Annotated in this window: 47 protein-coding genes (1 of these 47 running past the window's edge); 27 read left to right on the top strand and 20 right to left on the bottom strand. The window is 63.1% G+C overall.

Annotated features, from left to right (window positions below; genetic code table 11):
* The 3 genes in view from ACMV18_RS12305 to ACMV18_RS12295 are tightly spaced (at most 38 nt apart) and all read right to left on the bottom strand, a layout consistent with a single transcriptional unit that may run on beyond the window.
* Positions 1-1,338: the 5' portion of a 3-hydroxyacyl-CoA dehydrogenase NAD-binding domain-containing protein gene (locus ACMV18_RS12305; protein WP_420818085.1), read on the bottom strand. Its footprint begins 822 nt before the window's first position; only the first 1,338 of its 2,160 coding nucleotides appear in the window; it begins with the start codon at positions 1,336-1,338; its stop codon lies beyond the left edge, outside the window.
* A 17-nt stretch (positions 1,339-1,355) separates the two neighbouring features.
* Positions 1,356-2,561 carry an acetyl-CoA C-acetyltransferase gene (locus tag ACMV18_RS12300; protein WP_374255662.1) on the bottom strand — a complete coding sequence of 402 codons (1,206 nt, stop codon included), beginning with the start codon at positions 2,559-2,561 and terminating at the stop codon, positions 1,356-1,358.
* Positions 2,562-2,599: 38 nt separating this feature from the next.
* The gene (locus ACMV18_RS12295) at positions 2,600-3,754 is read right to left on the bottom strand and encodes an acyl-CoA dehydrogenase family protein (RefSeq protein ID WP_420818084.1); all 1,155 of its coding nucleotides are present in this window, start codon (positions 3,752-3,754) and stop codon (positions 2,600-2,602) included.
* Between the two features lie 306 nt (positions 3,755-4,060).
* On the opposite strand from ACMV18_RS12295, the gene ACMV18_RS12290 reads away from it, so the two are divergent.
* Complete coding sequence (locus ACMV18_RS12290; protein WP_374255659.1) at positions 4,061-4,699, top strand: TetR/AcrR family transcriptional regulator; 639 nt, start codon at positions 4,061-4,063, stop codon at positions 4,697-4,699.
* A gap of 30 nt (positions 4,700-4,729) precedes the next feature.
* On the opposite strand, the gene ACMV18_RS12285 is transcribed toward ACMV18_RS12290, so the two are convergent.
* Positions 4,730-6,004 carry a DEAD/DEAH box helicase gene (locus tag ACMV18_RS12285; protein ID WP_420818083.1) on the bottom strand — a complete coding sequence of 425 codons (1,275 nt, stop codon included), beginning with the start codon at positions 6,002-6,004 and terminating at the stop codon, positions 4,730-4,732.
* Positions 6,005-6,078: 74 nt separating this feature from the next.
* Here ACMV18_RS12285 and ACMV18_RS12280 point away from each other — a divergent pair, with 74 nt between their 5' ends.
* A complete protein-coding gene (locus tag ACMV18_RS12280; protein ID WP_420818082.1) occupies positions 6,079-6,420 on the top strand; it encodes a zinc ribbon domain-containing protein YjdM in 342 nt (113 codons plus the stop codon).
* 107 nt (positions 6,421-6,527) lie between these two features.
* Entirely contained in the window at positions 6,528-7,559 is a 1,032-nt protein-coding gene (locus ACMV18_RS12275) for a diguanylate cyclase domain-containing protein (RefSeq protein ID WP_420818081.1), read from the top strand.
* An 18-nt stretch (positions 7,560-7,577) separates the two neighbouring features.
* Here the strand turns inward: ACMV18_RS12275 and ACMV18_RS12270 are convergent, their stop codons facing one another.
* Positions 7,578-8,099, bottom strand: coding sequence for a MerR family transcriptional regulator (locus ACMV18_RS12270; protein ID WP_374255652.1), 522 nt, complete (start codon positions 8,097-8,099; stop codon positions 7,578-7,580).
* A 152-nt stretch (positions 8,100-8,251) separates the two neighbouring features.
* Between ACMV18_RS12270 and ACMV18_RS12265 the strand changes: the two genes are divergently transcribed.
* The 5 genes from ACMV18_RS12265 to ACMV18_RS12245 are packed head-to-tail and all read left to right on the top strand — an operon-like array spanning position 8,252 to position 14,827.
* Positions 8,252-9,865: an acyl-CoA carboxylase subunit beta gene (locus ACMV18_RS12265; protein ID WP_420818080.1), complete on the top strand. Its 1,614-nt coding sequence runs from the start codon at positions 8,252-8,254 to the stop codon at positions 9,863-9,865.
* Positions 9,866-9,900: 35 nt separating this feature from the next.
* The gene (locus tag ACMV18_RS12260; RefSeq protein WP_420818079.1) at positions 9,901-11,055 is read left to right on the top strand and encodes an acyl-CoA dehydrogenase family protein; all 1,155 of its coding nucleotides are present in this window, start codon (positions 9,901-9,903) and stop codon (positions 11,053-11,055) included.
* Positions 11,056-11,092: 37 nt separating this feature from the next.
* Positions 11,093-11,932 (top strand): enoyl-CoA hydratase/isomerase family protein, encoded by an 840-nt coding sequence (locus tag ACMV18_RS12255; protein WP_420818078.1) that lies wholly within the window; start codon positions 11,093-11,095, stop codon positions 11,930-11,932.
* Between the two features lie 13 nt (positions 11,933-11,945).
* Entirely contained in the window at positions 11,946-13,922 is a 1,977-nt protein-coding gene (locus ACMV18_RS12250; protein WP_420818077.1) for an acetyl/propionyl/methylcrotonyl-CoA carboxylase subunit alpha, read from the top strand.
* The gene (locus ACMV18_RS12245) at positions 13,922-14,827 is read left to right on the top strand and encodes a 3-keto-5-aminohexanoate cleavage protein (RefSeq protein ID WP_374255645.1); all 906 of its coding nucleotides are present in this window, start codon (positions 13,922-13,924) and stop codon (positions 14,825-14,827) included. Before ACMV18_RS12250 ends, ACMV18_RS12245 begins: the two co-directional genes overlap by 1 nt.
* Positions 14,828-14,833: 6 nt before the next feature.
* Here the strand turns inward: ACMV18_RS12245 and ACMV18_RS12240 are convergent, their stop codons facing one another.
* Positions 14,834-17,197 carry a CHASE domain-containing protein gene (locus ACMV18_RS12240; RefSeq protein WP_420818076.1) on the bottom strand — a complete coding sequence of 788 codons (2,364 nt, stop codon included), beginning with the start codon at positions 17,195-17,197 and terminating at the stop codon, positions 14,834-14,836.
* A 298-nt stretch (positions 17,198-17,495) separates the two neighbouring features.
* Here ACMV18_RS12240 and ACMV18_RS12235 point away from each other — a divergent pair, with 298 nt between their 5' ends.
* On the top strand, positions 17,496-18,641 hold the full coding sequence (locus ACMV18_RS12235; RefSeq protein ID WP_374255642.1) for a GGDEF domain-containing protein: 1,146 nt from the start codon (positions 17,496-17,498) through the stop codon (positions 18,639-18,641).
* Entirely contained in the window at positions 18,638-19,771 is a 1,134-nt protein-coding gene (locus tag ACMV18_RS12230; RefSeq protein WP_420818075.1) for a GGDEF domain-containing protein, read from the top strand. Before ACMV18_RS12235 ends, ACMV18_RS12230 begins: the two co-directional genes overlap by 4 nt.
* A 60-nt stretch (positions 19,772-19,831) precedes the next feature.
* Here ACMV18_RS12230 and ACMV18_RS12225 read toward each other — a convergent pair whose 3' ends face one another.
* From ACMV18_RS12225 to ACMV18_RS12210, 4 genes are read right to left on the bottom strand one after another with little or no spacing between them, the layout of a single operon-like run.
* Positions 19,832-21,286 carry an NAD(P)(+) transhydrogenase (Re/Si-specific) subunit beta gene (locus tag ACMV18_RS12225; protein WP_374255640.1) on the bottom strand — a complete coding sequence of 485 codons (1,455 nt, stop codon included), beginning with the start codon at positions 21,284-21,286 and terminating at the stop codon, positions 19,832-19,834.
* Complete coding sequence (locus tag ACMV18_RS12220) at positions 21,287-21,595, bottom strand: NAD(P) transhydrogenase subunit alpha (protein WP_374255638.1); 309 nt, start codon at positions 21,593-21,595, stop codon at positions 21,287-21,289.
* Between the two features lie 28 nt (positions 21,596-21,623).
* The gene (gene panD / locus ACMV18_RS12215) at positions 21,624-21,989 is read right to left on the bottom strand and encodes an aspartate 1-decarboxylase (protein ID WP_374255636.1); all 366 of its coding nucleotides are present in this window, start codon (positions 21,987-21,989) and stop codon (positions 21,624-21,626) included.
* 41 nt (positions 21,990-22,030) lie between these two features.
* Positions 22,031-23,146, bottom strand: coding sequence for a Re/Si-specific NAD(P)(+) transhydrogenase subunit alpha (locus ACMV18_RS12210; protein ID WP_374255634.1), 1,116 nt, complete (start codon positions 23,144-23,146; stop codon positions 22,031-22,033).
* A gap of 247 nt (positions 23,147-23,393) precedes the next feature.
* Here ACMV18_RS12210 and ACMV18_RS12205 point away from each other — a divergent pair, with 247 nt between their 5' ends.
* The 5 genes from ACMV18_RS12205 (at position 23,394) to ACMV18_RS12185 (ending at position 27,288) form a co-directional block, all read left to right on the top strand.
* Positions 23,394-23,948, top strand: coding sequence for an NUDIX hydrolase (locus ACMV18_RS12205; protein ID WP_374255633.1), 555 nt, complete (start codon positions 23,394-23,396; stop codon positions 23,946-23,948).
* Between the two features lie 19 nt (positions 23,949-23,967).
* A complete protein-coding gene (gene mnmA, locus ACMV18_RS12200) occupies positions 23,968-25,101 on the top strand; it encodes a tRNA 2-thiouridine(34) synthase MnmA (RefSeq protein WP_420818074.1) in 1,134 nt (377 codons plus the stop codon).
* Positions 25,098-25,631, top strand: a complete 534-nt coding sequence (locus ACMV18_RS12195) for a PIN domain-containing protein (RefSeq protein WP_420818073.1) — start codon at positions 25,098-25,100, stop codon at positions 25,629-25,631. Before mnmA ends, ACMV18_RS12195 begins: the two co-directional genes overlap by 4 nt.
* Positions 25,624-26,187, top strand: coding sequence for a hypothetical protein (locus tag ACMV18_RS12190; protein ID WP_420818072.1), 564 nt, complete (start codon positions 25,624-25,626; stop codon positions 26,185-26,187). The genes ACMV18_RS12195 and ACMV18_RS12190 overlap by 8 nt, the downstream gene beginning before the upstream one ends.
* Positions 26,188-26,328: 141 nt before the next feature.
* The gene (locus ACMV18_RS12185) at positions 26,329-27,288 is read left to right on the top strand and encodes a PaaI family thioesterase (RefSeq protein ID WP_420818071.1); all 960 of its coding nucleotides are present in this window, start codon (positions 26,329-26,331) and stop codon (positions 27,286-27,288) included.
* A 6-nt stretch (positions 27,289-27,294) separates the two neighbouring features.
* On the opposite strand, the gene glpD is transcribed toward ACMV18_RS12185, so the two are convergent.
* From glpD to ACMV18_RS12170, 3 genes are read right to left on the bottom strand one after another with little or no spacing between them, the layout of a single operon-like run.
* Positions 27,295-28,854 (bottom strand): glycerol-3-phosphate dehydrogenase, encoded by a 1,560-nt coding sequence (gene glpD / locus ACMV18_RS12180; protein WP_420818070.1) that lies wholly within the window; start codon positions 28,852-28,854, stop codon positions 27,295-27,297.
* Between the two features lie 11 nt (positions 28,855-28,865).
* On the bottom strand, positions 28,866-33,578 hold the full coding sequence (locus tag ACMV18_RS12175) for a PAS domain S-box protein (protein WP_420818069.1): 4,713 nt from the start codon (positions 33,576-33,578) through the stop codon (positions 28,866-28,868).
* Positions 33,575-34,714, bottom strand: a complete 1,140-nt coding sequence (locus tag ACMV18_RS12170; RefSeq protein WP_420818068.1) for an HD-GYP domain-containing protein — start codon at positions 34,712-34,714, stop codon at positions 33,575-33,577. Before ACMV18_RS12170 ends, ACMV18_RS12175 begins: the two co-directional genes overlap by 4 nt.
* Positions 34,715-34,954: 240 nt before the next feature.
* Between ACMV18_RS12170 and ACMV18_RS12165 the strand changes: the two genes are divergently transcribed.
* The 8 genes from ACMV18_RS12165 (at position 34,955) to ACMV18_RS12130 (ending at position 45,617) form a co-directional block, all read left to right on the top strand.
* Entirely contained in the window at positions 34,955-35,734 is a 780-nt protein-coding gene (locus tag ACMV18_RS12165; RefSeq protein ID WP_374255619.1) for a DeoR/GlpR family DNA-binding transcription regulator, read from the top strand.
* Positions 35,735-35,738: 4 nt separating this feature from the next.
* On the top strand, positions 35,739-37,265 hold the full coding sequence (gene glpK / locus ACMV18_RS12160) for a glycerol kinase GlpK (protein WP_420818067.1): 1,527 nt from the start codon (positions 35,739-35,741) through the stop codon (positions 37,263-37,265).
* 1 nt (position 37,266) lies between these two features.
* Positions 37,267-37,719: a PACE efflux transporter gene (locus ACMV18_RS12155; RefSeq protein ID WP_420818066.1), complete on the top strand. Its 453-nt coding sequence runs from the start codon at positions 37,267-37,269 to the stop codon at positions 37,717-37,719.
* Between the two features lie 203 nt (positions 37,720-37,922).
* Positions 37,923-40,661: a hypothetical protein gene (locus ACMV18_RS12150; protein WP_420818065.1), complete on the top strand. Its 2,739-nt coding sequence runs from the start codon at positions 37,923-37,925 to the stop codon at positions 40,659-40,661.
* Positions 40,662-40,777: 116 nt separating this feature from the next.
* Positions 40,778-43,552: a leucine--tRNA ligase gene (gene leuS / locus ACMV18_RS12145; protein ID WP_420818064.1), complete on the top strand. Its 2,775-nt coding sequence runs from the start codon at positions 40,778-40,780 to the stop codon at positions 43,550-43,552.
* Between the two features lie 2 nt (positions 43,553-43,554).
* Positions 43,555-44,178: an LPS assembly lipoprotein LptE gene (lptE, locus tag ACMV18_RS12140; protein WP_420818062.1), complete on the top strand. Its 624-nt coding sequence runs from the start codon at positions 43,555-43,557 to the stop codon at positions 44,176-44,178.
* 24 nt (positions 44,179-44,202) lie between these two features.
* Positions 44,203-45,276: a DNA polymerase III subunit delta gene (holA, locus tag ACMV18_RS12135; RefSeq protein ID WP_420818061.1), complete on the top strand. Its 1,074-nt coding sequence runs from the start codon at positions 44,203-44,205 to the stop codon at positions 45,274-45,276.
* Positions 45,277-45,422: 146 nt separating this feature from the next.
* A complete protein-coding gene (locus tag ACMV18_RS12130; RefSeq protein WP_420818060.1) occupies positions 45,423-45,617 on the top strand; it encodes a hypothetical protein in 195 nt (64 codons plus the stop codon).
* On the opposite strand, the gene ACMV18_RS12125 is transcribed toward ACMV18_RS12130, so the two are convergent.
* Together ACMV18_RS12125 and ACMV18_RS12120 are read right to left on the bottom strand one after the other, a co-directional pair.
* On the bottom strand, positions 45,563-45,958 hold the full coding sequence (locus ACMV18_RS12125; protein ID WP_420818059.1) for a thioredoxin family protein: 396 nt from the start codon (positions 45,956-45,958) through the stop codon (positions 45,563-45,565). The two genes, ACMV18_RS12130 and ACMV18_RS12125, sit on opposite strands and share 55 nt — an antisense overlap.
* Positions 45,959-45,978: 20 nt before the next feature.
* Entirely contained in the window at positions 45,979-47,508 is a 1,530-nt protein-coding gene (locus ACMV18_RS12120; RefSeq protein WP_420818057.1) for an aldehyde dehydrogenase, read from the bottom strand.
* Positions 47,509-47,654: 146 nt separating this feature from the next.
* On the opposite strand from ACMV18_RS12120, the gene ACMV18_RS12115 reads away from it, so the two are divergent.
* The 4 genes from ACMV18_RS12115 (at position 47,655) to ACMV18_RS12100 (ending at position 51,957) form a co-directional block, all read left to right on the top strand.
* Complete coding sequence (locus ACMV18_RS12115) at positions 47,655-48,272, top strand: ParA family protein (protein WP_420818056.1); 618 nt, start codon at positions 47,655-47,657, stop codon at positions 48,270-48,272.
* Positions 48,273-48,364: 92 nt separating this feature from the next.
* Positions 48,365-49,189, top strand: a complete 825-nt coding sequence (locus tag ACMV18_RS12110; protein ID WP_420818055.1) for a gamma-glutamyl-gamma-aminobutyrate hydrolase family protein — start codon at positions 48,365-48,367, stop codon at positions 49,187-49,189.
* A 69-nt stretch (positions 49,190-49,258) separates the two neighbouring features.
* Entirely contained in the window at positions 49,259-50,632 is a 1,374-nt protein-coding gene (locus ACMV18_RS12105; protein WP_420818054.1) for a glutamine synthetase family protein, read from the top strand.
* Positions 50,633-50,646: 14 nt separating this feature from the next.
* Positions 50,647-51,957, top strand: coding sequence for an NAD(P)/FAD-dependent oxidoreductase (locus ACMV18_RS12100; RefSeq protein ID WP_420818053.1), 1,311 nt, complete (start codon positions 50,647-50,649; stop codon positions 51,955-51,957).
* 63 nt (positions 51,958-52,020) lie between these two features.
* On the opposite strand, the gene ACMV18_RS12095 is transcribed toward ACMV18_RS12100, so the two are convergent.
* The 5 genes from ACMV18_RS12095 to ACMV18_RS12075 are packed head-to-tail and all read right to left on the bottom strand — an operon-like array spanning position 52,021 to position 57,528.
* The gene (locus ACMV18_RS12095; protein ID WP_420818052.1) at positions 52,021-53,436 is read right to left on the bottom strand and encodes a DUF3138 family protein; all 1,416 of its coding nucleotides are present in this window, start codon (positions 53,434-53,436) and stop codon (positions 52,021-52,023) included.
* 35 nt (positions 53,437-53,471) lie between these two features.
* Positions 53,472-54,329: an ABC transporter permease gene (locus tag ACMV18_RS12090; RefSeq protein WP_420818051.1), complete on the bottom strand. Its 858-nt coding sequence runs from the start codon at positions 54,327-54,329 to the stop codon at positions 53,472-53,474.
* Positions 54,326-55,249: an ABC transporter permease gene (locus ACMV18_RS12085; RefSeq protein WP_420818050.1), complete on the bottom strand. Its 924-nt coding sequence runs from the start codon at positions 55,247-55,249 to the stop codon at positions 54,326-54,328. The genes ACMV18_RS12090 and ACMV18_RS12085 overlap by 4 nt, the downstream gene beginning before the upstream one ends.
* Before the next feature lie 9 nt (positions 55,250-55,258).
* Positions 55,259-56,395 carry an ABC transporter ATP-binding protein gene (locus tag ACMV18_RS12080; RefSeq protein ID WP_420818049.1) on the bottom strand — a complete coding sequence of 379 codons (1,137 nt, stop codon included), beginning with the start codon at positions 56,393-56,395 and terminating at the stop codon, positions 55,259-55,261.
* A 2-nt stretch (positions 56,396-56,397) separates the two neighbouring features.
* Entirely contained in the window at positions 56,398-57,528 is a 1,131-nt protein-coding gene (locus ACMV18_RS12075) for a polyamine ABC transporter substrate-binding protein (protein ID WP_420818048.1), read from the bottom strand.
* Between the last annotated feature and the right edge of the window lie 143 nt (positions 57,529-57,671).

Here is a 57,671-nt window from a genome sequence, read left to right as displayed (position 1 = left end):
CACACTGGCTTTGGCCAGGCCCGTGATCGGCAAGGTGGAGGTGTTGGAGGCGAATACCGCGTCAGCCGCGATCACCGCTTCGGTCTTTTGCGTGCAAGCAGCCTTGATGTCGCGGTCTTCGAACACCGCTTCGATCACCAGGTCACAACCGGCCAGGTCGTCATACGACGTGGTCGTGTGGATGCGCGCCAGCAGGGCATCCCGCTTATCGGGCGTGCTCTTGCCACGGCTAATGGCCTTGTCCAGCAAGCCTTGTGAGTAGGCTTTGCCTTTTTGCGCATTCTCGAGGCTGGTATCCAACAGCACCACGTCCATGCCGACCTTGGCCGACACGTAGGCAATGCCCGCACCCATCATGCCGGCCCCCAGGATGCCGACCTTCTTGACCTGAGACGGTGGCAGCCCCTTGGGACGAGATTGCCCCTTCTTGATGGCATTGAGTTGGTGCCACAGGGTGCCAATCATGTTCTTGGAGACTTGCGACACCACACAGGCGGCAAAGTAGCGCGACTCGACTTGCGAGCCTGCATCGAAGTCCAGCAAACAGCCTTCGAACAAGCAGCTCATGATGTGCGTGAGCGCAGGATAGTTGCCATGCGCTTTGGCGTTGGCCATGGAGGGCGCAATCGCCAGCATTTGCACAACCGATGGGCTCTTGCTGTCGCCGCCTGGAATGCGGAAGCCCTTGGTATCCCAGGGGGCCGCCGCCTTGGGGTTGGCCAGGCACCATGCCTTGGACTTGGCAACCAGCTCATCCAGCGAGCCAGCCAGATCGGTCACAAGGCCCAGTTCTTTGGCCTTGGCAGGGGTCAGCTCCTTGCCTTGCGTGATGAGCTCGAAGCTCTTCTGGATGCCGATGAGGCGTGGCACACGTTGGGTGCCGCCGCCGCCCGGCAGCAAGCCGAGCTTGACTTCTGGCAAGCCGAGCTTGGTCTTGGGACTGTCGAGCACGATGCGCGCGTGGCAGGCGAGCGCCAACTCCAGGCCCCCGCCCAAAGCCGTGCCGTTGATGGCCGCCACCACCGGCTTGCCGCACTTTTCCATGCGGCGCAGCATGGCCTTGAGGCTCTCGCACAGTTCGTACGCCTCGTCAGCACGGGTGATCTGCGTGAGCTGATCGATGTCCGCGCCCACGATGAACGTGGACTTGGCCGAGGTGATCACCAGCCCCTTGAGGGCCGCATCGGTTTCCAGACGTGTGACCAGCTCGGCAAACGGCGCGGTCAAGCTGGGGTTGAGGACATTCATGGCCCGATCGGGCATGTCGATGGTGACCAGGCCGATGCCATCGGCGTCGATGTCCAGTGTGAAAGCCTGGGTGGCGACAGATGCTGTCATGAGGTCTTCCTCCCGAATCAGACGCGTTCGATGATGGTGGCGATGCCCATGCCGGCACCAATGCACAGCGAGGCCATGGCCGTGGACTTGCCGCTGCGCTCGAGTTCATCCAGGGCCGTGCCCAGGATGATGGCGCCGGTAGCCCCCAGGGGGTGGCCCATGGCGATGGCCCCGCCGTTGACGTTGACGCGGTCCAAAGACACACCCAGATCACGGGCCGTCTTCATCGGCACCGTGGCAAAGGCTTCGTTGATTTCCCACAGGTCAATGTCGCTGGCCTGCATGCGGGCCTTGTTCAAGGCTTTCTGGCAGGCTGGCGTCGGGCCGGTCAGCATGATGGTGGGCTCAGAGCCGATCACCGAGCACATGCGCACCTTGGCGCGCGGCTTCAGGCCCGCCTTGATGCCCGCTTCTTTGCTGCCCAGCAGCACCAGCGCGGCCCCGTCTACGATGCCGGACGAGTTGCCTGCGTGATGGACGTGCTGGATCTTTTCGATGGTGGTGTACTTGTCCAGCGCGGTGGCATCAAAGCCCATGGTGCCCATCATTTCGAACGAAGGCATCAGTTTGGCCAGCGATGCCACCGAGGTACCGGGCCGAATGGTTTCGTCCTTGGCCAGCATCGTCAGGCCATTGAGATCCTGCACCGCCACCACGGAGCGGTCAAAGCGCCCATCCGCCTGCGCAGCGGCCGCACGACGGTGAGACTCGGCCGCGTACGCATCCAGATCGGCACGGCTGAAGCCTTCGAGCGTGGCGATGAGGTCGGCGCTCACCCCTTGCGGAATGAAGTTCAGAGCGGTGTTGACACGTGGGTCCATGGCCCACGCACCGCCGTCGCTGCCCATGGGCCAACGGCTCATGGACTCGACGCCGCCCGCCACCACCATGTCTTCCATGCCCGACATGATCTTGGCTGCGGCCAGGTTCACAGCCTCCAGGCCCGACGCACAAAAGCGCGACAAGGTCACCCCGGCCACCGATTCGGCCCAGCCGGCATCCAGCACCGCGGTGCGGGCAATGTCCGCGCCCTGCTCGCCCACAGGCGTGACGCAGCCCAGGACCAGGTCATCCACCAGCGACGTGTCCAGTTGACTGCGTTGCTGCAAGGCCTGCAGCAGGGTTCGCAACAGCCACACGGGCGTGGCCTGGTGCAGGCTGCCGTCTTTCTTGCCTTTGCCACGCGGCGTGCGCACAGCGTCGTAAATGTAGGCTTCGATCATGAACGTTCCTTCCGGAAGAGGATCTCAGGGATGAGGGATCACAGGAACCGCGAAGCGAGTTCTTTCATGATCTCGTTCGTACCGCCGTAGATGCGCTGCACGCGCGCATCGGCATACAGGCGGGCGATCACGTATTCCTTCATGTAGCCATAGCCGCCGAAGAGCTGCAGGCATTCGTCAATCAGCTTGCATTGCTGATCGGTGATCCAGTACTTGAGCAGCGCTGCGCGCTCCACGCCCAACTCGCCCTTGAGGTGCGCCACCATCGCGGCATCGACCATGGCACGCGACGCCATCAGCAGCGCCTGGCACTCGGCCAGCTTGAAGCGGGTGTTCTGGAACTGGAAAATGGGTTTGCCAAAGGCCTGACGCTCTTTCGTGTAGGCCAGTGTTTCCTGCATGGCCAACTCCATGGCTGCCACGCCACCCACGGCCACGATCAGGCGCTCTTGGGGCAGTTCTTGCATCAACTGGAAGAAGCCCATGCCCTCTTGCAGGCCCAGCAGGTTTTCAGCGGGCACCACCACATCGTCAAAGAACAACTCGGACGTGTCCTGGGCATCCATACCGATCTTGTCGAGGTTGCGCCCGCGACGGAAGCCGGTGACCGCGTCGGTTTCGACCATCAGCAGCGAGATGCCCTGCGCGCCCTTGCTCTTGTCGGTCTTGCAGACCACCACGATGAGGTTGGCCAGCTGACCATTGGTGATGAAGGTCTTGCTGCCGTTGATCTTGTAGGTGTCGCCATCGCGGACAGCGGTGGTGCGCACGCCTTGCAGGTCAGAGCCCGTACCCGGTTCGGTCATGGCGATGGCGCCAATGAGTTCACCCGTGGCCAGCTTGGGCAACCAGCGCTGCTTTTGTTCCTCCGTGCCGTAATGCAGGATGTAGGGCGCCACGATGCCCGAATGCAGCGAACCACCAAAACCGGACTGGCCTGCCGCCCCTTGGGCCAGGATCAGCGCGGCCTCGTGCCCGAAGTCACCACCCGCGCCACCGTATTCCTCGGGCATGGATGCGCACAGGAAGCCATTGGCACCGGCTTCCAGCCAGGCTTCGCGATCCATCATGCCTTGCGCGCGCCAGGCCTCGTCCTTGGGGCCCCACTGTTCTTTGAAGAAGCGGGTCGCCGACTCCAGCAGCATCTTGTGCTCGTCGGTCATCCAGGTGGATGCAAAGTTGTGGATGGGCATGGACGGTCTCCTCGGTATGGGCGATGTGAGCTGTTGTGTTCAATGCACCGCCAGTGAGCGCGACATCGACCATGCAGACACACAAATCGGTAATTCAAATTACCGTTAGTAGAAACCCGTACAGAAGACATCCGGCACGACAAAACTTTTGACTTTGTCGCGCGCAATGCCATTAGGCATCGCGACATTGGCGTTTTGAACATCTTGAACAAGCGCAGCCAAACCGGCAAGAGGTGTGCCCCGATTTTTGCGAACGATCGTTCATTTGGTAATATGAATTACCAACCTGGAAAGCCTCGTTTCCCCATGACCGCATCAGCCCCTCAGGATCACCCCGCCAGCCATGAAGCGCGCCGCGCCGTGCTGGCCACCATGCGCCCCGACACCCTTCACCGGATTGAGCAGGCGGTGCTGAAGCTGTTTTCGCAAAAGGACTTTCACGAGGTCAGCCTGATCGATGTGGCCCGCACCGCGCATGTGTCTTTGCAGACGATTTACAAGTACTTCGGCAGCAAGGAGGTGCTGGTCTACGCCATGCTGGACGTGATGCTGGGCCGCCTGGCCGAGCGCATGCTCGATCACCTGCAAGGCATTGACGATGTGCGTGAGCGACTGCGCAAGACCTGTTGGGTGACGGTGGACTACATGGACAAGCACCCCGCCGTGATCCAGTTGTTTTTCACGGCGGTGCCGGTGTCACGCCACAACCAGATCGGGATATATGAGAGCCCCGAGCTGATGGGCGCCTTCCGGGGTGTGTTGAAAGACGGTCAAGCCCGCGGCGTGCTCAACAACAAGGTGTCATCCAAAGTGCTGCTGGATGTGTTCATGGGCATCATTGGACGCGTCATCCTGATGCACATCGTACGAGGCGAAAAGCGCCCCCTGATCGAACAGTTCGACGACTTTTTCGACATCGTGTGGCGCGCGATGTCGAATGCGTGAGCGCGCCGTGCGCTGATGACAGGCCCAGGGTCAGGACTTGACCGTCTTGGCCGCCGCTGCGCGGAGCTTGTCTTTCTTGCTGGGACGACGGCCCTTGATGCCGCCATGGGGATCCAGCCCTCGGGAGCCAGCGGGCGCAACGTCGATCACCGGCGCCTCGGTGGGCTCGAAGCCATCCAGGCGCTCACGGGGCACGCGCAGACCCTGCCGCTTCTCGATCAGGCGGAAATGTGCCTCGGCATCCGGGGTGATGAAGCTGATGGCCAGTCCACTGGCGCCCGCACGCCCGGTGCGGCCGATGCGGTGGATGTAGTCGTCCGGCGAGCGTGGCAAATCGTAGTTGACCACCACTGGCAACTGGGCGATGTCGATGCCGCGCGCGGCCACGTCGGTGGCCACGACCACCTGCAGTTCGCTGGCTTTGAAGGCGTCCAGCACCTGGCGACGCGCCCCCTGGCTGAGATCGCCATGAAACGCAGCAGCGTGGATGCCGGCCCGGTGCAACTTGTGGGCCACAAGCTCCGTGGCGTATTTGGTGGCGGCAAACACCAGAACGCGTGAGGTGCTGCCCCAGTCGCTGGATTGAATCAGGTGGCGCAGCAGTTGCGCTCGACGCGGCGCATCGACCTCGATGGCGCGTTGCGTGATGTCCGGACGGTGCTCGGGCGCCTGCTCGATTTCGATGCGCAACGGGTTGTGCAGCAGGGCCTGTGCCAGTTCTTGCACCTCCGGCGCGAAAGTGGCCGAGAAGAACAGGCTCTGCCGGCGCGCCGGCAACAACGCCAGGATGCGCGCCAACTCATCCGCAAAGCCCAGTGCCAGCAAGCGATCGGCTTCGTCCAGCACCAGGGCCGCCACCGACCCCAGAGACAGCGCGTTGTGATCCACCAGGTCCAACAAGCGCCCCGGCGTGGCCACCACCACATCGGCACCACCACGCAGGGCCATCATCTGCGGATTGATGGACACGCCGCCAAAAGCGGTCACCACCTTCAGGGCTGGCGTCAAGGCTTGGGTCAGTTCGCGCGCAATGTCGCCCACCTGCACCGCCAGCTCACGTGTGGGCACCAGGATCAGCGTTTGCAGACGGCGGGGCGTGCTGCGGGGACGCTGCAGCATCTGCTGCAAGAGTGGCAACAGAAACGCTGCCGTCTTGCCGGACCCGGTTTGCGCCAGACCCAAAACGTCCTGCCCCGCCAGAATGGCCGGAATCGCTTCGTGCTGGATGGGCGTGGGATGAACAAAGCCCTGATCGGCTGCGACGCGAGCCAGGGAGGAGGAGAGACCAAGGGCAACAAAAGGCATGCCCGCAGTGTACGTGCCTCCACCCACATTCCCCCTGCGACAATACGGGTTTTGGTCTGAAGAAAGTGCCCGCGATGTCCACGATTCCCGCCTGCCCCGTCTGCGCCATGGAGAACACCTACCAGGATGGCGACAACTACGTGTGCCCGGACTGCGCGCACGAGTGGCCGGTGGCCGCTCAGGCCGAAGAAGCTGACGCAGAAATGGTGATCAAGGATGCCCATGGCACCCCGCTGGCCGACGGCGATGCCGTGATCCTGATCAAGGACCTGAAGGTCAAGGGCTCGTCCCTGGTGCTGAAGAAAGGCACCAAGGTCAAGAGCATCCGCCTGGTCGGCGGCGACCACGACATCGACTGCAAGATCGACGGCGTGGGCAACATGTCACTGAAGTCCGAATTCCTGAAGAAGGCTTGATGCGCGCAGGCCCCTTTGAACAAGGGGTTCACCGGGGCTTTGGTTTTGGTGAGGGCTGCCGATAACCCTTCACCGAACCGATTCAGTTTTCCTCACCGGGTCATGCCATGGCGGATCAAGAGCTCTCCCACCCTGTTCCTCACAACGAAGTGCAGCGTCTGCAGGCGGTGCACAGGCTCGGCTTGATGGACAGCCCGCCGGATGCGGATCTGGACGCCTTGTGCCGTGTGGCTGCACACACTTTTGGTGTGCCGGCAGCCGTCATCTCGTTGATCGACGTGGATCGCCAGTGCTACTTGGCCCGTGTGGGCGTGGACGTGGCGGAGTTGACGCGAGAAGAATCACCTTGCGCCCACGCCATCATGTCGCCCGATCAGATTCTGGTCGTGCCCGACACCACCCAGGACCCGGTGTTTGCCAAACACCCGCTGGTGGTCGACGAGCCACATCTGCGCTTTTACGCAGGCGCCCCCCTGGTGGATGCCGAAGGGCTGGCGGTGGGCACATTGGCCTTGCTGGACACCACACCCCATACGGGCTTGAGCGAAGGTCAGGCGGAGGCGCTGCATTCCCTGGCCCAAGTGGCGTCCAACTTGTTGCAAAGCCGTCGGGAGCACCGCGAACTGCAACATCTGGCGTCCACCGATCATTTGACCGGCTTGGCCAATCGCGCCCAGTTCAACCGCGCGCTGGAAGTGGAATTGGCCCATGCCATGCGAACCGGCGAGCCGTTCACCGTGGTCTACATGGACCTGGACGGCTTCAAGGACATCAGCGACGGCTTTGGCCATGGCGCGGGCGACGAGGTGCTGCGCGAAGTGGCCAACCGCCTGAGTCAGCAGGTACGCCTGGGCGACGTGCTGGCCCGCTTTGGCGGCGACGAATTCGGTGTGGTGATGCGCCACGGCGGCGAAGAATCGGCCGAGATTCTGGCTCGCCGCATCGTCAAGTCGGTGTCCACCCCCATCACGCTGAGCAGCGGTGACACCGTGGGTGTGGGCATCTCGGTGGGCATGGCGGCTTACAACGACGCCACCGAATCGGTGAAGGCGCTGCAAGAACAGGCCGAGCAAGCGCTGTATGAGGCCAAACGCCTCAATGAGCAGCGCTGGAAGATGTTCGTCAGCGGCGTGCGCTGACGTGCTCACAGCCACGCATCACGCGTGGCTTTTTTTCTTGTCGTTCAGCGTCTGGCGGCAACGTGCATTGATGGCCCGCAGTTCTGCCAGCGACGCGTCGATCTGTGCACGCTTGGCTTCCAGTTCCGCAATCGAGGCATCGGTCTTGTCGATGACGAACTGCAACTGCTGGATGCGACCTTCCCCGTGCTGACCGTACATGTCGAGGTAGTGCTTGATCTCGGCCAGCGGCGTGCCCAGTGACTTGGCACGCAGGATGCGCGTCAGGCGCGCACGATCCACTTTGTTGTACACCCGCGTCCCGTTGATGCGGCGTGGTGCCAGCAGCCCCTTGGTCTCGTAAAAACGCAGGGCGCGCGGCGACACCTTGTAGAGCTCGCACACCTCGGCGATGCCCATCAGTGCATCCACCTCGTGATCGTCGGCCTCGTCAAAAGCCCAGGACGGCGGAGACCCCAGTTGCACTTCGTCATCCACCATTGGCTTGTTTTCGGTATTCGCTTTCACTTGGGCCACCCAGGCAGGAGTTGGAACAGTCATGACGCATGCCGCTTGACGCACTTCATGAACACGGAAGCAGCGTAACGACCCGGCCAGTTGACCGGCATAGGTAGTTTACCTGATAAGCATCCGGTTGACGTTAACGTCAACCAAATCTACATTGGGCAGGACTCATCAAGATTGGTTTCAAGATGCCTGCCCTGCGATCTGCACTCAACACCAAATCGGACGCCTACCGCACGAACGTCGCGCGGATGACCGAGCGCCTGGACCAGGTTCGCAACCTGGAAACCCAGGTGCGTGACGGTTCGGCCGACAAGCGCGACAAGTTTGAAAAGCGCGGGCAGTTGCTGCCTCGTGAACGCGTGGCCCGCTTGCTGGATCGTGGCACGCCCTTCTTGGAGTTGTCGACGCTGGCAGGTCTGGGCATGCACGACGACGACGGCAAGAAGAGCATCCTGGGGGGCGGGACGATCATCGGGATTGGCATCGTGGCCGGCAAGCGCTGTCTGGTCACGGCCAGCGATTCGGCCCTCAAGGGCGGCACGGTGTCGCCCATGGGCCTGAAAAAGGGCCTGCGCGCCCAGGAGATCGCCCGAGACAACAAGCTGCCCGTCATCACCTTGGTCGAGAGCGGCGGCGCCAACCTGATGTACCAGAGCGAAATTTTTGTGGACGGCGGGCGCAGCTTTGCCAACCAGGCACGCCTGTCGGCCATGGGCATCCCGCAAATCGCTGTGGTGCATGGCTCGTCCACTGCGGGCGGCGCCTACCTGCCTGGTCTGTCGGACTATGTGGTGCTGGTGAAGGGTCGCTCGAGCATCTACCTGGCCGGCCCTCCGCTGGTGAAGGCCGCCATTGGCGAAGATGCTACCGACGAAGATCTGGGCGGGGCCGAGATGCACGCCAGTGTGACCGGCCTGGGTGAATACCTGACCGACAACGACGCCCACGCGATCGCCCTGACCCGCGACCTCGTCGATAAGCTGAAGTGGGATGCCGCGACCTCGCCCCGCCCGGATGTGGTCGCCCCCCTGTACGACGAACAGGAGTTGCTGGGCTGCATCCCGGCCGACGACCGCGAACCCTTCGACACCCGCGAGATCATCGCCCGCATCGTCGATGGCTCCGACTTCCTGGAGTTCAAGAGCGAATACGGCAGCGAGACCCTGTGCGGTCACGCCCGCATCAACGGTCATCTGGTGGGCATTCTGGGCAACAACGGCCCGATTCAACCCACGGGCTCGACCAAGGCAGCCCAGTTCATTCAGCTGTGCGACCAGTCGGGCACGCCGCTGATCTTTTTGCAGAACACCACCGGCTACATGGTGGGCTCGGCCGCCGAGCACGGGGGGGCCATCAAGCACGGCTCCAAGATGATTCAGGCCGTCGCCAATGCCCGCGTGCCCAAGTTCACCGTGACCCTGAACGGTTCGTTTGGCGCGGGCAACTACGGCATGTGCGGCCGAGGCTTTGACCCACGGTTCATTTTCAGCTGGCCCTCGGCCCGCACGGCCGTGATGGGCGGCGCGCAGGCGGCCAAAGTGATGGAGATCGTCACGCGCGGCAAGATGGAGCGGGCCGGCATGCCCGTGAACGACGCCATGCTGGAAGGCATGTCGGCCGAGATCCGCAAGCGTCTGGATGCCGAATCGAACGTGCTGTTTGGCACTGCCCGCCTGTGGGACGACGGCGTGATCGACCCCCGCGACACCCGCCGCGTCCTGGCCATGTGCCTGGACATGGCCGCCGAGGCCGAGCAACGCCCCCTGCGCCCCAACACCTTTGGCATCGCGCGCCTGTAAGCGAGCCATTTCCCACAAGAACCGAGGAGACCACCATGCTGTTCACTGCCGAGCACCGCGCCATTGGCGACACCGTCAAGCGCTTTGTCGAAAACGAAATCAACCCCTTCTGCGACGAGTGGGAAAAGGCTGGCTTCTTCCCGGCCCACGAACTCTTCAAGAAAGCAGGCGACCTGGGCCTGCTGGGCATCAAGTACGACACCGCCTACGGTGGCATGGGACTGGACTTCTCGTATGCCGCCGTCGCCTCGGAAGCCTTTGGGGTGGCGAATTGCGGCGGGGTACCCCTGGCAATTGGTGTGCAAACCGACATGTGCACCCCTGCCTTGCACCGTTTCGGCTCGGAAGCCTTGAAGAAGGAATACCTGGCTCCGGCGATCGCCGGGGACATGGTGGGCTGCATTGGCGTGAGCGAAGTGGGTGGCGGCTCGGATGTGGCCGCCCTGAAAACCACAGCCAAGTCCGATGGCGACGACTACGTCATCAACGGTTCGAAGATGTGGATCACCAACGGCATGCAGGCCGACTGGTGCTGCCTGCTGGCCAACACCTCCGAAGGCAAGGAGCACGAGAACAAGTCGCTCATCATCGTGCCGATGGATGCCAAGGGCATCGAGCGCCAGAAGATCGACAAGCTCGGCATGCGAGCCTCGGACACCGCGCAGCTGTTCTTCGACAACGTGCGAGTGCCCAAGCGCAACCTGATTGGTGTCGAAGGCACGGGCTTCATGATGCAGATGCTGCAGTTCCAGGAAGAGCGTCTGTATGGCGCCGCCAATTCGCTGCTGATGATGGACCGCCTGATCGACCAGACCATCGACTACTGCAAAGAGCGCCACACCTTCGGCACACCGCTGATCAACAACCAGGTGATCCATTTCCGTCTGGCGGAGCTGCGCACCGAAGTCGAGTTGCTGCGCTCGCTGACCTACCGTGCGGTCGAGGAATACGTGGCCGGCAAGGATGTGACCCGACTGGCCTCCATGGCCAAGCTCAAGTGCGGTCGCCTGGTTCGCGAGGTGGCCGACAGCTGCCTGCAGTACTGGGGCGGCATGGGCTTCACCTGGGACAACCCGCTGGCCCGCGCCTACCGAGACGGCCGCCTGGTCTCCATTGGGGGCGGCGCCGACGAAATCATGCTCGGCATCATCGCCAAGCTGGAGGGCACCTTGCCCAAGAAGGCTCGCTGAGTCGCGCCGATTCATTGCTCCCACGCAAGGTCCACCCATGAGCCACGCCACCATTCAGGTCCAGACCACCCAAGGTGTCTGCACCATTGCCCTGAACCGGCCAGAAGTTCGCAATGCCATGTCACTCGCCATGGTGCATGAACTGCTGGCCGCCTTGAAAGCAGCCGAAGCGGACCCCGATACCCGTGTGGTGGTGTTGCGCGGCCAGGGTGGCCATTTCTGTGCCGGTGGCGACATTGGCGACATGGCCCAGGCCCGCATGAAGCTGGCCGCGCAACAAGCGCAAGTCGATGCCGGGCAGGCCGTCACTGCACGCAACCCGATCGAGGAAGTGAATGCCGCGTTTGGCCAGTTGTGCCTGGCGTATGCCCGCTCCGGCCTGCCCATCGTGACCGTGCTGGAAGGCACCGTGATGGGCGGCGGCTTTGGGCTGGCCTGCGTGTCCGACGTCAGCCTGGCGCGAGACAACGTGAGCTTTCGCTTGCCAGAAACCTCGCTGGGCATCATCCCCGCCCAGATCGCCCCCTTCCTCGTGGAACGACTGGGCTACGCCGAGGCCAAGCGCCTGTCGGTCACAGGTGCACGCGTGGATGCACGAGAAGCCTTGACCATCCGACTGGTGCATGAAGTGCATGCCGATGAGGCCGCCCTTGAGGACGCCTTGCAGCAAACCCTGGCGCGCATCCTGGCTTGCGGCCCTCAGGCCATTGCCACCACCAAACGCTTGCTGGAGCGTGCCCGCCAGTCACCCGCTGAAAGCCTGATCGATGACGCCGCTGCTTTGTTTGCCCAAGCCGTGCTGAGTGAAGAAGGCCAGGAAGGCACCCAGGCCTTCATGCAAAAGCGCAAGCCCCGCTGGGTTCCCCCATCCGCTTGAGGATGCAAGTCATATGCTGAAAAAGATCCTGATCGCCAACCGCGGGGAAATTGCCTGCCGCGTCATCCGCACCGCCCGCAAGCTGGGGTACCGCACGGTCGCGGTCTACAGCGATGCCGATGCCCAGGCGCCGCACGTGAGTCTGGCTGACGAAGCCGTCTGCATTGGTCCGGCACCGGCGGCCGAGTCCTACCTGAAGGGCGACGTGCTGCTGGACGCCTGCCGTCGCACCGGTGCCAACGCCATCCACCCCGGCTACGGCTTCCTGTCCGAGAACGCGGCCTTTGCCGAAGCCTGCCGCGACGCCGGTGTGATCTTCATCGGCCCTTCGCCGGAAGCCATTCGCGTCATGGGCGACAAGGCCGGGGCAAAGGCCGAGATGATCAAGGCCGGCGTCCCCACCGCACCCGGCTATCTGGGCGCCAACCAGGATGATGAACACCTGATTGGCGAAGCCGAGCGGCTGGGCTTTCCTTTGCTGGTCAAGGCCGTCAGTGGTGGCGGTGGCCGCGGCATGCGCCTGGTGCATCACAAAGAAGAGCTGCCCCAAGCCATCACCAGTGCACGCCGTGAAGCCCAGAGCGCTTTTGGCGACGGCACGCTCATGCTGGAGCGGCTGATCCTCAACGGTCGCCACATCGAGATCCAGGTGTTTGCCGATGGCCACGGCAATGCGGTGTACATCGGCGAGCGTGACTGCACAGCCCAACGCCGCCGTCAGAAGGTGATCGAAGAATCGCCCTCCCCTGGGGTGAGCGCCGAGATGCGTGCCGCCATGGGACGCGATGCCGTGCTCGCCGCGCAGGCCATCCACTACTGCGGCGCCGGGACCATCGAGTACATCGTGGACCAGGATTTGAACTACTACTTCCTGGAGATGAACACCCGCCTGCAGGTGGAGCACCCGGTGACCGAAATGATCTCGGGCCTCGATCTGGTCGAGTGGCAACTGCGTGTCGCCGCCGGTCAGCCTTTGCCACGGACGCAGGACCAGATCACGCTGAGCGGCCACGCCATCGAAGCCCGCCTGTACACCGAAGACCCCTATGCCAACTTTGCGCCCCAGACCGGACGCATCGCCTGGTGGCGTCCGGAGCAGGCCTTGTACGACGGCGTGCGCATCGACGCCGGCATCCGGGAAGGCGGCGAGGTCACACCGCATTACGACCCCATGGTGGCCAAGCTCATCGTGCATGGCCGTGATCGTGACGACGCCATTCGCCGCCTGATCGCCACGCTCGACGATGCCCCCCTGCTGGGCTTGCAGCACAACGCCCGCTTCTTGCGGGACCTGGTGGATCACCCACGCTTCCGCGAAGGCAGCATGACCACCACGCTGATTGACCAGTGGCAAGTCGACGGGGAGCCCCTGCTGCAACGCCCGGTGGCCAGCGACACCTGCTGGCTCATTGCCGCAGCCTTGCACGCGGTGCATCACGAAGGGCACGCCACCGGCCTGCGCGCTGCCAGCGTCGCTGGCTACGACCTGCCCCTGCAGTGTGCCGACACCCGACGCACCCTGCGGGTTCAACACGGCAGTGGTGACATTTATCTGGTTCACCCCACACCCACGGCCCCGGCGACCTCGCTGCGCCTGATCTCGCATGATGCGACGACCGGCTGGCTGCGCTATGAACTGGATGGCATCCAGCGTCGGCTCCGTGCCGTGTGGGTCGCCGACACCCTGCACCTGGTACAGGACGCCGCGGTCTTCACCTTCACCGAAGTGTCGGCCTGGCCCGATCAGGGGGCAGGACAAGATCCGAGCCGAGGACTCGCCCCCGTCGCCGGCACGGTGGCGCAGGTGCTGGTGAAGGCTGGCGACAAGGTCACAGAAGGTCAGGCGCTGCTCAGCATCGAGGCCATGAAGATGGAAATGTGGCTGTCCGCGCAGGCTCCGGGCGTGGTCAAGGCAGTCTATGCCACCCCGGGCGAACAGGTGCAGGCCAAGACCCTGCTGATCGACATCGAACTCACCAAGGAAGACTGATGGACAAGGCAATTCTGACCTGCGCGCTCACCGGCGTGCTGACCGATCCGACCCAGCACCCTGTGCCCGTGACCGCCAAGGAAATGGCCGCCGCTGCTCGCGAGGCCTACGATGCCGGCGCCGCCATCATGCACGTGCACCTGCGCCGGCAGGAACCCGGCATGGGTCGCTTCCCGAGCTGGGACCCCGCCGTGGCATCCGAGATTGACACCGCCATCCGCGAGGCCTGCCCCGGCGTCATCATCAACCTGACCACCGGCGTGGTGGGCGCCGACATCTCCGGTCCGGCCGCCTGCATTCGCGCCGTGCGCCCTGAAATTGCCGCCTGCAACGCGGGCAGCCTCAACTACCTCAAGATCAAAGAAAACGGCCAATGGGCCTGGCCCCCCATGCTGTTCGACAACACGGTCGACAAGGTCAAGGCCATGATCGACGTCATGCACGAGACCGGCACCCGCCCCGAATTCGAATGCTTTGACGTGGGCATCGTGCGCTCCGTGGGCATGTACAAAAAGGCCGGCATGACCGATCACCTGGAGTACAACTTCGTGATGGGCGTGGCCTCGGGCATGCCAGTGGATGCGGACTTGCTCAAGCTGTTGGTCAAGTACCGTGAACCCGGCACCTTCTGGCAAACCACACTCATTGGCCGTGAAGAAATCTGGCCGGTGCACCAAGCCACGGCAGACCTGGGCGGCATGCTGCGCACCGGCGTGGAAGACACCTTCTACCTGCCCGGCGGTGAACGCACCACCGGCAACGGTCCGCTGATCGAAGCCTTGGCGGCCTGTGCACGCCGGGCTGGCCGTGAAGTGGCCTCCCCCGCCGAGGCGCGCCAGATTCTGGGCCTCAACCCCGCGTCGGCCCATGGCGTGTTGAGCAGCACACAGGCGCAAGCCGCCTGACCGCGTTCAGCGGGCAGGCTCGCCGCGGTACAGACACCAAGTACCGCGGCCAGCCTGTTTGGCCTTGTACATCGCAATGTCCGCCTGCCGGATCAACGCATCGACATCATCGCCATCATTGGGATAGATGCTGATCCCCACGCTGCAACCGATGTTGGCGTCATGGCCACATGACAGCCGGAAGGGCTTGTTCAAGCGATCGATGATGGCGCGCGCCACCAGGATGGCACCTTCCGCACTGGTGAGATCCTCCAGCACCACCACAAACTCATCCCCGCCCAGGCGTGCCACGGTGTCGTTCTCGCGCAAGTGCAGGCGCAAACTGCGAGCCACCTCCTTGAGCAATTCATCCCCCGCCTCGTGTCCATATTGATCGTTGACCGCCTTGAAACGGTCCAGATCCAGGAACATGACGGCGCAGGTGTGCTGCGTCCGGTGCATGCGCTCCAAGGTGTGACCCAGACGTGACTGCAACAGCATCCGATTGGGCAAGCCTGTCAGCGGGTCGTGGTGAGCCAGGCGCTCCATCTGGGTCTCGGCGTGCGGAATGCGTGTCATGTCGGCATACACGCCCACAAAGTTGGACAGTTCACCCCGTTCATTGCGCACCGCACTGATGGCCAGCCAACTGGGGTAAATCTCCCCACCCTTGCGGCGATTCCAGATCTCGCCTTGCCAGCCTCCGTCGTCCAGAATGTCTCGCCACATCTTCTGGAAAAACTCGCGTTGATGACGTCCGGACGCCAGCAGGCTCAAGCGCTGTCCCATGACCTCGGACTCGGCGTATTCGGTGATGCGCTCGAACGCTGGGTTGACCGCCACCACGCAGCCGCTGACGTCGGTGATGACGACCCCCTCCTGCGTCGACCGGAACACGGTGGCGGCCAGACGCAAGCCCTCTTCCTGCTTGTAACGCTCACTGACGTCCCGGGTGACTTTGGCAAACCCCGTGATCTGCCCGGCCGCATCACGCATCGCGGTGATCAGCACACTGGCGCGAAACAGCGATCCATCCTTGCGGATGCGCCAGCCTTCTTCACTGTAGCGCCCCGTGATCAGGGCTGTGGCCAGCGCCTTCTCGGCGGCACCTGCCGCGCGGTCTTCCTCCGTGAAGAAACAGCTGAAGTGACGCCCCACCACCTCGGCAGCCGACCAGCCTTTGATCCGCTCGGCCCCGGAATTCCACGTCATGATGGTGCCGCGATCGTCCAGCATCACGATGGCGTAATCCTTCAGCCCTTCGACCAGCAGCTTGAAGCGCTCCTCGCCATCGGAGATGACACGGGTCATGCCCGCCGCCAGTGCCTCGGCGCGCAATCGGGTGTTCAGCCACACCCACGTCAGCACGCACAACAGCAACCCCGTGACCCCCACACCCAGCATGGCCAGCCACCGATAGCGGGTCTGATCGGCCTGCTGGTAGCCTGAAGCCGGCTCGTAGCGTACCGACCAGACTCGCCCATTGATCTCCATGGGCAAGGTCACGGCCAAGTCGCGCAGCAGCAGGTCATCTTTGCTGGTCATGCCGGCGCGGCTGTCAAACAGCAGGGACTCGATGGCGCGACCATCGTGGCCACGATCACTCAAGCGGATGGACACCGCTTGCCGGTCGCCCTGCAACACGGCATCAATCAGGTCCTTGAGTCGAAAGGGCGCGTACACCCAACCCTGCAACACGGCGCGACGCTGCTCCACCGTGGGCGGACGCACGCCGCCCCGGTAAACCGGCAGATAGGCCAGAAATCCCGCCTGGACATCGACATCGGTTTCCTGCTTCAGGGTCACACGTCCGCTGTAAACGATGTCCGAACTGTCCCGCGCACGCAGCATGGCCTCGCGACGCACCGATTCCGACAGCATGTCAAACCCGAACGCACGGATATTGCGTCCGTAAAACGGCTCCAGGTAGGTGATCACGCCATAGGTGTCGCGCGCGCCAGAGGGGCTGATCGCAAACTCCGGAAAGCCCTCCGCCCGGACACCGTTCACATAGTCCGGCGCCGTGGCAGCCGTCAGATGCTTGGCATAGCCCAGTCCCTGAATGCCCACATAGCCCTCGTCCAAGGCCAGGCTGGCCACATACGCGTGCCACTCAGCGCGGCTGACATCACTGGAGGCACTGAACAGACCCGCTGCACCGCGCAGGATTTCGTCATAGGTCCGAACGCGCTCTCGGAGCCGCTCATGCAGGCGGGTGGCATAGGACGTGAACTCGGATTGCCGACTCAGCTCTTCTTGACGGCGCAGTGTGAAATCGGTGAACGCCAACGCCAACAAGCTGAAGACGAACGGTATCAGCACCGGAAAGAACCGGTACCGGTCACCCTCGGTCGGCACATCGGCTGGCTGGCTGGCGGCAAGCTGGTTCATGGGTCTACGGTCTCGATCTGGAACAAGATCTTGCGGACGACTACGACCCTCGGGGCGCCCGCAAGTGCAACCCCGAACTCATTGTGAATGCTTTGTCGAGGCAAAGCAGTGAAAAATCACCCTAATCCACCACCTAAATGGCGTGGATTGCGCTGCCGGCCTCGTCGAATCCCCTCAGGACTTTCCCTGAAACCCCGTTTACATCTGTGCACGAATTGACGGGAGCGTCAAGGCGGCGCCGCTCGCGCAAACCTTCGGTGGCATGATGAATTCCCTGCACTGATGAGTCGACTTGTCCATGGCGAATGCGTCCACCGCGACCCCCCATCTGGGCGAGACGACGTCTCGCCTGTTGGCGCTGGACAGCTCGGCCCAGTTGGCGCGCAACAAAGGGCTGAGACGGCTGCGTCTGACCGTCTTGCCCTATGCGATCGGGCTGAGTGCGGCCTACGTCGGTCTCGCGCTGGGTGCCGTCAAGCCCTGGGCGGCTTATCTGCTGAGCGCTTGGTGCTCACTGAGCCTGCTGACGATTTACGTCTTGCTGAAAAGCCACTCGACCTTGCGGTCGCCCGATCCCTCCCTGACCTTCCCCCAAGTTCTCTGCGGCTGTGTGGCCGTGGTCATTTCCTATACCGCCATCGATGTGGCTCGCGGGCTGGCCTTGCTGTGGCTGTGCCTGCTCATGCTCTTCGACATCAACCGGCTGTCGGTGCGGCAATTGCTGATGGCCTCCTTCGGGTCCTTGAGCCTGATGGCGCTCGCCACGGCCCTCCATGACCACTTGCATGAAGGCCGCATTGACGCTGTCTCCGAGTGGGTCAGCCTGGGCATGGGGGCAGTCATCATGCCGGTGATGCGCCTGGTCTCGCTGAAGAGTTACCACTGGCGCAGCCAGATGCTCGCCCAGCGGACCCAGTTGGCCGAAACCGTGACGCAGCTGGCCGAGGCGTCGGTCCGAGACGCCCTGACCGGCCTGATCAACCGCCGCCACATGCAGAATTTGCTGGAGAGCGAATGGCGACGTCTGCGGCGAACCGGTCAACCGTTTTGCTTCGCCATTCTGGATCTGGATCACTTCAAGCACATCAATGACGCGCACGGCCATGCCGTCGGTGACGCGGTGCTGCGCACGTTCGGACACCTCAGCACGACACAACTGCCCGCCACCGATCTGCTGGCACGCTGGGGTGGCGAAGAGTTCCTGTTGCTGATGCCCGAAACGCCACTGGACGTGGCCCGCAAGCGCCTGGATTTGCTGCAAGACAGCTTGCGCTTGCACAATTGGTCGGCGCTGGCCAACGACCTCTCGGTCAGCTTCTCGGCCGGACTGTGCCAGCCCCAGGGCGATGGGCCCTTGCACCGTCAACTGGAACGCGCAGATCGCGCACTGTATCGGGCCAAGGCGGAAGGACGTGGCAGAACCGTGGAGGCCGAGTCCGCATGAGCCACACCTCCTCTCGGTTATCTGACTGGCTGCTGGGCACCGACCCACGCATGCGAGACCGAACCTTTCTGTGCCTGCTGGCTGCACTGGTGTACTTGTGCTGGGCCGTGCTCATGCTCACGTTCACCATCCCCAAGGGACGCGTGAGTGCCGAACTGGGCTCGGTTTTTCTGACCCTGATGTTCCCCGCCATCTTTGTCACCTACCCACTGGTTCGCATGGGGGCCACACGCCACCTCAAGGACCCGGGCCTGGTGGCCCCCCAGATCCTGTGGGGCGGCATGATCGCCTCACTGGGCTACGCCACCGTGCCCACGGCCCGCGCGCCGCTGCTGCTGTCGCTGGGGCTGATCCTGGTCTTTGGCTTCATCAACCTGAGCTCGCGGGTCGTGGTCTTCATCGGCGCGGCCCTTATCGGCATGCTGATGTGCGTGCTGCTGGTCGGCACGTTCACACCTCTGCCGCAGTTCAACCCGGCCTCTCAGTTGGTGAAGCTGTTGACGGCAGCCTTCATCCTGGGCTTGATCACCGTTCAATCGCGCAAGTTTGCCAAGCTGCGGGAGCGCGTGGCGATCGAGCGGCGTCAATTGGCCGCAGCCCAGCGTGAACTGGAGCACGTCACGCACCACGATGGTTTGACCGGCTTGTTCAGCCGCCCCTATTTGCACAGCCTGCTGGAGCAGGAACACCGCCGCGCCCTGCTCAGTGGTCGCTCTTTTGGCGTGATCCTCATCGATCTGGACCATTTCAAGGCCATCAATGACCAGCATGGTCATCAGGTCGGTGATGCCGTGTTGATGGCCTTTGGTCGCGTGGCACGCGAGGCCCTGCGCGAAACCGACTGGATCGGGCGCTGGGGGGGCGAAGAGTTTCTGGTGCTGCTACCAGACGCGGACGCCAAAACCCAGGCACAACAGATCATCGAGCGCCTGCGCCTGGCACTCACGCAGACCACTGCGGTCGAGACCCTGCCCGACCTGCACATCACCTTCTCGGCAGGCTACGCCTTCTGGCAAAGCCAGGAACGCATCGAGCACCTGCTGGAGCGCGCGGACCGGGCCCTGTATGCCGCCAAGCGTGCGGGACGCAACTGCGCGGTGGCCGCCCAAACCGAGCTGGACCCTGCCTGAGTCAAACGCCCATGAAAAAACCGGGCACAGGGCCCGGTTTTGTCGGTTTGGCAAAGCGCCTTATTCGACGGCCTTGACCATGTCTTCGACCACCTTCTTGGCATCGCCGAAGACCATCATGGTCTTGTCCATGTAGAACAACTCGTTGTCCAGACCCGCATAGCCGGAGGCCATCGAACGCTTGTTCACGATCACGGTCTTGGCCTTGTAGGCTTCCAGAATCGGCATGCCGTAGATCGGGCTGCCCTTCACGTGCGCAGCAGGGTTCACCACGTCGTTGGCGCCCAGGATGATGGCCACATCGGCCTGACCAAACTCGGCGTTGATGTCTTCCATCTCGAACACCTGGTCGTACGGCACTTCTGCCTCGGCCAGCAACACGTTCATGTGACCGGGCATGCGACCGGCCACAGGGTGAATCGCGTACTTCACGCTCACGCCCTTTTCGGTCAGCTTGGCGGCCAGTTCCTTCACGGCGTGCTGCGCACGGGCCACGGCCAAGCCGTAGCCCGGCACGATGATCACGGTTTCCGCATTGCCCAGGATGAAGGCTGCATCGTCAGCCGAACCGCTCTTGACCGAGCGCTGCTGTTGCGCACCACCGGCAGCCGCGGCACCCGCGTCACCACCGAAGCCACCCAGGATCACGTTGAAGAACGAACGGTTCATCGCCTTGCACATGATGTACGAGAGGATGGCACCGGACGAACCCACCAGCGAACCGGCAATGATCAGCATCGGGTTGTTCAGCGAGAAGCCAATGCCCGCAGCGGCCCAGCCCGAGTAGCTGTTGAGCATCGACACCACCACGGGCATGTCTGCACCGCCGATGGGGATGATGATCAGCACACCCAGGATGAAGCTCAGCGCGATCAGGGCCACGAACACGTCCATGCGTTGCGTGGCCATGAAGGTGCCAATCAAGCCCACCGCCAGCAGACCCAGCACCAGGTTCAGCATGTGCTGACCCTTAAAGATGACGGGTGCGCCTTGGAACAGACGGAACTTGTACTTGCCACTCAGCTTGCCGAAGGCAATGACCGAGCCCGAGAAGGTGATGGCACCAATGGCGGCGCCCAAGGACAGCTCCAGGCGGTTGCCCACTGGAATCTCGGCCAGGACATCGCCAATTGGCTTGGCCACGATCTGGAAGGCGTAAGGCTCGGCCACCACGGCCACCGCGATGAACACCGCAGCCAGACCGATCATGCTGTGCATGAAGGCCACCAGCTCCGGCATCTTGGTCATCTCGACGCGCTTGGCCATCACGGCACCGGCGCCACCGCCAATCACCAGACCCGCCAAGACGTAGCCAATGCCTTCAGCAAAGTTGAGCTGCAAAGCCTGGACCTGACCATGGATCAGGCCAATCGTGGTCAGCACGGCAATGGTCATGCCGGTCATGCCAAACAGGTTGCCGCGAATCGAGGTCGTGGGGTGGCTCAGACCCTTGAGGGCCTGAATGAAAAACACCGAGGCGACCAAGTACAGCAGTGCAATCAGGTTCATGCTCATTTACTTGGCCCCCGCCTTCTTGTCCTTCTTCTTGAACATTTCCAGCATGCGGCGTGTCACGAGGAAGCCCCCGAACACATTGACCGCTGCCAGTGCCACAGCCAGCACACCCATGACCTTGCCCAAGGTCGTCACGGTGAGGGCGGCCGCCAGCATGGCGCCCACAATCACAATGGCCGACACGGCATTGGTCACCGCCATCAAGGGCGTGTGCAGTGCGGGGGTCACGTTCCAGACCACGTGATAGCCGACATAAATGGCCAGCACGAAGATGGTCAGGTTGATGACGACGTGGGAAATGGCTTCCATCGCGTTGTCTCCTGGGAGGATGTTGAAATCAATCGAACTTGCGGATTTCCTTGACCTTGTTGCCGGCGTCCAGCAGCACCACCTTGGGCTTGTAGCTGGCAACTTCGGCTTCGGTCATGGGCGCATAGGTGCAGATGATCAGCAGATCGCCCACGGTGGCCTTGCGAGCGGCCGCGCCGTTGAGGGAGATCGTGCCGGAGCCACGGGGCGCCTTGATGATGTAGGTGGCAAAGCGCTCACCGTTGTTGACGTTGTAGAGCTCGATGTACTCGAACTCTTTCATGTCAGCAGCGTCCATCAAGTCTTCGTCGATACCGCAGGAGCCTTCGTAATCCAGAATGGCTTCGGTGACGGTAGCGCGGTGCAGCTTGGCACGCAGCATATTGCGTTGCATGGGGGTACTCCTTCTCTGTGCAGACTGTGCGGCGGTACTTCTTAAGCGCGCAGCAGTTGGCCGTCACGACACATCAAGCACGCCTTGACGATGTCGTCTTCCAGGTCAATGTGGAACTGACCTTCCTTGTTGATGACCAGCTTCAAGAAGTCGATCACATTGCGTGCGTACAGCGAAGAGGCGTCTGCCGCCACCAACGCTGGCAAATTGGTTTCACCCACCAAGGTCACACCGTGCTTGACCACGGTCTGGCCGGCTTCGGTCAGCGGGCAGTTGCCGCCTTGTGCGGCCGCCAGGTCAACGATCACCGAACCGGGCTTCATGGACTTGACCATCTCTTCGGTCACCAGCACCGGCGCAGCACGACCGGGGATCAGGGCCGTGGTGATCACGATGTCAGCCTGGGCGACACGCTTGGCCACTTCGGCCTTCTGACGGTCCAGCCACGATTGGGGCATCGGACGGGCATACCCGCCCACGCCTTCGGCTGCTTCTTTTTCTTCGGCCGTTTCATAGGGCACGTCGATGAACTTGGCGCCCAGCGACTCGACCTGCTCCTTCACCGAAGGACGCACATCGGACGCTTCAATGACGGCGCCCAGGCGCTTGGCCGTGGCAATGGCCTGCAAGCCAGCCACGCCCACACCCAGGATCACGACGCGCGCGGCCTTCACGGTCCCGGCTGCGGTCATCAGCATGGGGAAGAGGCGCTGGTACTTGTCGGCGGCAATCATGACGGCCTTGTAGCCAGCCAGGTTGGCCTGCGACGACAGCACGTCCATGCTCTGCGCACGGGTGGTACGGGGAGCGGCTTCCAGGGCAAATGCCGTCAGCTTGGCATCGGTCAGGGCTTGCAGACCATCCTTGTCGAAAGGATTGAGCATGCCCACCAGCACCGCGCCGGGCTTCATCAACGCACGCTCGTTTGCAAACGGCGAGCGGACCTTGAGCACCATGTCGGCGCCCAGGGCACCGGCAGCATCCGTGATCTCGGCGCCGGCAGCCACATAGGCTTCGTCCGTCACGCTGGCGGCCACGCCCGCGCCCGACTGCACCAACAGGGTGTGGCCTTGTGCCTTCAATTTCTTGACGGTCTCCGGGGTCACCGCCACGCGGGTCTCGCCGACTGTGGTCTCCAAGGGTACGCCAATGAACATCCGTATCTCCTGCTAAGGGGGTTGCGCCGCGTGGTTCGGGCGTCTAGGAACATGTCAAACGTGCCAGCATACACAAACTTATCGGGGTTTCTCCCCTTAGGGTCTGTCAAGGCACACGGAGCTGCCCGAGTTGCAAGGCATATTTGACGGCATTCGTTGTCAGTTTGCATGCCCCCCAGCAAGGGGGGAATCCCGTTCGCAGCGCCGACACACGAACGTCACCCTATTGGCGGATAATGTCTGGCTCATGAACACCGCCGATCTGTTGAAGGCGATTCCGCCTGCCACTGCACCCGCCACCCCCAAGGTGCGCTGGAAGCCCAACGTCACCGTTGCAGCGCTCATCGAGCGCGATGGCCGCTTTCTGCTGGTCGAGGAAGAAACCTCCGACGGGCTGCTGCTCAACAATCCTGCGGGTCACCTGGATCCGGGTGAATCCCCCCTCCAGGGTGTGATCCGCGAAACCTTGGAAGAGACCGCGCGCGAGTTCACCCCGGAAGGCTTTCTGGGTATGTACATGTCCCGATTCCGGCGCACGCGCACCGGTGAAGACATCACTTATTTGCGTCTGGCTTTTTTTGGTTCGGTGGGTGACGCCGACCCCACACTGTCGCTGGATGACGGCATCGTGCGCGCCGTGTGGATGACGGCCGACGAAATCCGCGCCTGCCCCGAGCGTCACCGCAGCCCGCTGGTGCTGGAGTGCCTGGAAAGCTACCTGGCCGGCCAGCGCTACCCGCTCGACATTCTGACCGTGCACGAGAGTGTGTTTTCGGCGCCGTCGTACCATCGGGCCTCCTGAGCTTTTTTTCTGATCTGACATGCAACAGAGGCAACGCGTCGTCGTGGGCCTGAGTGGCGGCGTGGATTCCGCCGTCAGCGCCTGGCTGCTCAAGCAGCAAGGCCACGAGGTCATCGGCATCTTCATGAAGAACTGGGAAGATGATGACGACAGCGAGTACTGCTCGAGCCGTCAGGACTTCCTGGATGCCGCATCGGTGGCCGACGTGATCGGCATCGAGATCGAACACGTGAACTTCGCGTCCGACTACAAGGACCGCGTGTTTGCCGAGTTCTTGCGCGAGTACCAGGCTGGCCGCACGCCGAACCCGGACGTGCTGTGCAACGCCGAGATCAAGTTCAAGGCCTTTCTGGACCACGCCATGCGCCTGGGTGCCGAAAAGATTGCCACGGGCCACTACGCCCGCGTGCGGTCGGTGGCCGACGCCTCGTACGAAGGCGGCCTGCGCTACGAGTTGCTGAAAGGCCTGGACCCCCTCAAGGATCAGAGCTACTTTTTGCACCGCCTCAACCAGGCGCAGTTGGCCAAGACGATGTTCCCGGTGGGCGAGTTGCCCAAGACCGAGGTGCGCCGCATCGCCGACGAGATCAAGCTGCCCAACGCCAAGAAAAAGGATTCGACCGGGATCTGCTTCATTGGCGAGCGTCCGTTCCGCGAGTTCCTCAACCGCTATCTGTCGAACACACCCGGCCCCATCAAGGACGACCGGGGTCGCAAGCTGGGTGAACACGTGGGCCTGAGCTTTTACACGCTGGGCCAACGCAAAGGCATTGGCATTGGCGGCGTGAAAGAAAAGGGCGCCCCCCGCGGCGGTGGTGAGCACGAGCCCTGGTTCGTGGCCCGCAAGGACATGGCCAACAACACCCTGTACGTGGTGCAGGGGCACGACCACCCCTGGCTGCAACAGCACACCCTGCTGGCCGACGACCTGAGCTGGGTCGATGGCCGCGGGCCCAGCGTGGGCACGCAGCCGCTGGGTGCCAAGACCCGCTACCGGCAGGCCGACGCGCCATGCGACATCCTGCTGGCCAACGGTCAGGAGATCGCCCTGCGCTTCCCGCAGGCCCAGTGGGCCGTGACGCCAGGCCAATCGGCCGTGCTGTACCAAGGCGAGGTGTGCCTGGGCGGCGGCGTGATCAGCCGCGCCGAATGAGCACACCACCCGGCAACCTGCCCGACGGCGCGTCGCTGGCGGCACAGGACCCGCGCCCCATCGTCATCCTGGACACGAATGCGCTGCTGGACTGGCGGGTGTTCAAAGACCCGTCGGCCCAGCCCATCGTCGAGGCCATCCTGGCCGGACAGGTGCGGTGGGTGGCCTGCCCGTCCATGGAGCAGGAGTGGCACCAGGTCTGGCCCCGCAGCTACCTGAAGGCGTGGACCCCGGACCCCATGCTGACGCTGACCGTGTTTCAGCACGCAACGTTCGTGGCCGAGCCACCGCGCTGCGGCTTGCGTTGCAAGGACCCGGACGATCAGGTTTTCATCGACCTGGCCATGCACGTTCGGGCACGGTGGCTGTTCAGCAAGGACGCTGCGCTGCTCAAACTGGGCAAGCGGGCCTTCAAGCAGGCCGGGGTCGAAGTGCTGCGTTTACCGCAATGGACAGGCATGGCCTCGGACGGGGCTGGCGCAGCGCCCCAGCCCCTTGGCCTTGGAACAGGAGATGCACGTGATGTCTGAAGTATGCCGTCAGCGACGTTGGCTGTGGATGAGTGTGCCGGTGCTGGGTTTGGCCGCCTGCGCCAGTTTGCTGGGTCCTCGCACGGTCGAGATCTCGCAAAAGGAGTTGACCGAGAAGCTCGACAAGCGCTTTCCGATCAGCCAGCGCATGCTGAATGTGCTGGACGTGCAAGCCACCCGCCCCAGCCTGACCATGCTGGCCGACACCAACCGGGTTCGGGCGGCCATCCCTGTGCAAGCGCGTGACCGCTTGCTGGGCCAGTCCTACCAGGGACAGATCCAGGTGAGCTTTGGCTTGCGCTATGTGGCCACGGATCGCAGCATCCGGCTCACACAGGTCCAGGTGGATCAGGTGCAGATTGCCGGTGTGCCCGAGGCCTACCAGCGCGGCCTGACGCGCATTGGTGCGCTGTTGGCCGAAGACAGCCTGCAGGACTACACGATTCACCAATTCAAGCCCGAAGACCTGCAAACAGCCCATCGGCTGGGCTACGAGGTGAAGGACATTCAAGTGACATCGACCGGTCTGGCCATTCACCTCCAGCCCAGTCCCTGAGTCGCAACCGGCAGGCCGCCCGCAGCCAGAACATGCGGAAAATGTGACCTTGCCTGTCAATTTCTGCAGCAGGGAGACACAAAAAGGTTCAGTTTGTGGACAATGGCGCCTCTACGTGTTTTCACTGAGGCAGTCCACATCATGAGCATCTTCAGCGGTGACTCCCGCACCACCTGGGTTCAGGCCTTCATCTCCGGCATTCCGTATGCCGCCCATTCAGGCATGCAGGTGGTGGACATGGGCAAAGGTCACGCCAGCCTGCTGCTGCCCGCCCGCGACACCTGGACCGGCGACACCACGCGCAACCTGATCCACCCGGGCTGCCTCAGTGTGCTGGCCGACACTGCCTGCGGGGTGGCTGTGGGCTGCGCTTTGGATGAGATGGAGCCCTTCGCCACCCTGGACCTGCGCATGGACTACCTGCGCCCGCCTGTGGCCAACATCAACACGATTTGTCGCGCCGAGTGCCATCGCCTGTCGCGCAGCGTGGCCTTCGTGCGGGGCGAATTGTTCCAGTTGGGCCAAGCCGAACCGGTCGCCACGGTGAACGCCACCTTCATGCGCGCCACGGCCAATACGCGGCGCAAAGATCTGAAGTCGGCCCCGACGCCGTCTGAAGCAGCGGCCAACCTGATCGCCCCCACCAGTGTGGAGAGCAGCCACTTCATCACCAGCGTGGCCGCCGACACTCCCGAGGTCCCGGCCCTGGCTGGCGGCCGCTCACCCTACGTCGAGTTTCTGAACATCCACAAGCAAGCGCAAATTGACGCTGGCCCGGTGTTCCGCCTGCCCTTCAAGTCTGAATTGATCGGCAACCCCATGCTGCCCGCCATTCATGGTGGCGTCCTCGCCGGTTTCGGTGAAACCGCCATGTTGCTGCACCTGATCGACACCAATCCCGGCATCGGGGTGCCCCGCAGCGTGGACTTCGCCATTGCCTACATGCGCTCGGCCAAGCCGGTGGACACGTTTGCACAGTGCTCGACCATCCGCCAAGGCAACCGCGTGGCGCTGGCGCAGGTGTCCATCTGGCAGGATGACCCGCAGCGCCCCGTGGCCAATGCACGCGGTCACTTCCTGATGCCTCGCGAAGAGGAATGAGGCGCTTTACCCCTGGGCCATGAGCCAGTCGGCCACGGCCTGCTGCTCGCTGGGGGTGTAGTGCAAGCCCAGCTTGCTGCGGCGCCAGAGGATGTCCTCGGCCGTTCTGGCCCACTCATGCCGCTGAAGGTAGCTCAGTTCGATCTCATGCAAGCCGGGCGCCACTTCCCGGCCCAAGCCTTCGGGCTGAGTGACGTGCGCCAGCATCCGAAACACCCGGCCACCGTAGGCACGACACCACCGGTATGCCAGCGCATGATCCAGCCAGGGGAGCTGGCGCAGCAAATGCGCCTGTAATCCGGCAAAGGCAGCTTGAGGATGGACCCACACCTCGTCGGTGTTCACATGCTCCAGCAAGTTGCCACCGGGCAACCATGCATGCGCCGTCCAAGGCAAACGCTTGGACCCCAGTAACGCGCCCACCTGGGTCGCCGCTTGCTCAGCCAGCACGCGAAAGGTCGTGATCTTGCCGCCCCACACGGTCAGCCAGGGCGCCGGTGCGTCGCTCACCTGCAGTCGATAGTCTCGTGTCACCGCAGATGCCGAGCGCTGCGCGTCGTCCAGCAAGGGGCGTACCCCGGCATAGCTCCACCGAACGTCTTGCGGTGTCACGGCTTGCCTCAGGTAGCGATTGACCGTCTGGCAAAGGTAGGTGACTTCATCGTCGTCAATGCGCACGGCCGATGGATCGCCCTGGAACGCCACATCGGTGGTGCCGATGAGGGTGAAGTCCTGCTCGTAAGGGATCACGAACACGATGCGGCCATCCTCCCCCTGCAAGATGTAGGCGTGGTCGTGCTTCGTACAGCGTGGCACCACAATGTGGCTGCCCTTGACCAGCCGCAGGTGTGTCGGGTTGCTGCGCACGCCCATGCCATCTCGCAACACGCGCTCCACCCAAGGTCCTGCGGCATTGACAACGGCACGGGCCCGCAAGATCGTGGGCTCCCGTGCCCCTTGTGACTGCAGGGTGGCACACCATCCATCGCCATCGGGCGTGATGTGGGTACAGCGCGTCCGTGTGAGGATGCTGGCACCCAGTTCGGATGCATCCATGGCACACAACACCACCAGCCTGGCATCGTCCACCCAGCCATCGGAATAGACAAAGCCACGTTGCCACTGCGGCTGCAGCGGCTCGCCCAGGGCAGAGCGGCTCAGATCCACTGCCTCACAGCCCGGCAGGAAGCGACGCGGCGCCAGGTGGTCGTACAACCATAGGCCCATGCGAATCATCCACGCAGGTCGCATGTGGGCATCATGCGGCAACACAAACCGCATGGGCCACATGATGTGCGGCGCAGACCGCAGCAGTCGTTCCCGCTCCAGCAAGGCTTTGCGTACCAGTCCAAATTCACGGTACTCCAGGTAGCGCAAGCCACCGTGGATCAGCTTGGACGACGACGACGAGGTATGCGCCCCCAGATCATCCTGCTCACACAAGACCACGCGCCAGCCTCGCCCGGCCAGATCACGCGCAATGCCAGCGCCATTGATGCCACCGCCCACCACCAAGACGTCACAAGCCTGGTCTGACCCGAGCAAACTGTTGACACGTTGCGACATGTTGGCGCCACTCATTGCCAGCCCTGATCCAGCGTCAATGCGGTATCCAGCGCTGTCAGCGCCGCCGCAAAATCAAAAGCTTCGATGGCTCGATTCAACCCGTTCCAGGTTTCGTCAGGCCAGACTGCCCGCATGGGTGGGCCCAATTCGCGCCAGGTCACATAGGCTTGCATGTCGTTTTGCATCAGGCTGTGACGCAATTGCTTCAAGCGGCCCAGCAGCTCAGGTGATGTCACCGGCACGGGCTGCGGGGCCATCGACGACACCGCCAGGATCTGGTCAATGTGCGCCATCGCCGGCTGGAGCGCCGCTTCCAGCGCCGAGAGCAGCGGCTGCCACGCCACAACGTCCACGTCAGCGTGGCAGGCCAGCTCCAGCGTTTCAGCCGCATCACGCAAGGCCCCCATGCCCAGGATGGCGGCCACCGATTTGAGCGAATGGGCCGCACGCTGGACCTCGCCCCACCGCTCGTCACGCATCAGCTCGGTCAGCCGCTCGATATCGTGTGCATGAGCCGACCGGAAGGTCTGGAGCATTTGCACATAGCGCTCACGCCGTCCGCCGAGGTAAGCCACACCCGCATCGGTATCGATGACGCCGGCAGGCCAAGTGACCTCCAATGGCATGCGGTCGCTGACGCGAGGCGCCTCCGACACCGCCAGCCACTGCGACAGCACCTGCCGCAACATGTCGGGCTCCACCGGCTTGGCCACAAAGCCGTTCATGCCTGCGGCTTCGCAACGCAAGCGGTCTTCCGTGAACGCGTTGGCCGTCATGGCCACGATGGGGACATCGCCCCCCTGCGGCAGCAGACGAATCTGCTGCGTCGCGGTCACGCCATCCATCACAGGCATTTGCATGTCCATCAAGATCAGGTCATAGGCGTGATCCTGCACCAGGGTCAAGGCCTCCTGTCCGTTGCCTGCCAGATCCACGGTCAAACCAAAGCTCTTCAAGATCTCGGAGGCCACTTCCTGATTGATCTGGTTGTCTTCGACCAGCAGCACATGAGCGTCCGCGCGCAACTCGGCCGCCACGCGAGGGGTCGCTTGCGGAAGCTTGGCGCGGTCACCCGGTTTCAGGCAAACCGTGAACCAGAAGCGGCTGCCTTTGCCCAGCTCGCTGTCCACACCGGCATCGCCCCCCATCAGCCGCGCCAGCTTGCGGGAAATGGCCAGTCCGAGCCCCGTTCCGCCGTACTTGCGTGTGGTGGAGGCTTCGGCTTGCTCAAAAGCCGAGAACAGGCGCTCCATGTCTTCCGCCCTGATGCCGATGCCGGTGTCTTGCACTTCAAACCGCACACGGATGTCGTCGGACTGACGGGCGATCAACTGTGCACGCAACACGACCCCACCTTCGTGGGTGAACTTCACAGCATTGGCCAGATAGTTGATCAGGATCTGGCCCAGCCTCAGCGGATCCCCTTCCACGGCCATGCCGTACAACTGCGGATCGATGTCGGTCTGGAGGGTCAGATGCTTGGCACGGTAGCGGTCGCTCATCATGCTGAACACATGGTCGATCGTGGCCGGAATCAGGAAAGCATGCTGCTCCAGCTGCAGGCGCTCAGCCTCGATCTTGGACAAATCCAGGATGTCATTGATGACCCCCAGCAAATGCTTGCCCGAGAGCATGATCTTGTCGACCCGCGCCAGCTGCTCAGGCGTTTGCAGCTGCGGCTTGAGCAGGTGCGCAAAGCCAATGATGGCGTTGAGCGGCGTGCGGATCTCATGGCTCACGTTGGCCAGGAAGGTGCTCTTGGCCCGGTTGGCGGTTTCGGCGGCCCGCATGGCTTGCTCCAGCTCCAGCGTCCGTGTCTGCACCAGCTCTTCCAGATGCTGACGGTGCTGGATCAGTTCGGCCTCGTCGCGCTTGCGCTGCGTCACATCCTCCTTGACCGCCACATAGTGCGTGATCTGCCCTTGCAGATTGCGCATGGGCGAAATGCTGGCCGCCTCGACGTACTCCTGCCCGTTCTTGCGACGATTGATGAACTCGCCGTGCCAGACCTCTCCTCGCAACAAGGTGGCCCACAGGTCGTCGTAGGTCTCAGCAGAGGTGCGCCCCGACTGCAACATGCGCGGATAGCGGCCAATCGCTTCGGCCCGCGCATAGCCGGTGGTCTGGCAGAAGCACTCGTTGACGTACTCGATGCGACCGGCCAGGTCGGTGATCATGATGCCGTTGGAGCTTTGCTCCACCGCCAGAGACAGCTTGTGAATGGTCTCTTCGATTTCACGCTTTTCCGTGATGTCACGGGCAATTTTGGACGCCCCGATGACTTGCCCCTGCAGATCATGAATGGGCGAAATCGTGGCCGAGACCACGATGTGCTGACCATCCTTGCGCACCCGTTCGGTTTCCAGATGCTCGACTTTCTCACCTCGACTGATGCGCGCGAGGAGGTCGGACTCTTCATGTTCCCGACCCGGCGGCAGCATCAGCGCCATCGACTGTCCGATGGCTTCTTCCGCCTTGTAACCGTAGATGCGCTCCGCCCCCGGATTCCAGCTCTGGATGCGCCCATCCAGCGCCGTACTGATGATGGCATCGTCCGATGATCGAACAATCAACTCGTACTGCTGTCGCTGCGCCTCCAGATGCTTGCGCGCCGTGATGTCGGTCCACACGGCGTGCAGCACACGCTTCGCACCGACCTCGATCACGGTGAGCAACACATCCGCATCAAATGGTGAGCCATCCAATCGGGTGTGAACCCATTCGAAGCGAAGGCTGCCTTGCGACATCGCTTGCTCGACCTTGCGAGAAACCTCATCGCGTGACAACTTGCCGTCTGGCTGATAGGTCGGCGAGAAGTCATCCAGCCGCTTACCCAGAACGTCCTTCAAGCTGGCGCAGCCCAGCATGTCGAGCGTGGCCTGGTTGGCATCCACAAACATCCCGTCTTCGACCAGAAACTGCGGTTGCCGAGACTCTTTGAACAAGCGGCGGAAGCGCTCTTCGCTTTGGCGCAGACGCTCGTCGGCCTCTCGCACATCGGTGATGTCCAGCAAGATGCCACGGAAGACGCCGGGATGATGCTCGTCAACCTGACGAAGCAGTTGCCCCCGCCCTGCCACCCAAATCCAGTGTCCGGCATCGTGGCGCACACGGAACTCGGTTTCAAAGTAGCGGGTTTCACCCTTTTGATGCTGAACCCATCGCTCCCTCAGTTCAGGCAAATCGTCCGGGTGCACACGCGGCGAAAGGCGGGCCAAGGTCAGCGGGGTCAGGGACGCCAGCGTGCAGCCCAGCATCTCGGCAAAACGCGCATTGATGTGGATCTCCGGCTGATCCATCACCCATTCCCATGCGCCGGCATGGGTGGCGTCCAGAATGGTCTGCAACCGTGCCCGCTCGTCCACCAAGGCGCGCTGCGCCAGCATGCGCTGGGTGATGTCAGTCCAGATCTGCGACTGGTAGCGACGGCCATCGATCGTCAAGAGCTTGACGCTGATGTGAATGTGAACCAGTGAACCATCCTTGCGGCGTCGCAAGGTGTCGAACTCGTGATGCTCGTTGAGCTTGAGCTGCGCGATCCAGTCCCTGATCTCGGACTCGTTCAACGCACCTTGCACGTCTGGCAAGCGCAGCCCACTCATTTCATCGCGTGAGTAGCCCAAGAGGCGACACGCCGCATCGTTGAATTCGACGAACGACAGGGTCTCGACATCTACCAGGGCGATGCCGTCTTCGGCCAAGGACACAATGGCGGAGAAGATGTCTTCACGTCGGCGCGCCAATGCGCGCTCACGGCGCAGCCACATCATGCGCGTCAAGCGCTCGGCCACAGCTTGCAGCAAGGCCTGCTTCGAAGGCAACGGGCCACATGCAGGCTTGAGACAGCGCCCCACGATCCAGCCAGGCTGGGCGGCATCACCAAACGGCAAACGAATCTGGCAAGACGCGTCCTGGTCCGGCAAGGGAGCGCCGTACACCGCCCCGTCCAGCACAATGGACACCGCACACCGCTCTGGGTCGTGCCAGCCACGCGGCAACGCCATCGCCAGTTGTTGCCACATCTGCTCCGGATCCAGTGCCTCGTCTTCGGTCAGACGCAGCACTTCGTTCATGCACTGGCGTTCGGCCACGCGTTCGTGCAATTCCTCAATCGCTTGAGTCTCCCGAGTGATGTCACGGGCCACGCCCAGCACACCCAGCACATGCCCCTGCGCATCACGCACTGCCACTTTCTGCGTTCGATACAAGCCGGTGTAACTGCCGTCTTTGAGGGTCAGCCACTCTTCAAACACATGGGGCTTGTCGCGGCCCATCGCAATGCGATCATCTTTGCGGAAGGCCTCCGCCACGGGTGTCGGCACAAACGCTTCGTCACGGCGACCGACCACATCGGCTTCGGGTGCGCCACACAGCGGTTCGAACCCCGGGTTGCAGAACATGTAGACCCCATCAGGGTCCTTCATCCAGACCAGGTCCGGCAGGGCATGCAAAAGGGTGCGCAATCGGGCGCGCTCGGCATCCAGTGCTTCCACCTGCTCGGTCAAGGCCGTGCGGGCCTGACGCAACTGGTTGTTGCGCCACCAGGCATGCAGCAGCAAGGCCGCCAGGCCCATGCCCAGCAACACCACCATCGCCAGCATCCAGGGGTGGTCCATCCAGAGGTCTTGCCAGCTGTTGTGAGCCAGCCAGGTGAGCACCTCCACCGTCATCACCCCCGCCAGCAGCACAATCGCCACCGCCAACATCCAGCGACTGAGCTTCATGGCAGCACTCCGGCTTCGCCTTCCGGAGGCTTCTCGGCAAACCTGGCTGCGATGCGCGCGAAGGCATCACGACGACGCAAGTAGGCGTCCACCACATCCGGGTCGAAGTGCTGACCTCGGCCCTCCAGCAAGATGGCCTCGGCTCGTTCCAGGCTGAACGCGTCCTTGTAGGTGCGCTTGCTGATGAGGGCATCAAACACATCGGCCAAGGCCATCAGCCGCGCCGAGAGCGGAATCTCGTCACCTTTCAGACGGTCGGGATAGCCGGAGCCATCCCACTTTTCATGGTGATGCCGCGCGATGTCGATGGCGTCATGCAGAAAACTCAGAGCGTCCTGATCGGGTTCGAGCTGGATGGCGCGCACGATCGCATCGGCGCCGATCTGGGCGTGGGTCATCATCACCACCCACTCTTCGGGCGTGAGCTTGCCCGGCTTGAGCAGGATGTTGTCCGGGATGCCCACCTTGCCAATGTCGTGCAGCGGAGCCGCTTTGGCATACGCGTCAATCACGTCCGGGGTGAGGACCTCGGCATAGCGCGGCAGCGTCGCCATTTCGGTGGCCAGTTCACGCACATAGGCCTGTGTGCGCAAGATGTGATTGCCGGTTTCGTTGTCTCGCACTTCGGCCAGGCAGGCCAAGGCGCGCAACACCACGTCTTGCAGCTTGTGATATTGCTCGACACGGCGCTCCACCTCATGCGCCAGCCAGGCGTTTTTGTCATACAGGATGTCGCGGGCCTGCTTGAGTTGCAGTTGCGTCTGGACGCGTGCTTTGACGATGGCCGGCTTCACCGGCTTGGTGATGTAGTCGGCCGCGCCCTGGTTCAGCCCATAGGCTTCGTCTTCGGTGGCCCCCAGTGCCGTCACAAAGATCACCGGAATCCGGCTGGTGTGCACGTCTGCCTTCAAGCGGCCCAGCACGGCGTAGCCATCCATGCCCGGCATCATGATGTCCAGCAAGATGAGGTCCGGACGCGGCAAGGTATTGGCCAACTCCAACGCGCGCTGACCGGAGTTCGCCACACGCACCTGATAGTCGCTCATCAGGCACTCGCCAAGCACCACCAGATTTTCAGGCGTGTCATCGACCACCAGGATCACCGGACGATCGGTCTGTGCAGACGAGGAGGACACAATGTTTGTCACAATTTGTTTCAACTTGAGAAGCTTAGCCGAGGGGCTTCACTTTATCCATTTCGACTGAAAGCAATAGCGTGACGACCCGGTAGGAAACCCGGCTGACCGTGATTTATGTGCAGGTCACACTCTCTGAAATTTGTCATTGCTGTCTGGGGCAGCTTTGTGATCGAATACGTTCGCTTTTAATCCTGACGCGCCACAAAAGCAACCTAATTGATCAAGGAGACTTCGTCCATGCCCGTTTCCCCGTGGAGCCCCAATCCGCGCCAGCAAGCGTTGCTGGACGAAGTCCGCGCTCGAGGCGCGGTGTCGGTGGAACGCCTGGCGCAGCGCCTGGACGTGACCATGCAGACCGTGCGTCGGGATGTGCAGCGCCTGGCCGAAGCGGGCCTGCTCTTGCGCTTTCACGGCGGCGTCAGCCTGCCGCGTGAAGCGGTGGCCGCAGGCGCCTGGAAAGAGCGACAAGCCCTGAAAGCCGACGCCAAGGCGCGCATTGCCCGCTCGGTGGCCTCCGCCATCCCGGAAGGCAGCACCTTGATGCTGGGCATTGGCACCACGGTCGAGGCCGTGGCGCGGGAACTGCTCAAGAAAAACGGCCTGCGCGTCATCACCCACAACCTGCACGTCGCCAGCCTGCTGAGCGAACACCCTGACTGCAAGGTGCATGTGGCCGGTGGTGTCTTGCGGGCCCGCGACAGCGCCCTGGAAGGCGACAGCACCGTGGACTTCCTCAAGCAGTTCAAGGTGGACATCACCATCATGACGGCCCTGGGCATCGACGCCGATGGCAGCATCCGCGACCGGGATCAACGTGAAATGCCCGTGGCCCAGGCCATGCGCGATCAGGCCCGCGAGACCTGGCTGGTGGCCGACGTCAGCAAGTTCGGCCAACCTGCGCTGGCGGAAGTCGGCAAGCTGCAAGGCATCCGCCGGGTGTTCACCGAAGCCCTGCCGCCCGCCCCCTTCGCCCAACAGATGCAGGAATGGGGCACCCTGCTGACCATCGCCTCCTGATGCCATGTCCTTGATCCTCGCGCTCGACCAGGGCACCTCCAGCTCCCGCAGCATCGTGTTTGACGAGCAGGGCCACATCCTGGCCAGTGCTCAGCAGGAAATCCGCCAGCATTACCCTCAGCCCGGCTGGGTCGAGCACGACCCGTGGGCCTTGTGGCAAACGCAGCGGGACACGGCGCACAGCGCCCTCATGCAGTTGCGCGCACAGGGCCGTGATCTGCGTGAGGTGCGGGCCGTGGGCATCACCAACCAGCGTGAGACCACGGTCTTGTGGCGCCGCGACACCGGCGAGCCCGTGGCACGCGCCATCGTGTGGCAAGACCGTCGCACCGAGCCCCAGTGTGCCCAGTGGCGAGAAGCCGGCTGGGCCGACACGGTTCGCGAGCGCACCGGCCTGGTCATCGACCCTTACTTTTCGGGCAGCAAGCTCAAATGGTTGCTGGACCACATCCCCGGCGCACGCGAGGCCGCCCTGCGCGGTGAACTGGCCTTCGGCACGGTCGACACCTGGCTGTTGTGGCAGCTCACGGGCGGCAAGGTCCACGCCACGGACGTGAGCAACGCCTCGCGCACCATGCTGTGGAACATCCACGCCCAGGACTGGGACGACGAGTTGCTGCAGCGGCTCGACATCCCGCGCGAGGTACTGCCCACCGTCCACCCCTCCAGCCATCTGTACGGCGAGGTGGCCCCCACCGTCTGGGGCAGCCACCTGGATCTGCCTGGGCTGACCGCCCTGCCCATTGGCGGCATGGCGGGGGACCAGCAAGCCGCCCTGTTTGGTCAGGCCGGGTTCGAAGCCGGTTTGGCCAAGAACACCTACGGCACCGGCTGTTTCATGCTGATGCACACCGGCGGCACGGCCAGCGAATCGGCCAACGGCATGCTCACCACCGCCGCGGCCCAGTTGCCCCAGCAGCCCGCCTATGCGCTGGAAGGCAGCGTGTTCATTGGCGGTGCTGTGGTGCAGTGGTTGCGCGATGGCCTGCACGCCATTCGTGCGGCCAGCGAAGTCCAGTCCCTGGCCGAAAGCGTGCCCGATGCCGGCGGTGTCATGTTCGTGCCGGCCTTTACCGGCCTGGGCGCCCCCTATTGGGACAGCGAAGCGCGAGGCGCCATCGTCGGGCTGACGCGTGGCAGCACCGTGGCGCACATTGCCCGGGCAGCCCTCGAATCCATTGCCTTCCAGAGCGCGGCCCTGCTGCAGGCCATGAGCCGCGACGCGGTGGCCACCGGCGGCCGCCCCGTCACCGAATTGCGCGTTGACGGCGGTGCCTGCGTCAACAACCTGCTCATGCAGTTCCAGGCTGATTTGCTGGGCATCCCCGTGGTGCGCCCGCGCGTGGTCGAGACCACTGCCCTGGGTGCGGCCTATCTGGCAGGACTGGCCACCGGCATCTATGCCGACACCCAGGTGATTGCACGACTTTGGCAGGCCGAGCGCACCTTCTACCCCACCCTGTCTCGGGACCGGGCCGACCAATTGATGGACCAGTGGGCCCGCGCCGTGCGCCAAGCCTGTGCCCACTGACATGACGGCCTGGTGGTTGCCGCTGCAGGGGCCGCAGCGCAAGGTCATTCACGCTGTGCTGTACGAAGCCCTGGCCATCGGCCTGATCACCAGCCTGGTGCCCCTGGTGACCGGTCAAGCGGCCCAGCAAGGCTTGGCACTCGGCCTGATGACCTCGGCACAGGCCTTGATCTGGAACGTGGTGTTCAACACCTTGTTCGAAGCCTGGGAGCGCCGACAGGCCAGTCCGGCCCGCACCGTGCGCCGTCGCATGGCCCACGCCATCGGCTTTGAAGGGGGACTGGTCATCATGACGGTGCCCGTGATCGCCTGGCTGCTGCACATGACGTGGTGGGAGGCGCTGGTGGCCGACCTGGGACTGGTCTTGCTGTTTCTGGTCTACACCTTCTGCTTCAACTGGCTGTTTGACCATGTGTTTGGCCTGCCGCAGCGCAAAACAAGCCACCTCCGCTGACTCAGAGCTGACATGCATTGGTGTGCGCGCAGCATCTCGCGCTTATGGGGGGGGCGCACCTCGACTGAGGTCCTTCTGCGCATACTGCCCTGTGAATCAATGAGACAGGGCGACACGGCCCCAGTGACATGCTCCAAATCAACAGGGATCGACTGCACCGGATGGTGCGAACTTCAGCCGCGGCACTGACTTTGCTACACGGCATGGCACACATGGTCCATGCGACCACGCCCAACCCGCCAACGAACAGCACCGCGACCGACCGCACCCACCCACAAACCCCTACGACTTTTCAACTGGCGTTGTTCGAGGCCGCCCGACATGCCGATCTCGATGCCTTCATGCGCCTACTGCCGCTTTGTGGCGACCTCGGAGAGGTCACCGATCGGGGGGAGCCTATCGTTTCCGCCATCATCCGACCTGACCCGCAACTCACGCTGCAGGACCCCACGTCGAACTGGTCGAACCCCAAAGAGCAGGCACGTCTTTTCCGGCTCCACAGAGCAACCCTCGACACCCGCCTGCGCATGCTGCGTGCAGCGCTGAACCAGGGGGCCAACCCGAACGATGTGACCCTTCAGCACCGACTGCCTGCGCTACAGCTGGCCATTGCCTTCGGCTCGCCTGACATGGTCGATACGGTGATCCAACACGGGGGGGACCCACGCAGTGCCAGTCCAGAGGGGCTAACCCCACTCGAATTCCTGCTCGCCCCCCTGAGTGCGATGCATCCACGCAGGCTCCCCGAAATGCTCACACGCGACGAGCGCACCAAGATCGTCGCCATGCTGAGAGCAGCTGGCAGCCCTGACCCGCGTTTCGTGAACTGGAACGACGTGATCTCGCTTGTATCTGGCGACCAATGGCTCAAACACTTGCTGAGCACGCTCCACCCCACGGAGTCAGATCTCATGAACCCGTTTGGGACAGCACTACCCACGGCTGCTGCTGCGTTCCTCGGCGATGAAGCTGCGCTGCGTACGCTGCTCGCACATGTCCCCCGTTACAAAACTGCCCGCGTTAAGCCCGAAAAGAATCCCCCCTTCGACCGCAAGCTGGATGCAGCCATCGCAGCCATCCTCGGAGGTCATTCCAAGCTCGCGCGAAACCTGCTCGAAGCTAACATGCCATGGCAGCAGAGGGGCCCATGGGGCGGCTCGACCTTCAGTCGCTACACGAAGCTGGACGAAACAAGCTCACACACAGCACTGGATGCTGCCATTTACCAAGGTGACTTCGATCTGACGCGACAGCTTCTCGACTGGGAAGCCCCCATCCAATTCGGGCTGACCACTGCTGTGCAACGTCGCAATCAAGCCATGGTGCAACTACTGATGCAACGTGGTGCCGACCCAGTCAAAAACCCAGCCGATTACGGTGATCAAACGCCCCTTGCTGTGGCAATCCAGCAAGCCCCTGAGTTGCTGCCCACCCTGCTAGACAACCCCAAGCCAGCGACAAGGCGGGCGCTCAACGAGCGGGGCTCAGAATGGCTGCGCCTCGCCTTAAATGCCTCCACGATCAAGACGGCCACCAGGCGACTGCTCGTCGAGACGCTACTCAAGGCGGGTATCAACGGCCCGACATTGCCCCCCACTGTCCTGCAATGGGCGATCATGACGGGTGACCGAGATATCGTCGATCGCCTCCACGAGGCACAAGCCCCCTGGCCAAGCTCATCGGTGGCCGATGCCATGAGGACAGGGCAACTCGACCTCATCGAACAAGTCTCTCGTCTGAGCGGGCAATCTCTGTCAAGCAGTTGCCCTCAAGACTACGAGGCACTCATCCGCCTGGTGCGAGAGGCCCCACCATTTGCAGATCGTCTGCTGGACCAGGGTCTGCAAATCGGTGACTGTGACCAGTCCGGCCCTTTGAGTCATCGCCTGCTACGAGCCTGGGGCTCGCCACAGAGTCGCCCCCTGATGGGCACGCGTTACCAACGCGCCAAAGCCCTCCTCGATCGTTTGTGGCAGACCGATCCGACTCAGCGAGACTTGCCAGCCAGCCTGCTAGCCACCGCCATCACCGAGCACCGCCCCGACTTGCTGAACCTCGCGCTGGGCGCTGCCCCAACCTCACAAGACCACCTCGGGCGCCTTGCACAAGCCGCCATCGATGCCCAGAACCCCGAGGCTTTGCGTGTGCTGCGCAATCATGGTCTTTCTGGTGAGACGCCCCTACCGGGAGGCCGAACCCTGACCTGGCACTTAGGATGCGACAAGCCGGTGACTTGGCGCCCACTGGCTGGCCTCAATGAGCAGCCTGCCCCGACTTGTCCCCAAAAATTGATCCATCGCCCATCCCCTGCAGAAGCTGCCCTGGCCCAAAGACTGCCGGGTCGGTACTACCTCAGCGGTGTGCACGAGGTCGGCTCTGAGCTCAAGTTGAGCGCCGACGGACGCTATACAAGCGCCACCAGCTACGGTGGGGTCGACCTGTTCACAGAAGGTCGCTGGCGCGTTGAAGGTCAGGAAGTCGTTCTGCACGACAACGACGCCCTACCCACCCCTCCATTCCGTGTCTTGAAGGCTTGGCATGCTCCGGGGGCCAAAAGCGTGAACGTTCGAGCGACCTCTGGCGGTCGGCTGATGCAAGGTTTTGTTGTGATGGCAGTCAGTCGCGAAATCAGCATCGTCGGCCAACTCAGCCCACGCGATGACGAGGGATGGACGAATTTCGATGGTGACGCAAACTACGTCAACCAAATCGAGGGCTTGGCGATCGGGTTCGCGTACGGCGACGGTCTCCGTTGGGGGCTGCTCCCACTGAGCGCAGACGAACAAGGGCGCATGCCCAACCGCATCGAGATCGATGTCAATCGCGCCGCCCTGACGCCTCCTAGCGGAGAGGCACGACTGCGTCTGGACAAGGACGCATTGGTCAGCGCAGACGATGCAGAGGACAGTGGCCGGCGCTACCAACGAGCAGACCGCGACTGAGCCACACCTTCCTATAATCAGCAGATTCCACCTTCGCAGGCTGGAGCGGGGTTCCTGTCCGGAATCCGGCTGCCAGCCTCTCTTGTCTTGGCGGTGACCTTTCACCAAGTCGTCCTATGAGCGCACAAAACGATAACCAGACCTACGACCCGCGTGCCGTCGAAGCCCGTGCCCAACAGCACTGGGAAGCCAACGACGCCTACCGCGTCACCGAAACCAAGGACAAGAAGTCGTTCTACGCCTGCTCCATGCTGCCTTACCCCTCGGGCAAGCTGCACATGGGCCACGTGCGCAACTACACGATCAACGACATGTTGACCCGTTACCTGCGCATGAACGGCTACAACGTGCTGATGCCCATGGGCTGGGACGCCTTCGGCCTGCCGGCTGAAAACGCCGCATTGAAAAACAAGGTGCCGCCTGCCGCCTGGACCTACGACAACATCGCTTACATGAAGAAGCAGATGAAGGCGATGGGTCTGGCGATCGACTGGTCGCGCGAAATCGCCACCTGCCAGCCCGAGTACTACAAGTGGAACCAGTGGCTGTTCATCAAGATGCTGGAAGCCGGCATCTGCGAACGCCGCACGCAGACCGTCAACTGGGACCCGGTCGACCAGACCGTGCTGGCCAACGAGCAGGTGATCGACGGCCGCGGCTGGCGCTCGGGCGCCCTCGTGGAAAAGCGCGAGATCCCCGGCTACTACCTGAACATCACCAAGTACGCCGATGAGCTGCTGGGTGCGGTCGCCAATCCCGAAGACAAGAACTACCTGTCGGGCTGGCCCGAGCGCGTGCGCCTGATGCAGGAAAACTGGATCGGCAAGTCGGAAGGCGTGCGCTTTGCGTTCAGCCACGACATCACCGGCGCCGATGGCCAGAAGATCAACAACGGTCAACTGTGGGTGTTCACCACCCGCGCCGACACCATCATGGGTGTGACCTTCTGCGCCGTGGCGGCCGAGCACCCGCTGGCCCTGCACGCCGCAGCCTCCAAACCCGAGGTGCAGGCCTTCATCGATGAGTGCAAGCACGGTGGCACCACCGAAGCCGAGTTGGCCACGCAAGAGAAGAAGGGCGTGCCCACGGGCTTGTTCGTCACGCACCCCATCACCGGCCAGCAGGTCGAAGTCTGGGTGGGCAACTACGTGCTGATGTCCTACGGCGACGGCGCCGTGATGGGCGTGCCCGCCCACGACGAGCGTGATTTCGCCTTTGCCAAGAAGTACGGCATTGCCATCAAGCCCGTGATTCTCCCCTTCGGCAATAACCCACCGGATTTTTTGAAAGGTGAACCGAAAGATCCAAGCGCAGCAAGTATTCCATTTGAATCGCTTTGGAATGGCGACTGGAATCCAGCGTTTGGTCAATTGGGCAACTTAGTCAACTCTGGAAAATTCGACGGTCTTAGCTCTCAAAAGGCCGTAGATGCCATCGCAGAAGACTTCAAAGCACGCGGCATTGGCGAGAAGAAGACCACCTGGCGCCTGCGCGACTGGGGCATCAGCCGCCAGCGCTACTGGGGCACCCCCATCCCCATCATCCACTGCGCCGACTGCGGCCCCGTGCCCGTGCCTGAAAAGGACTTGCCGGTGGTGCTGCCCGAAGACGTGGTGCCGGACGGCTCGGGCAACCCGCTCAAGTCGCGCCCCGACTTCCTGAACGTGGGCTGCCCCAAGTGCGGCAAGCCTGCCCAGCGCGAAACCGACACGATGGACACCTTCGTGGACTCGAGCTGGTACTTCATGCGCTACACCTGCGCCGACAACCGCGACCAGATGGTCGATGCGCGTACCGACTACTGGATGCCCATGGACCAGTACATCGGTGGCATCGAACACGCCATCCTGCACTTGCTGTACGCGCGCTTCTGGACCAAGGTCATGCGTGACCTGGGTCTGGTCAAGGTGGACGAGCCCTTCAAGAAGCTGCTCACGCAAGGCATGGTGCTCAACCACATCTACAGCCGTCGCACGGCCAAGGGTGGCAAGGAGTACTTCTGGCCGCACGATGTCGAGCACGTCATGGACGAGGCCGGCAAGGTCATCGGTGCCAAGCTGATCAACGAAGTCGACAGCGCCGACGGCAAGCTGCCAGTGGGCACCGCCATCGACTACGAAGGCGTGGGCACCATGTCGAAGTCGAAGAACAACGGCATCGACCCGCAAGAGCTGATCGAGAAGTACGGCGCCGACACGGCCCGCATCTACACGATGTTCACCGCCCCGCCCGAGCTGACGCTGGAGTGGAACGACGCCGCCGTGGAAGGCAGCTACCGCTTCCTGCGCCGCGTGTGGAACTTCGGCATGAAGCTGCAAGGTCTGGCTGACGCCGGCACCGCCGCACTGACCGAACAGGCCGCCTCGCTGGCCGACGTGGCGTTTGGCAAGGATGCCAAGGCCCTGCGCCTGGAAATCCACACCGTGCTCAAGCAGGTGGACTACGACTACCAGCGCATGCAGTACAACACCGTGGTGTCGGGCGCGATGAAGATGCTCAACGCATTGGAAGGCTTCAAGGCCACCGACACCGCCGACGGCCAGATCGCCCTGATCGAAGGCTTCGGCATCCTGCTGCGCGCGCTCTACCCGGCCACGCCTCACCTGTCGCACACGCTGTGGAGCGAGCTGGGTTACGCCGGCAAGATGGGCGACCTGCTCGACGCCGCTTGGCCCAAGGTCGATGACTCGGCCCTGGTGCAAGACGAGATCGAGCTGATGCTGCAGATCAACGGCAAGCTGCGTGGCTCGATCAAGGTCAGCCCGAGTGCCGACAAGGCTGCCATCGAGGCCGCTGCGCTGGCCACCGAAGAGTTCGCCAAGTTCAGCGAAGGCAAGCCGCCCAAGAAGGTGGTGGTGGTGCCGGGTCGTCTGGTCAACCTGGTGGTCTGATCATGCAGCGCCGCACCCTGCTCCAACGCACGCTGGTGGCCGGTCTGAGCGCCGGCCTGCTTCTGGGCACCCTGAGCGGTTGCGGCTTCCAGCTGCGCCGTGGCGGTCAGACCATGGCCTTCCAGACCATCCAGCTCACGGGCTTTGCCGGCAACTCGCCGCTGGCCAGCGAACTGGCGCGCGCCCTCGAAGCCAGTGGCGTGCGCGTGGTCGACAGCACCCTGGCGGCCACCCAGGCCGCGTCGTCGGCCACCGTGCCCAGCAGCCATGTGGTGTTTGACGCGCAAGCCGACAACCGCGACATGGTGGTCGTGACCAAAACGGCCTATGGGCAAGTGCGGGTCATGAGTGTGCGCACCAGCGTGCGCTTTCGGGTCAAGCGCGCCGATGGCAGCATCCTGATGCCGTCGACCGAAGTGGGCCTGGCACGTGACCTGAGCTACAACGAAAAGGATGCCTTGTCCAAGCAGGACGAATCGGCAGCCTTGCAAAAAGCCATGCAGACCGACATCGTCGGGCAGGTCTTGCGTCGCCTGGCCTCGATTCGCCAGGAAGATCTGGTCGCACCCGCCACCCCGGCCGGCGCCGCCTCATCGGTCAGCGCCAGCTCGCTGGCTCGGCCCTGATCCCAACCGGTCGGCATTCGCTTCATGCAACTGCGCCATGACCAGCTTGCCAACCACCTGAGCAAATCGGGTGGCGCGCTCAAGCCGCTGTACACCCTGCATGGCGATGAAGCCCTGCTGGTGCAAGAAGCGGGGGACGCCATCCGGGCGGCCGCCAAAGCTGCGGGCTACACCGAGCGGCAAGTGCACACGGTCAGCGGCGCGTATTTCGACTGGTCAAGCCTGCTCGGTGCGGCCAGCGAGATGTCGCTGTTCGGCGATCGCCAGTTCATCGACATCCGCATCCCGTCGGGCAAGCCCGGCAAAGAGGGCTCCCAAGCCCTGCAGCAGTATTGCGAAACGGCCGCGGGCAACGACGGTGTCATCACCCTGGTGACCTTGCCTCGCCTCGACAAGACCCAGCTGAGCAGCGCCTGGTTCACCGCGCTGGATGGGGTGGGCGTGAGCGTGCGCTGCGACCCGATCGAGCGCCAGCAACTGCCCTTGTGGATCGCCCAGCGACTGGCCGCGCAAGGCCAGCAGGTCGAACCGGGGGAAGCGGGTCAACGGACCCTGGCATTTTTCGCCGACCGGGTCGAGGGCAATCTGCTCGCCGCCCATCAGGAAATCGTCAAGCTGGGCCTGTTGCATCCGCCCGGCACCCTCACCATCGAACAGATTGAAGAAGCCGTGGTCGACGTGGCCCGCTTCAACGTGTTCAAGCTCAGCGAAGCGGTGCTGTCGGGTCAGATTGAACGCACGCTTCGCATGATCGACGGCCTGCAGGCCGAAGGCGAGGCCGCCGTGCTGGTGCACTGGGCCCTGGCCGAAGACATTCTGGGGCTGTACCGCGCCCGCACGGCCCTGGATGGTGGTAAGCCGCTGCCCATGGTGCTGCGCGAGCAACGTGTCTGGGGCCCCCGCGAACGGCTGTTTGAGCGCATCTTGCCGCAAGCCAAGGCCCCTGCCCTGGCTCGCCTGGTGGCCAACGCCAGCACCGTGGACGGCATCGTCAAAGGCCTGCGCCATCCCCAATGGCCGGACGACGCGTGGGAAGCCCTGCGCCGTTTGGCGCTCCAACTGGCCCAAACAGCCAGGCCAGCCGGCGCCACACGCTGATTGCCCTGATTTGGGGCGCGTCCTGCCGTGCCCGCAAAAATGCGTGACATTTGCCCCGTTGATCCACGGGCTCGACCTTCACAGATGCACCAACATGGTCGATAGGAATCAGGCGACCTCTCTCAAGAGGGACCAGGACGACGATCATGGACACGCTGCCCCTTACCCCATCCGTCAAAACTTCTGCCCCCATCGCCGTGCGCACACCCCGTGCGGTCGACGACTGGCTCCGATCCGCCATGACCGCTTGGGTCCTGTCGGAGCCTGAGGTGGATGAGCCGCTCGATCAGTCGTCGTTGCGAGCCAGGGACGACGCCACGGCACTGAACGCCGCCCACTGATCAGCCGGCACACCTTGCGCGGCAGCGCTGGGCCATTGACCTGAACCCAAGGCCTCTGCGGCCCGCGCTTGCTGCACTTCAATCAAGCGCTGCGCATCCGTCAGGCGGGGCAACACCGGCCCGGCAAACAGCACATGCCCTTGCGCCGCCACGAGCAAGGTCGGGAAGGTTTCCACATCCACATCCCCCACCAGATCGGCCTCGTCTTCGATGTCGATCCAGCGGTAGCGATGCCCCGGCAGCGCCTGCTGAAGGGCCGCAAACGTGTCGGTGTACTCACGGCAGGTGCCGCACCAATCGGCACACAAGCAGGCGATATCAAGCTGAACGGCGGTGGACATGCCGAGATTGTCGCCCCAAGTCAGGCCGGGTTGATGCGAATCCAGGTCGTTTTCAGCTCGGTGTACTTGTCCAACGCGTGCAAGGACTTGTCGCGTCCGTTGCCAGACTGCTTGAAACCGCCAAACGGCACGGTCATGTCGTCCTCGTCGTACTGGTTGACGTGCACCGTCCCCGCCCGGATGGCCCGTGCCACCCGGTGTGCACGGTCCAGCCCCTGGCTCCACACGCTGGCTTGCAAGCCATACGGGGTGCCATTGGCGATCTGGATGGCCTCGGCTTCGTCCTGAAAACGAATGACGCTCAAGACCGGGCCAAAAATCTCTTCTTGGGCAATCGTCATGTCGCTGCGCACCCCGTCAAACACCGTGGGCTGCACGTAGTAGCCCCCGGTTTCAGCCAAGGCTTGTTCACCACCGGCCACGCAACGTGCGCCCTGCGCCTTGCCTTGGTCGATGTAGCCCAGCACCGTGCGCAATTGCCCTTCGTCCACCAAGGCCCCCATCACCGTGGCCGGGTCGAGCGGGTCGGCAGGTTGATGGCGCGGGGCCATGGCCAGCACTTCGGCCAGCACCGCATCGGCCACGGCCTCGTGCACCACCAGACGAGACGGCGCATTGCAGGACTCGCCCTGGTTGAAGAACAAGGACCCGGCCACCGCCTGGGCGGCACGCTGCACGCTGCCCACATCGTCAAAGACCACAAAGGCTGACTTGCCCCCCAGTTCGTTGAACACGCGCTTGAGGTTGGACTCGGCGGCATAGGCCAGCATCTTGCGGCCCACACGGGTGGACCCGGTGAAACCCAGGGCATCCACCTCCATGTGCAAGGCCAAGGCCTCGCCGGCTTCATGTCCGTAGCCCGGCACAACATTGAGCACCCCGGCCGGCAAGCCTGCCTTGTGCGCCAGCTCTGCCATGCGCATGGCGGTCAGGGACGATTTTTCAGAAGGCTTGATGACCACACTGTTGCCCGTGGCCAAGGCCGGCCCCAGTTTCCAGGCCGCCATCAGCATGGGGTAGTTCCAGGGCACGATGGCCCCCACCACGCCCACCGCCTCGCGCTGGATCAGGGCCAGGGCATCCGGGCCCGTGGGCGCCACCTCGTCGTAGACCTTGTCAATCGCTTCGGCGTACCAGGCAATGCAACGCACAGCCAGCGGCACGTCCACCGTCAGGCTGTACTGAATGGGCTTGCCCATGTCCAGCGTTTCCAGCAGGGCCAGTTCATCCTTGTGCTGCACCATCAGCTCCGCCCAGCGCTGCAGCACTTTTTTGCGAGCCACCGGCGCCTGACGAGACCAGACGCCCGCTTCAAACGTGCGACGGGCCACCTGCACGGCCGCATCCACATCGGCCGCCTGTCCACGGGCGATCTGGCCCAGCACCCGCCCGTCGATGGGCGACACGCAATCGAACGTCGCCCCGCCCTGGGCGGCCACCCGTTGTCCGTCAATCCATGCACGCCCGTCCAGGCGCTGCTCAGCCACGAGCGCATCGGCACGATCGCGCCAGATGCGTGCCTGGGCACTGGGAGAAGAAAAAGCGGTCATCTGCACACTCCTGTCCCGGGCGTCATTCGGTGGCGCCCCTCTCCACTCTAGCCAAAAAGGTGCCAGCGTCACACAAGGCGCATCACCGCCCGCCATAATGAGCCGCTTTCCAACGCCTCTGTCTGTCGTCAACAGGAGTCAACAGCATGCCGGTGATCGTGGTCGCCAATCCCAAGGGCGGTGTGGGCAAGTCCACCCTGTCGAGCAACATTGCAGGCTACTTTGCCCGACAGGGCCACGCGACCATGCTGGGCGACATCGACCGACAGCAGTCGTCGCGCCTGTGGCTGCAACTGCGCCCCAGCCATCTGCCCCCCGTGACCAGCTGGGACATTGACAAGGACGACATCGCGCGCCCGCCCAAAGGCGTCACCCACGTGGTGCTGGACACCCCCGCCGGCCTGCACGGCAAACGCCTGGAAGCCGTCTGCAAAATTGCCGACAAGGTGATCGTGCCGCTGCAGGCCAGCGTCTTCGACATCTACGCCACGCAAGACTTTCTGTCGGCACTGCACCAACAAAAGCGGGCCCGCAAGCTGCAACTGGGGGTGGTCGCCAACCGGGTCAAAGAGCACACCAAGGCAGCCGAAAATCTGCAAGCGTTTCTGCGTACGCTCGACATCCCCTGGCTGGCCCAGCTGCGCGACACCCAGAACTACACCCATCTGGCGGCCCATGGCCTGAGTCTGTGGGATGTGCCGCCTCACAAGGTCGACAAAGACCTGGCGCAATGGCGTCCGATTGTGGAATGGCTCACACGCTGACGTAGGCTGGACCGGTTCTTGCGTGGTTACCAGGGCTTCCAGCCGGAAGGGTTTCCGGCTATTGTTTGGTCATCGCGGTTCCAACAGCCCACATGGTTCACATCGAAGCTGCCAAGCCCCCCGCTCACGCCACCCCGGTGGCTCAGGCGCTGCCCCGTCACGCGCCCCGGGTTCTGATCCCAGCCTGCAACCGCCCGCTGGGACGCCACCCCTTCCACATGGTTGGACAAAAGTACGTCACGGCGGTGCGCCTGGCGGGCTGCCTCCCGGTGGTGGTGCCCGCCGCTCACCCTGACGAACTGCTGGACTGGCTGGACATGGCCGACGGCCTGTTCCTGACCGGCTCGCCCTCCAACGTCGACCCCTGCCACTTTGACGAGGCGGTTCACGACCCGTCTTTGCCGCTGGACCCCGCGCGCGATCAGTGGACCTTGCCCCTGATTCGTCTGGCGGTCGAGCGAGGCCTGCCGCTGCTGGGCGTCTGCCGCGGCTTTCAAGAAGCCAATGTCGCCTTGGGCGGCACCTTGCACCAGGCCGTGCACGAACAGCCCGGCCTGAACGACCACCGCGCTGGCGGCGACGAGGTCCCCGTTGAAATGCAGTATGGCCCGGCTCACCCCGTGCACCTGTCGCCCGACGGACAACTGATCGAGATCCTGAAAACCCCGTCGGTGCAGGTCAACAGCGTTCACGGGCAGGGCATCAAGCGCCTGGCACCCGGCCTGCGCGTCGAAGCCCTCGCTCCAGACGGGCTGGTCGAAGCGTTCTCCATCTCTCAAAGCCCAGGCTTCAGTCTGTGCGTGCAATGGCACCCCGAGTGGCAAGCGGCCACCAACCCCGTGTCCATGGACATCCTCACGGCTTTTGGTCAAGCTTGCCAAGACTGGCGCGATCGTCACCGGCCACCGTCGCGCTGAGCGCACGACGCTGTCCTGCGGGCCATGCCCCGCCCGATCCGATCCACTGCCTGAAAGCGAGCGTTTGCCATGTCCCACAACACGCCCCCCTGTCGCACCTTCGGCGACCTGGAGCAATGGTTCCATCAGCAAGGTGTCACCGAAGTCGAGTGCCTGGTGCCAGACCTCACCGGCGTGGCCCGCGGCAAGATCCTGCCGCGTGACCGTTTCACCGAAGACCGGGGCATGCGCCTGCCGGAGATCGTCGTCGCCATGGGTGTCACGGGCGAAATGCCCGAGTCCGGCCCCTACTACGACGTCATCAGCGCCACCGACCACGACATGCACCTGCGGGCCGACCCCACCACCGCCCGCATCGTGCCCTGGGCGTCCGACCCCACCGCCCAAGTCATCCACGATTGCTACGACCGGGATGGCCGACTCATCCCCTTCGCCCCCCGCTCGGTGCTCAAGCGGGTCTGCGACCTGTTCGATGCCCAAGGCTGGTCGCCCGTGGTGGCCCCCGAACTGGAGTTCTACCTGGTCGAGCGCAATGTGGACCCTGACCTGCCGCTGAAGCCACCGAAGGGACGCAGTGGCCGCGCCGAAACCTCGCGTCAGGCCTACTCGATTGATGCGGTCAACGAGTTCGATCCGCTGTTCGAAGACATCTACGCCTACTGCGAGGCCATGAAGCTCAACGTGGACACCCTCATCCACGAAATCGGCGCCGGGCAGATGGAGATCAACTTCTTCCACGACCACCCCATGTCGCTGGCCGATGAGGTGTTCTTCTTCAAGCGCACGGTTCGCGAGGCGGCCCTGCGTCACGACATGTACGCCACCTTCATGGCCAAGCCCATTGCCAACGAACCAGGCAGCGCCATGCACGTGCACCAAAGCGTGGTGGACAAGCTCACCGGGGCCAACATCTTCAGCAACCCCGATGGCACGCCGTCCAAGGCGTTTTACTGGTACATCGGCGGGCTGCAGCGCTACATCCCGGCGGCCATGGCCTTGCTCGCACCCTATGTGAACAGCTACCGCCGGCTGGTGCGTTTTGCCGCTGCCCCCATCAACATCCAGTGGGGCATGGACAACCGCACCGTGGGCTTCCGGTCGCCGCTGGCGCCCCCGGCCGCACGCCGCATCGAAAACCGTGTGATTGGTGCCGATGCCAACCCGTACGTCGCACTCGCCGCCACCCTGGCTTGCGGCTACCTGGGCATCATGAAGCAGATCGAGCCCACGCCCGAGTGCCGGGGCGATGCCTACCTCGGCGACTACGCCCTGCCGCGCAGCCTGGGCGAAGCGATCGAGCTGTTGCGCAACGAAACCGATCTGGCCGATGTGCTGGGCCATGAGTTCGTGAGCGTCTACACCGAGGTCAAGGAAACCGAGCACAGTGAATTCATGAAGGTGATTTCCCCCTGGGAACGCGAGCACCTGCTCTTGCACGTCTGACAGGAACCTGCACCATGCGCACCGCCACCGCCCCCTGTGCCAGTCACGATCCGACCCGGCACGCGCCTTCTTACTACGCCGCCAGCGGCCTGAGCCAACCCGATCGCCCCGCCCTGCAGGGTACACACGAAGCCGATGTGTGCATCATCGGGGCCGGCTACACCGGCTTGTCCTCGGCCCTGCATCTGGCCGAGGCCGGCTTCAAGGTCATCGTGCTCGAAGCCTCACGCGTGGGCTGGGGGGCATCGGGCCGCAACGGTGGCCAGTTGGTACACAGCTATTCCCGCGACATCGACGTCATCGAAGCGCGCTACGGCAAAGACGCCGCCTCGGCGCTGGGCAGCATGGCTTTTGAAGGCGCACGCATCATCAAAGAGCGCATCGCCCAATACGGCATTGACTGCCATTTCAAACCGGGCGGCATGTTCACCGCCCTGAGCAGCAAACAGGTGCACCAACTGGAGCACCACAAAGCCTTGTGGGAAAGCCTGGGCCATCAGGAGCTCGACTTGCTGGACGCGGCCGAAACCGAGCGACACATTGGCTCTCGCCGCTACAAGGCCGCTTTGCTCGACCGCAGCGCTGGCCACGTCCACCCGCTGCGCCTGGCGCAAGGCGAAGCGGCAGCGTTGGAATCGCTGGGCGGCCGCATCTTCGAGCAGTCGCCCGTGACCCGCGTGGACCGCGGTGACCCAGCCACCGTGCACACTGCCACCGGGCAGGTCAAAGCCCGCTTCGTCATCGTGGCCTGCAATGCCTACATTGGTGATCTGGAGCCACGGCTCGCATCTCGATCCATGCCCTGCGGCACGCAGGTGATCGCCACCGAGCCACTGGGCGACCGCTTCCCCGAGATCCTGCCCACCGATCACTGTGTGGAAGACTGCAACTTCCTGCTGGACTACTTCCGCTTGTCAGCCGATCGCCGGCTGCTGTACGGCGGCGGGGTGATCTACGGCGCACGCGATCCCGCTCACGTCGAAGCCATCATCCGCCCCAAGCTGCTCAAGACCTTTCCGCAACTCAAGGACGTGCGCATCGACTACGGCTGGACGGGTAACTTCCTGCTCACCCTGACCCGCTTGCCAGAGGTAGGCCGCTTATCGCCCAACATCTACTTCTCGCAAGGGTGCTCCGGCCACGGCGTCACCTTCACCCATCTGATCGGGCGTGTGCTGAGCGAAGCCATTCGCGGCCAGGCCACCCGCTTCGACGCCTTCGCCCAGCTGCCGCACTACCCCTTTCCCGGCGGCCGCCTCTTCCGCGTTCCCTTCACCGCCATGGGGGCGATGTACTACGACTTGCGAGACAAGCTGGGCGTGTGACCCCGGCTGGCTCACCAAGAAAAACGGGGCCGCGAGGGCCCCGTTTTCATGCGTGTGTTGACCTCAGAAGCTGACGACCACTGCGGTGCTCAGCAACTGGTTGTTCTTCTTGTAGCCGCCTGACTTGGCATCTTCGAACACCGCACCGGTGGCCCAGTCATAGCGGTATTCAAACTTGAACGTGGTGTTCAGGTTGAAGTTGTAGCCCAAGCCCAGGGTCAAGGCACCGCGGTTGACACCCTTGTTGGCATCGCCACTGAGTTGATCCGGCCCGATGCCGTTGATGCCATCCGGCGTCGCATACGTCAGCAAGCCACCGCCATTCTTCTTGTTGAAGATGTAATCGAAGCGGGCGATGCCTTCCAGCCAGGGTTCAAACTTGTACGCAGCCAAGGTCGAGAAACCTGTCCAGTACGCATCACGCAGCGCCCCGGTATCAGGGTCTGCGGTGATCGCGGCTTTCTTCTGACGTCCCAAGCTCAACTGGCCTTGCACCGTCCAGTCACCCCGGATGAAATACGCATCGAATTCGAACAGGTCCACGCGCGAGTCACGTTGGGCCACGACCTCCCCAGAGCCGTCCAGCACGTTCTGAGAGTTGTTGGCCGCCATGCCATGCACGCCCGCAAAACCAAAGCCCTGGAACTCACCCTTGGCATAGTCCACGCGGTAGGCCAGCACGGGCGTCTTCTCGCGGGCGTTGCGCTTGCTGCCGTTCATGTTGGCCAGCACGCTCTTGATGATCCACTTGTCGCGCGTCAACTCCATGCCCGCACCGGTGTAGGCCGTTGGCAAGGTCAGATCAAACAACAGGTTGTGCGTCACCAGCTTGTTCAGCGTGGGCTGCAAGTACTCGTAGCCAGACCAGTCCGGAATGTGGCCGGCGATGAAGCGGGTCTGCAGATCGCTCAAGGGGATCGACACCGAGGCCTCGTGCAGGATGGAGTTGCTGCCCTCGGACACCGCCTGCGTGCTGCGCTGCGGTGACAAGGTCAGGCGCCAGCGCGCGCCACTGTCGGTTTCCTTCAGGAAGTCCAGCGCCACGGTGCCCATGTACGAATCGTCGTAGGTGTAGCCGCCCTCGCCCACCGAGTTCAAGAACTGGAAGCCCGCGCGGTCCTGACGACGGTTGTAGATGAAGGTCGGATCCATGTAGCCAGAAACCTTCAAGCCCTTGAAGCCCAGCATGTCCCGCGAGTCTTCCAGCGCCTCGGTCTTCACCGCGATGCGGTTGAACTCTTGCTGTTGCTCCTCGGTCATACCGGCCGGTGCCGTCGGCGCCGCAACGGCCGCCTGAGGGGCCGGGGTCGGTGCGGCCGCTTGTGCCTCCAGCTTCTTTTCCAGCTCGGCCATGCGGGCCTTCAGCGCACGCAGCTCTTTGAGCAACTCCTGGTTGCTCTGGGCCATGGCAGGGGCCGGGAAAGCCGTACAGATGGCCAGTGCCACCGGCATCAGGGACCAGGTCAGGGTGCGCTTCATGGTGCGGTGCTCCTTGTGTATGGACATGCTCACGCTCAGGACCGTGCGGCCTGGGCCATCTCTTGGGTACGGCGACGCTCGGCGCGCGCCAACAGGTAACTGCCCCCCACCACCGCCACCGCCACCACGGCGATGACCAGGGTGGCCACGGCATTCACGCTGGGGTCCAGCCCCAAACGCGCACGAGAGAAGATGACGAGGGGCATCGTGGTCGAGCCCGGGCCCGACAAGAAGGCGGCCAGCACCACATCATCGAGCGACAAGGTGAAGGTCAGCAACCAGGCCGAAGCCAGCGACTGCGCAATCATGGGCAAAGTCACCAGGAAGAACACCTGCAGCGGCCGCGCCCCCAGATCCTGCGCTGCCTCTTCGAGTTGCGGATTGAGCGTCTGCAGACGGGCCTGGATCACCACCGTGGCATAGGCCATGCCCACCAGCAAATGCCCCATCCAGATGGTCAGCATGCCGCGCTCTGGAAAGCCCAGCACCCGCTGCACCGACACGAGCATCAGCAACAGCGACAAGCCAATGATCACCTCGGGCATCACCAGCGGCGCATTGATCATGCCCACCATCAGGGTGCGGCCCCCAAAGCGTTTGTGCTTGCTCAGCGCCCAGGCGGCACACGTGCCCAACACCACGGCGGCCGTGGCGGTGCAAAACGCGGTCTTGAGCGACAACCACAGCCCTTCCAGCAACTCGGTGTCATGCAGCAGCTTGCGGAACCATTCCAGGGTGAAACCACCCCACACGGTCGGCAGCGGCGAGTCATTGAACGAGTACACCACCAAGGCCACGATGGGCAGATACAGGAAGGCAAAGCCTGCGGTCAGCCACACCCGCGACGCCCAGCGTCCTGCACGCTGCCAGGATGGAATCAGCGCCTTTCTCATCGACGCCCCTCCTGCGAGTCAGACTGCGCCTTGTTGAACAAGGCCAAGGGCACCAGGATCAGCAAGATCATGACCACAGCCACTGCCGAGGCCATCGGCCAATCGTTGTTCGAGAAGAACTCATCCCACAGCACGCGACCGATCATCAAGGTCTCCGGCCCCCCCAGCAGTTCGGGGATCACGAACTCCCCGACACAAGGAATGAACACCAGCATCGCGCCCGCCACGATGCCTGCGCGCGACAGCGGCACCGTCACCTTCCAGAAGGCCGTCCAGGGCGTGGCACCGAGATCAGAGGCCGCCTCCAGCAAGCGCATGTCCATCTTCGACAGGTTGGCGTACAGCGGCAGGATCATGAAGGGCAGATAGGTGTAGGTCATGCCCAGCACCAGCGAGAACGCCGTGTTGAGGTACTGCCCCGGCCCCGGGATCAGTCCGGCCAGGATCAAGACCTGATCCACATGCACGGCATCCAGCACGCGCGCCACCCAGCCGCCCTCGCTCAGCAGCGCCTTCCATGCGTACACGCGCAGCAGGAACGACGTCCAGAAGGGCAACATCACCATCATCAGCAAAGCGGGTTGCCAGGCTTTCGCGGCACGGGCCATGAAATAGGCAAACGGGTAGCCGATCATCAGGCACAGCACCGTGGTGATGGCGGCGTACTTCAGGCTGGCCAGATAGGTCTTGAAGTACAGGTCATCCTGGGTGATGAAAAGGTAATTGCTGAACTTGATCTTGATGTTCAGCACCCCGTCCGCCCAGGTGACGATGTCGCCAAAGCTCACCATCTCCATCTCGGAGACGCTGATCTTCAACACGATCAAAAACGGCAGCAGGAAGAACACCAGCAGCCACAGGTATGGCACGCCCACGACGGGGCGTTCAGACCATTTGAGCTTGGGGCGAACGGAACTCATCGCGCCCTCTTACTGCGTCAGGACCACGTGGGCCGACGGCGTCCACCACGCATAGGCTTCGTCATCCCAGGTCAGGTGGTCGTCCGGGTGACGCTCGGTGTTGCTCTGGCTGACCTTCAGAATGGCCCCACTGGGCATCTGCAGGTGATACAGCGTGTCGCTGCCAAAGTAGACCATGTCCTTGATCTTGCCCTTGACCTGATTGAGCGGCGCAGGCGCCAGGTCTTCTTCACCGGGCACGGGCGGGCGAGGCGAAATGCGAATTTTTTCAGGGCGCAACGCCACGGTCACAGGCATGCCTTCGTGACCGGTGATGCCATGCCCGACCCAATGGCGCACATCGTCGCACTGGATCTCAACGTGGCTGGCCTCGTCCACCGCCAAGGTGCCGTCCATCAGGTTCACGTTGCCGATGAAATCGGCCACAAAGCGGCTGGTGGGGGTTTCGTAAATCTCGTTGGGGGTGCCGACCTGCAGGATCGAGCCCTCGCTCATGATCCCGATGCGGCTCGCCATGGTCATGGCCTCTTCCTGATCGTGGGTCACCATCACGCAGGTGACACCCACCGATTCGATGATGTTCACCAGCTCGATCTGGGTTTCTTCACGCAGCTTCTTGTCCAGCGCGCCCAGAGGCTCGTCCAACAACAGCAACTTGGGCTGCTTGGCAAGCGAACGGGCCAGGGCCACACGCTGCTGTTGTCCGCCCGACATCTGATGGGGCTTGCGCTGGGCAAACTTGCCCAACTGCACCAGCTTGAGCATGGCCTCCACGCGTTCGGCCACCACGTCTTTGGGCAAGCCTTCACGCTTGAGACCAAACGCGATGTTGTCCCACACCGAGAGGTGCGGGAACAGCGCATAGCTCTGGAACATCATGTTGATGGGCCGCTCGAACGGCGCCAACTGCGCCAGATCTTGCCCACCCAGGATGATGGAGCCGGACGTGGGCAGGTCAAACCCACCCAACATCCGCAGCAGCGAGGTCTTGCCGCACCCAGACGGCCCCAGCAACGCAAAGATCTCGCCTTTGCGAATGTCCAGCGAGATGTCATCCACCGCGCGGAACGTCCCGCCATCGTCGCTGACAAACTCCTTGACGAGGTGACGGATGCTCAGAAAACCGTCTGCTGCCTGCCCGACCATGCTTACAGCCCTGTCTTGAACGAGGTGTAAATGCGCGTCATCTGACGGCGGATGTCGTTGTTGACCGCCGTCGGCTGCGCCATCTTCTTCATGTCAGCCTCGGGGGGATACACCGCCGGGTCATTGGCGATTTCAGGCTTGATGAGCTTGCGCGACGCCAGATTGGGGTTGGCGTAGAACACCTTGTTGGTCAGGCCGGCATGCACCTCGGGGCGCATGATGTAGTTCATCCACTTGTGTGCGTTCTCGGGGTGAGGCGCATCGGCGGGAATCACCATCACGTCCATGAACACGACCCCACCGGTCTTGGGCGTCAGCGTCTGGATGTGCTGCCCCGTCTTGCCTTCGATGGCCCGGTTCTTGGCGATGTTGATGTCACCCGAATAGCCGAAGGCCGCGCAGATCGACCCGTTGGCCATGTCGTTGATGTAGCCCGACGAGCTGAACAAGGTCACATAGGGACGGATGCTCTTGAGCAAGGCCGGCACGGCCTGGTAGTCGGCAATGTTCTTGCTGAATGCAGGCTTGCCCAGGTAGTGCAGCGCAGCCGGCACCAGTTCGGTGGGAGAGTCGAGAATCGACACGCCACAGGTCTTGAGCTTGCTGATGTACTCGGGCTTGAAGATCAGATCCCAGGCGTTCTCGGGCATGGGCATGTTGCCCAGCGCCGCCTTGACCTTGTCCACGTTGATGCCCACGGTGGTGTAGCCCCACAGCCAGTCCACCATGTACTGGTTGCCGGGGTCCATCATCCCCAGTTGGGCCTGGAAGGCCGGATCCAGATTTTTCAGGTTGGGCAATTTGCTCTTGTCGAGCTTTTGCAGCAAGCCCCCATCGGCCTGCATCTTGGCCCAGTACGACGAGGGCACCACGATGTCGTAGCCCGTCTTGCCCGCCACCAGCTTGGCGTGGACGATTTCGTTGCTGTCGAAATTGTCGTAGCGCACCTTGATGCCAGTTTCCTTCTCGAAATTGGCAATGGTGTCGGGAGCGATGTAGTTCGACCAGTTGTAGATGTTGAGGACCTTCTCTTCCTCGGCATGTGCGGGCTGCGTCGCCACCACACCCAAGGTCAGCAGCGACACGGCGGCAGCCGCCAGCTTGGTCAAGGAAAAGGCTGAGGTCTTCTGCATGGTCACCCGAGTTCGACACCAAATGCTGTAAGTGGTTGATTTGACTAGGTTGACCTAGTCAGCGTGCCACTACAGGAGGGATAACTGGAGTTCGTTGCTGAGCTTTTTGACCTTCAAGGCGGCCATGGTGGCGGCCTGATCTT

Origin of the sequence: Aquabacterium sp. (genome assembly GCF_048860245.1) — a bacterium.
Lineage (GTDB): Bacteria > Pseudomonadota > Gammaproteobacteria > Burkholderiales > Burkholderiaceae_C > Aquabacterium.
The sequence above is the reverse complement of the archived record's forward strand: the minus strand, read 5'-3'. Positions and strand labels throughout refer to the sequence as shown.

Excerpts from the sequence above, each read along its gene's own strand:
- ACMV18_RS12300 (WP_374255662.1), bottom strand. The coding sequence starts at position 2,561 with ATGATCGAAGCCTACATTTACGACGCTGTGCGCACGCCGCGTGGCAAA.
- ACMV18_RS12295 (WP_420818084.1), bottom strand. The coding sequence starts at position 3,754 with ATGCCCATCCACAACTTTGCATCCACCTGGATGACCGACGAGCACAAG.
- ACMV18_RS12290 (WP_374255659.1), top strand. The coding sequence starts at position 4,061 with ATGACCGCATCAGCCCCTCAGGATCACCCCGCCAGCCATGAAGCGCGC.
- ACMV18_RS12285 (WP_420818083.1), bottom strand. The coding sequence starts at position 6,004 with ATGCCTTTTGTTGCCCTTGGTCTCTCCTCCTCCCTGGCTCGCGTCGCA.
- ACMV18_RS12280 (WP_420818082.1), top strand. The coding sequence starts at position 6,079 with ATGTCCACGATTCCCGCCTGCCCCGTCTGCGCCATGGAGAACACCTAC.
- ACMV18_RS12275 (WP_420818081.1), top strand. The coding sequence starts at position 6,528 with ATGGCGGATCAAGAGCTCTCCCACCCTGTTCCTCACAACGAAGTGCAG.
- ACMV18_RS12270 (WP_374255652.1), bottom strand. The coding sequence starts at position 8,099 with ATGACTGTTCCAACTCCTGCCTGGGTGGCCCAAGTGAAAGCGAATACC.
- ACMV18_RS12265 (WP_420818080.1), top strand. The coding sequence starts at position 8,252 with ATGCCTGCCCTGCGATCTGCACTCAACACCAAATCGGACGCCTACCGC.
- ACMV18_RS12260 (WP_420818079.1), top strand. The coding sequence starts at position 9,901 with ATGCTGTTCACTGCCGAGCACCGCGCCATTGGCGACACCGTCAAGCGC.
- ACMV18_RS12255 (WP_420818078.1), top strand. The coding sequence starts at position 11,093 with ATGAGCCACGCCACCATTCAGGTCCAGACCACCCAAGGTGTCTGCACC.
- ACMV18_RS12250 (WP_420818077.1), top strand. The coding sequence starts at position 11,946 with ATGCTGAAAAAGATCCTGATCGCCAACCGCGGGGAAATTGCCTGCCGC.
- ACMV18_RS12245 (WP_374255645.1), top strand. The coding sequence starts at position 13,922 with ATGGACAAGGCAATTCTGACCTGCGCGCTCACCGGCGTGCTGACCGAT.
- ACMV18_RS12240 (WP_420818076.1), bottom strand. The coding sequence starts at position 17,197 with ATGAACCAGCTTGCCGCCAGCCAGCCAGCCGATGTGCCGACCGAGGGT.
- ACMV18_RS12235 (WP_374255642.1), top strand. The coding sequence starts at position 17,496 with ATGGCGAATGCGTCCACCGCGACCCCCCATCTGGGCGAGACGACGTCT.
- ACMV18_RS12230 (WP_420818075.1), top strand. The coding sequence starts at position 18,638 with ATGAGCCACACCTCCTCTCGGTTATCTGACTGGCTGCTGGGCACCGAC.
- ACMV18_RS12225 (WP_374255640.1), bottom strand. The coding sequence starts at position 21,286 with ATGAGCATGAACCTGATTGCACTGCTGTACTTGGTCGCCTCGGTGTTT.
- ACMV18_RS12220 (WP_374255638.1), bottom strand. The coding sequence starts at position 21,595 with ATGGAAGCCATTTCCCACGTCGTCATCAACCTGACCATCTTCGTGCTG.
- panD (WP_374255636.1), bottom strand. The coding sequence starts at position 21,989 with ATGCAACGCAATATGCTGCGTGCCAAGCTGCACCGCGCTACCGTCACC.
- ACMV18_RS12210 (WP_374255634.1), bottom strand. The coding sequence starts at position 23,146 with ATGTTCATTGGCGTACCCTTGGAGACCACAGTCGGCGAGACCCGCGTG.
- ACMV18_RS12205 (WP_374255633.1), top strand. The coding sequence starts at position 23,394 with ATGAACACCGCCGATCTGTTGAAGGCGATTCCGCCTGCCACTGCACCC.
- mnmA (WP_420818074.1), top strand. The coding sequence starts at position 23,968 with ATGCAACAGAGGCAACGCGTCGTCGTGGGCCTGAGTGGCGGCGTGGAT.
- ACMV18_RS12195 (WP_420818073.1), top strand. The coding sequence starts at position 25,098 with ATGAGCACACCACCCGGCAACCTGCCCGACGGCGCGTCGCTGGCGGCA.
- ACMV18_RS12190 (WP_420818072.1), top strand. The coding sequence starts at position 25,624 with ATGTCTGAAGTATGCCGTCAGCGACGTTGGCTGTGGATGAGTGTGCCG.
- ACMV18_RS12185 (WP_420818071.1), top strand. The coding sequence starts at position 26,329 with ATGAGCATCTTCAGCGGTGACTCCCGCACCACCTGGGTTCAGGCCTTC.
- glpD (WP_420818070.1), bottom strand. The coding sequence starts at position 28,854 with ATGTCGCAACGTGTCAACAGTTTGCTCGGGTCAGACCAGGCTTGTGAC.
- ACMV18_RS12175 (WP_420818069.1), bottom strand. The coding sequence starts at position 33,578 with ATGAAGCTCAGTCGCTGGATGTTGGCGGTGGCGATTGTGCTGCTGGCG.
- ACMV18_RS12165 (WP_374255619.1), top strand. The coding sequence starts at position 34,955 with ATGCCCGTTTCCCCGTGGAGCCCCAATCCGCGCCAGCAAGCGTTGCTG.
- glpK (WP_420818067.1), top strand. The coding sequence starts at position 35,739 with ATGTCCTTGATCCTCGCGCTCGACCAGGGCACCTCCAGCTCCCGCAGC.
- ACMV18_RS12155 (WP_420818066.1), top strand. The coding sequence starts at position 37,267 with ATGACGGCCTGGTGGTTGCCGCTGCAGGGGCCGCAGCGCAAGGTCATT.
- ACMV18_RS12150 (WP_420818065.1), top strand. The coding sequence starts at position 37,923 with ATGGCACACATGGTCCATGCGACCACGCCCAACCCGCCAACGAACAGC.
- leuS (WP_420818064.1), top strand. The coding sequence starts at position 40,778 with ATGAGCGCACAAAACGATAACCAGACCTACGACCCGCGTGCCGTCGAA.
- lptE (WP_420818062.1), top strand. The coding sequence starts at position 43,555 with ATGCAGCGCCGCACCCTGCTCCAACGCACGCTGGTGGCCGGTCTGAGC.
- holA (WP_420818061.1), top strand. The coding sequence starts at position 44,203 with ATGCAACTGCGCCATGACCAGCTTGCCAACCACCTGAGCAAATCGGGT.
- ACMV18_RS12130 (WP_420818060.1), top strand. The coding sequence starts at position 45,423 with ATGGACACGCTGCCCCTTACCCCATCCGTCAAAACTTCTGCCCCCATC.
- ACMV18_RS12125 (WP_420818059.1), bottom strand. The coding sequence starts at position 45,958 with ATGTCCACCGCCGTTCAGCTTGATATCGCCTGCTTGTGTGCCGATTGG.
- ACMV18_RS12120 (WP_420818057.1), bottom strand. The coding sequence starts at position 47,508 with ATGACCGCTTTTTCTTCTCCCAGTGCCCAGGCACGCATCTGGCGCGAT.
- ACMV18_RS12115 (WP_420818056.1), top strand. The coding sequence starts at position 47,655 with ATGCCGGTGATCGTGGTCGCCAATCCCAAGGGCGGTGTGGGCAAGTCC.
- ACMV18_RS12110 (WP_420818055.1), top strand. The coding sequence starts at position 48,365 with ATGGTTCACATCGAAGCTGCCAAGCCCCCCGCTCACGCCACCCCGGTG.
- ACMV18_RS12105 (WP_420818054.1), top strand. The coding sequence starts at position 49,259 with ATGTCCCACAACACGCCCCCCTGTCGCACCTTCGGCGACCTGGAGCAA.
- ACMV18_RS12100 (WP_420818053.1), top strand. The coding sequence starts at position 50,647 with ATGCGCACCGCCACCGCCCCCTGTGCCAGTCACGATCCGACCCGGCAC.
- ACMV18_RS12095 (WP_420818052.1), bottom strand. The coding sequence starts at position 53,436 with ATGAAGCGCACCCTGACCTGGTCCCTGATGCCGGTGGCACTGGCCATC.
- ACMV18_RS12090 (WP_420818051.1), bottom strand. The coding sequence starts at position 54,329 with ATGAGAAAGGCGCTGATTCCATCCTGGCAGCGTGCAGGACGCTGGGCG.
- ACMV18_RS12085 (WP_420818050.1), bottom strand. The coding sequence starts at position 55,249 with ATGAGTTCCGTTCGCCCCAAGCTCAAATGGTCTGAACGCCCCGTCGTG.
- ACMV18_RS12080 (WP_420818049.1), bottom strand. The coding sequence starts at position 56,395 with ATGGTCGGGCAGGCAGCAGACGGTTTTCTGAGCATCCGTCACCTCGTC.
- ACMV18_RS12075 (WP_420818048.1), bottom strand. The coding sequence starts at position 57,528 with ATGCAGAAGACCTCAGCCTTTTCCTTGACCAAGCTGGCGGCTGCCGCC.